This is a genomic window from Vibrio sp. Scap24, from assembly GCF_013394185.1.
Lineage (GTDB): Bacteria > Pseudomonadota > Gammaproteobacteria > Enterobacterales > Vibrionaceae > Vibrio > Vibrio pomeroyi.
Map to the genome: position 1 here is coordinate 1,268,347 of NZ_CP041333.1, position 57,671 is coordinate 1,326,017.

Genomic DNA, 57,671 nt, shown 5'->3' on the forward strand with positions numbered 1-57,671 from the left:
GCGATTCGATGGCCAACGCGGTGCCATAACGCTTTCATCACGCTGAATCTCGGTCTCTGTGTTATACAGAGTAACGTTACCCTTATGACTTTCACCACGTAGCTCATAGCTAGCCGTTATTGTGTCACGGTCATAATCGGTAGGAATGAGGATCTCGTTGGACAAGCCTTCATTCGCACCACCCGACATATCTGGACGCGGACTGTAATCACCGCTATCACGGTAGAGATCATAAGAGAGTTCAAAGCGGTGTAAGTCACTCGGCTCAAACCCAATCTTACCGAGAATGTTGTATACATCCCCTTCTGAACCAAAGGTTTCATTTCCATCACCGTCTTTAAAATCATCACGGCTCATGTAGTGGCTGTAGAGCATGGCATCAACGTTATCCGACAATAAGCCATACACAGTTAATGAACCTTGCTGGCTTGCGTTCGTGGCATAGCCACCATAAACACGAGCCCCAAAGCTCTCATCATAACGAAGCAGATCTTTCGCGTCTTTGGTTTCAAACAACACAGAACCACCAAGTCCATTTTGCGTGACCGAGTTGTTACCCACTTGGATATCGGCCGATTTCAAAATGTCTGGGTTAAGAGTAAGGTTACCAATATGGTGGAACATGTTCGCGTGCTGAGAAGCACCATCAAGTCGAATATCTAAGTCAGTTTCACTTAAACCACGGATGGTAATTCGTTGGTTGACCGAGTGCGTTCCCCCAACATCAACACCGGGAATCTCACGCAGTAAGTCCGACATATGGTCAGCCTGCTTGAGTGACATATCATCAGCAATGATCGATTCGGTGTTACTGGATACCTTCGTTCCCCACACCACCACTTCATCAAAGTGCGATGTGCTCTCCTCTGCCATCACTGGGCTGCTAAACGCGCTGGCTATGGCAATACAGAGGGTTGAAAGCTTGATTGTTGAGCTGACTGGGCTTTCCATAATTCAATCCTAGATGTAAATGATAATAATTCGCAAATATGATAGAGTTGTAGTTTATAAATGCACAGATGATTTGCTTATGCGAAAACGCATAGCTGTTATGAGGAAAGGTCAAATGGGTGAAGTAGCGTCAGAGCAAACTAAACTTGCCGAAACGGCTATGACTGGAAGAGTCGAGTTAAACAAGAAAGCTGTGTCAGCGAATAAACCAGTGTTAACGAAAAAAGTCGCTCTAACCAAAAAGCTAGAACAGACTGAAAAGCAGATCATTGTGACACAAGGTCAAACCAAGCAGACTTCGCTTGCTGAGGGAAAGTTCCTTTCTTATCAATACAATGACCAAATTTTTGTGCATGGCGGTCGCTGTATTGAATTGGTCGATAGCAACATCGTCTCAACAGCCCACTCAGCGATCTTGATTACGATTCTTCTCGAAGGGAAACTCACCTTTGGCTACGACGATCTTGAGTTCGATCTCGATGCCAGTAATGGGCCGCAAGGCGTGGTGGTCAACTTAGCTAAACCTGCCAACTTTAGGCGCTCGTTAATTCAAGATAACAAGATGAATAAGATCAACATCTTGGTTAAGCCACAATGGGTAAAACCACGTTTAAGTGACCACTGTTCAAGCAAATCGTTCTTAGATTCACACAAGGCGTTTTACAATGTGCAGTTCAACGCTGACATCATTCAACTCGCCAATACACTCACTGGCCAAGCGACACCGACCAACTTTCAAGACAAGCTTGTCGTAGAGACGCTGACTCAGCAGTTGCTTGCTCGAACCTTGTCTCAGATGCCGATTCAATGCTGCCAAAAGTGCACTTCTGAGGATATTAACGCTAGCCCAACCGGAACGAATCAGAACGTTGATTTTGACCAAAACGATAACCAAGTTTCGGCTGAAAAAGGGTTCGATGCCAAGATTGAAGACATCATCAGCTACATTGAAATAAACCTAGATAAGCCACTCAGCGTTGAAAACATCGCAAGTCGATTCTCAATGAGTATCTCTAACTTACAACGTCGATTTAAGCAGTCTTACAACCTGACGATCAACGGCTACATTCGCCACCGCCGCTTAGATATCGCGCGCCAACACTTAGAGCGAGGCTTAGTATCAATAACCGAAGCAGCCTATGAAGCGGGTTATCAGTACCCTTCTAACTTCACCAATGCATTTAAGAAAGCGTTCGGTGTTCCGCCTCATGCACTTGCGAAACACTCCACATCAAGAGGTAATTAGCTTCTGACTTAGGGATACTGTTAGTTTTTAATAACAGGAACACACTGGGACAACTCGCTCTTCAACCAAGTCACGAATGAACTGCCTGACTCATCTTGATTGCTATCTTGTGTGAGCAATATGTACTGGTGACCAGAAGGTACAAAGCTAAACGGCGCGATCAAGTTACCTCTTTCAATATCATCGGCGATAAGTGGATAAGACCCAAGTGCTATGCCTAACCCGTCGACAGCCGCCTGAAAGCAAAAATAGAAGTGTGCAAATGTTTGGTTTGCAGCAGATTTTGACAGCTCTCCGCTATTACCTGTGTCTTCAGTGATAGCTCCCCAATCACTCCAAGCATTTAGTCGCGTGTTGCTGTGCAGTAATTTCACATCACCTAAGTTGTTTTTTACCTGTTGCCAGTAATCCGGCGAGCACACAGGGCCTACCCACTCTTCGACTAACGGTATCTGTTCGTAACTTTCGGTTAATTTAAAATCATCTCGGCGAATCGCCATATCGAGGCCAGTAGCATCTAAATTCACAGCCCCACCTGCGGTAGACAAGCGAACATCAATGCCCGACTCGGCGTAAAAATCACCTAAACGCGGCATCAACCAACGCATGGTTAATGTTGGCTCACACGACACCTCGAGCGCATGATTGTTAAGTTGGTTGAGCTTTTGAACACCGGTATCCAACGCCTGAAACGCTTGCTCTGTGTAACCTTTGAGTAACTCACCCTCTTTGGTCAAACACACATTACGACCCTGCTTATAAAACAAAGTTTGAGACAGGTGGTTTTCCAGAACCTTGATCTGTTTGCTCACCGCGCCATGGGTAATATTGAGTTTTTCTGCCGCTTCACTGTAACTCGTAGAGTGAGCCGCAACATGGAAAACATGAAATGCTTTAAGGTGCCTCATGTGTGACTTTTTCTCACAATTCAATGGAATTCATTTCGATTATAGGCAGCAATTAAAAACCATACAATGACGGCTCATCAAATAAGAGAGTTGGAGTATTTATGGAGTGGTTAAGCTTAGCGGTGTTAGGACTATTGATTGTTATAAGTCCCGGTGCTGATTTCGTTTTGGTTTTGAAGAACAGTGTTAATCAAGGAAGACAAGCCGGTATTTGGACTGCAATAGGTGTCAGCCTAGCGATTTGTGTTCACATCAGTTATTCGATGCTAGGCATTAGTTACTTAATCTCACAGAATGAGCAGCTTTTCGACATCATTCGATACGCAGGGGCCGCTTACCTTATTTACCTTGGAATAAAAGGCATCCTAAGCGCAGATAGCAAACTCGCACCTATGGAAGAAACCACGCAGAGCATTAGTGTTTGGCGCTACTTGGCACAAGGCTTTTTGTGTAACGTACTCAATCCTAAAACCATGTTGTTCTTCTTGAGTATTTTCAGCCAAGTCATCTCACCTGACGCTGCGAACCACCATGTCGCACTCGGTTACGGGCTTTACATGATTGTTCTTCACGGCTTGTGGTTTGGAATTGTCGCAATACTTTTCACTTCAAAGACATTGCAAAAACACTTGTTGAAAGCCAAGAAAAGGCTCAATCAAGCGTGTGGTGTTGGATTGGTATCTTTTGGTTTAGGGTTAGCATTAAAATAACTCGTTCGGTCACAGTCACTATGGCTGCAATGGAAGCTGCCATAGTGACGTACTTAACTAACCTTCAAAGTCACTCACTTCCCATTTGTTACTCACTTCGTTCGTCAGTAGATTCTGGAAATGCACAGCATCATTCGGTTGCCAAATACCAACGTGTAAAGCAAAGGAACGATCTTCATCTTGAGTCGCGTGAATGAAGTTTGAAGACATCGTTATTGTATTAGCCCTAATGGTATGCTCAGTTTCTAGATCAAGACTAAGAAACGATCTTCCATCGTTAGCAACAAGACCACGACGCATATTGCATCGAAACTGTGTTAATACATAATTTCCCGGTTTAATACCATCAAACAGTGCGTACTTTGTATCTTCATACACAAATACACGTAAGGTTTGTGGTTCAGAACCAACCAATTTACCATCGACTTTTTCTTGTATATCAAACGAGAATGTTACACACGGGTAAGTTGAATCGTGCTTTGATATATCGGTCGCGATAGCTAATGCGCCGTTACCTTGCGGTTCTGACAAGGTGTCCGTAGCCGAAGTAGGAATACTTTTACAACCTGAAAGACTCGTAGCTGCAACTAACGCGACACTCAGAAACTTATTCATATAAAGCCTTTATTCTTATCAATATAATCATTCAGCGACCCTATCATTAAAAAATCAAACCGAAAATGCCAATTAATAAAATATTGATATGTTTAGCATTATTTTATAAGAATACTGACAGTTCTCTTATTTATCTCCCCTCCAAGCAAGCTCTCCCTAATCGCGTTTAACTACCCTGGTTGAAAGAAACCAACTTAGTCAGGTTTCACGATTTTTTCACTAACACCTACTTATTATTTTATGGAGCGTCGTTCTTTATTTTCAACGATGCTTTTTGTTGTCTAAGTCGAGGTAAACGTGCAAAACTTTCGTCAAATCGTTGAGCTTTCAAATGCTGTACACCCAAATACCAAAGGTTTAACCCGAATCAAGAAAAATATGCGCTTTACACTATGGGGCGTTATGAACCCAAAGATCATTCACAAGGTGCGTCAGCTTAAAGAGAAAAACAACCTTTCAAACCTGTTAGAGCAGAATCCCAAGATCTTTGAAAAGCCGCTAAAACCATTTATCTGTGTTGGCATCAAGCCTAAAACACGCGCTTCGTTACTGCATTCTCACTTCGAACTTTTAGAGCGAACATTTGGTGCGAATACAGTGTATTTGCACCTTTCTAACGTAGAACTTCTGACCTTTGCAGACAGGAATGGAGATGAGTTCAGAATTGAGACTTTCTCAGGGGAGTCTCGTGAAGGCTCACTGGGGATCCGACTCGTCGAGGCTAATACCGGGTTCACCATTTACTCGGTCACCTTTAATATCTCTGATAACAATGGGCGTCGAACCATGCACATCGGCTGTCTACAAGGTACAAACAAGCGTATTGCCAACAGCCAAGAGAAGCTCAAAGAACTGACGCGTTCATTGCACGGACTAAGACCAAAGTCACTCATGATTGAACTGGCAATTATGTTTGCTAATTATATGAAAGTTGATGAGATTTTAGCTGTTTCGAATAAAGGTCATATCTACCAAGCGATGCGCTATATCGGTTCTAAACGTGGAGCTATAACATTTGATTACGACACGTTGTGGACTGAAAATGGCGGAGCTTTGGTCGATAAACACTGGTTTTCTTTGCCCACTAAGCCTCTGCGTAAAGATACCGACACACTAAAAAAGACTAAACGCCGCTTGTACACAAAACGCTATGACTGGATCAAGCAAACTGAAGAGCAGATCATTTCACAGTTAAACGAAATCAAATCTACTCCCAAGTTCCATTAATTGTTAAGGGAAACGCCCTACTAGATGATTTCCAGTGGCTTTACCATTTCACTATCAGGGAAGATGGTGTCGAGCTGCTTTTGTTCTATCGACAGATGCTGGTTCAACACGCCCTTAATTACTCCTCGCATGTCGGTGGTTGGTTTGAGATCTCGCCCTTGATACAGATTCTCTTGGCTTAACCCCGGCCAGTTTGCGATAACTCTACCTCCAGATGCGCCTGAACTCGATGTGTTTGAAGCCTTGCTAGCCATCGCGCCACCAGCGATAAGCATGACGTTACCAGTGCCGTGATCGGTGCCTTTTGTACCGTTCTCCTTAGCTGTTCGACCAAACTCGCTAGCGGCGATGATCACCGTGTTATTCCAGCGTGCCCCTAACGATGCCTTAAGCGCTGCTAATCCTGCATCCAAGGTTTTAAGTTGGTTACTCAACCTACCATTAACGCTGCCTTGATTTGCGTGGGTATCCCAACCACCTAATTCTAATGCAGCGATATTTGGCCCTTTATCAGCAGATAAGATGTCGCCCGTTTTACTCATCAATGACTTAAATTGTTTGCCAACGCCTTGGTCACCCACCAGCTCATCGATTTTCATGACGCTTTCAAAATTGGATGACAGCATTTGGTCACTTTGGAAGAGTTCTTCAAGTAGCTCGGTTTGTTTGTCACGTGTTTTTAAGCGGTTTGGATACCAACTTGCCACGGTAGACTTACCCTGCATGATGAGCGGCAGGCCTGAATCAATCGCGATTCCATCGTATTGTTCTGAGCTCAGCGCGAGCAAACGGTTAAGCCACCCCTCCTTGTTGTAAGGATCAGAAGTACCATTCTCTAATATCTTCTGACCATCAAAATGGGAGCGCTCACGATAAGGTGTTGAGCACGCATGTACAAAACTAAGCTCTTTACTTTCATACCATTGATGACAGTTTTTAAGCGAAGGGTGTAACCCAAAAAAGCTATCTAGTCTTAGTAGCTGGCTCTGCTTTAATCCGATACTTGGCCTCAAACTCAAATAATCTGGGTCGGCGTATGGCACCACAACGTTTAACCCATCCATAGCGCCACGCAGTGAGATCCAAATAAAAATATTGTCTGAGCGTGTTTTGGCAAAACTTGGAAATGGCAACATCGCACTCATACCAACTGCAGCAGCCATTCCCATAAACTGGCGACGATTGATACTTTGCAAACCGTTTGTCTTTTTCATACCCACTCCTAACGATATTGAAACTGTGGGCTTAACCACAACAGGGAAAGTTGCATTGCAGCGCTGTCGGCTTTGCTCAATACAATTTGAGTATGCTCATCAATCGCATCGCCATATAAAGCTGCGATCACGTCATCCACTATCGCCTTTGGTTTTGTACCCGAGGCCTTAGCCGACTTTATCGCGATTGAGGCTAGCCTATTAGCGACTTGCATACGTTGAGTTAATGCCGAAGGGCTGTTGTAGTCTCTGTCTTGATCCGACCATCCTGCAGGTGAACCCGGTTTAAAAGGTGGTTGGCCGAGTGTGTTGAGAGTATTCAGCGCTTGCTTATCGTTAAGAGGAATGTCAGCACTGCGAAGTACTGCAAATAGCCACTCTTTCGGCGGTCTGAACCGATTGGGCTTGGGTTCGTTTGCCTCTTTGCTTCCCAGTAACAAGCGGTAAACAGGCAGTAAATCACCATTACCTTTTAGATATATCGCGACCATTTGTTCTGAGAGGTCTTTAGGAGTGTCACCAATAAAGTGCTGGCATAGCTTATCAACCAAATGTTTCGCTGTGTCTTGGTGGGTAGCTAGAGTTTGTAAACACGACTCCCCTTGCGAGATGCCTGATTGGGAGTAGGATTTTCCAAGTAAGGTAATGCTGCCGGGCTCATGGAGATTATTAGCAAATCGAAAACCAGCATTTGGAGATTGGAATTTAATACCCCACCCCGAAATCGCCTTCGCCAATGCAATCACATCTTGTTGAGTATAGGAGCCATCAACACCAAGAGTATGAAGCTCTAGAATTTCACGAGCGAGGTTTTCATTGAGCCCCTTATCACGGCGCTTACCAACTTTGGAATTGGGCCCAATCGAGAGTTGATTATCAAGATACAAAAGCATGGCTGGATGCTTTGAAGATGCCATCAGCATATCGCTGAAATTACCCTTCCAATGTTGGCGAATCACATCGTTTTCTATGCTGGCGGCCAAGGGCATCAATTTTCGATTATCGACTGAGATGGCGAAGTGGTTACTCCAAAACTGAATAATGCGTTCTTGGAAACCATAAGGTGTTTCAACGCTTTGCAGATGGCGTGCTTGAGCTTGTTGTCGGTAGTGAGTACGAAGAAAAGACTGTGCCTCTTTCTTCATTGCTTGCATCTTTTGCTCATCACCCTTGGCTTTCTTTCGCTGTTCACGATTCTCGCCGACGGTTATCAGGATAGATTCGGTTGTGGGTAAAGCTTGAATGGAGTGATGAATAAATGGCTTTTTATCCAACTGTTCTAAAGGCGAATAATAGGCTGTTTGACCTAATCTAGGCCCAAAACCAAACCTTTGCTCACCCACGATTTTTGAAGTCGGGTAATAATTCATTGCACGCTCCCTTACGCTCGATCTGTTCTAAGTGTAATCGCTTAGTCATGAAGCATAGGGAGCTTTACAAGGTTTTACGTTAGATGGGTGTCAGGTGCCTATCAAGTTACAGACACGGTGTGGTCATTTTGAATGAATGTCTATTTACGCCACATATATACAAACTGGTCGTTTTGCGAGGTGATTTTAAAACCAAACCTTAAATACAGCTCTCCAACGCGATTACCTTGCAGATAACATAACTCAACGGGCTTATTGAGCTTGTTTGCGTGAGCTAAGTAATCGGTGAGGATTTGGCTACCAATACCCTTGCCATGATATTCAGGCAGCAAGAAGAATCGGCAAAAGTAGAAGTGGTCACCTTTATCTTGCAGCAACACACTGCCAATCGCTTTGCCCTGATACTCAATGATTTCAGGCCTTTCCTCTGCCCACTCTTCGGCGTGTATATCTCGTTGAACTTGCTCATCCCAGCCAAAAACAGCTTTGATTGGCTCAAATTCAGCCGCCTTTTTTAGCTCGAACAGAAATTCATAATCTGATGACTGAGCAGGTCTTGTCGAATACTTCAAAATATCTCCAACAATAATCGATGAACTATAACCAAAGAAACCACCATCAATGGTGGTATCATCCATTAAACAATCGTTTACAGAAAGCAAGCGCACCTAGATAAGTGCCATGCTTTAGTGTTCATTTTGGGCCTAGTTGATAACGCAAAACTTCGTGTTTATCTGGCGCTGAGTAAAAGGTATTTAAGAACTGGCCACCACACTTCTCAATCACTTTTTGCGAAGCAATATTGCCGTACTCACAGGTAATAATAGCGCTTTCTATAAGTACATGACGTTGAACCCAAGACAACATATGACTTGCGATACCCCTCCCTCTCGCTTGTGGCAAAGTCTCATAGCCGATGTGCCCGATAACGTCATGAATGTATTCACTGGTACCGTGACGAACTCTGATCACACCAAGAATCTGCTCAGACTCAATACAAAAGTAAGTAGAAGCTGGCGTCCACCCTTCAGGCAAACACTCACCTTTTGAATAAGCTATTCGCCTTTCTAAGTAAGTATCACTGCCATCGGTAATACCGGTATAGATTTCCAGTCCATCATCGATACAAGCGTTTACATAGTGGAGGAACGCATTCGAGTGCGCCATGTCGGCTTTGACTATATCCATATAACTTCTATTCCTACCTAATGCTCGTCTGACTATTCACTAAGCCCGACGCTAGGCTAAATGCATGGTGTACTCTTGGTGTCCTGTGTGCTCATCGGCTTGTTCACTGACGATGGTAAAGCCTTGAGAAAGGTAGAACTCAATGGTTGCTTGATTCTCTTTGTACACATTCAAAGACAAGTTCGGGCATTCAAGCTTGGCATGTTGCATGAGCTGTTTCCCAATGCCACTCCCTTGATACTCAGGGCAGACAAAGAGCGCGGCCAATACCCCTTCATAAAGCGAGTAAAACCCACGAACTTCCTCATCAGCTTGAAACACATAGGTTTGTGATGCAGGAAGGTAGATATCGCGCATATTGCCCACTTGTGACTCCCAAAATTCAGGCGCTATGAAGTTGTGCGCCTTAATGGAAGCCGTGAGCCAAATATTAAGGACCGTTTCGGTGTCGGCTACGCTGTATTCTCTGATCATCTTGATTCTCTAACGTTTGAGTTTGACTCTGTTTGTTAGTCAGTATGCTCAATAACGGCCCAAAAGCATTGAACATTTACGACAATCATCCGAAAAAATGGTTACTGCTTTTTCACGTATTTTGCAGTCACCAACATTTCACCGCCGCCATCAAGCTTGCAATCTAGCTGATGATCTTTGCCTTCGTTGATGCGTCGAATCACTGCTTTGGTGCCGATTTTCAGCACGCTAGAGCTGCCCTTCACTTTTAAATCTTTAATGAAGGTGACTTTATCACCGGTATCTAACACTGCACCGTTAACGTCCTTTACACGCGCAGCTTCTCTTTCTAAACGCTCTTCTTCTGGGTTCCATTCATAGGCACACTCAGGGCAGATTAGGTTGTTTTGGTCTGGGTAGACATATTCAGATTGGCATTGCGGACAAGGAGGTAAAGACATACGTTAATACTTCATTTAAATAAAATTTGCGTCCATTTTAATGACTCTTGCTAGGCTTAGCGAGTACAAATCTACCAGATTGTCTGAAGATAAACTTAAAGTAGGAAAAGAGCGGCTCTAAAACGAACAAACACAGCCGCTAAGCTGTGTTTGTTGAAGAAACGAAGTTACCTGAGCGGCCGCTGTAATCGAATCAGATTAACGCTCTACTTTTGGTGAGTAGATCGAATACGCGGTGATTTGCCCTGCCACAATCGCGGAGAACATAAACAGCGCCGATAAACCGATACTCGGGATCGGCAAGATAGATTGTTCAAACACCGATTGACTTGCACTCACTAGAACGCGGCTACCCGGAACCAAGATGATGATGCCTTGCACAATGTAAATTGACCCCGTGAGCTCCATCTTTTTAGCAATCCAAGTGCCGTACAAAGTGATAAGAACGGTGGTTACCCAAGTACCCACAACCCAACCACTATCAAAACCCAGGTAGAACGGCCCCCACATACCCAGAACCGCTACAGGCAAACCCAGTAAGATGTCTTTGGGGCGCGCATTGAACATCACACCGATAGACACTGAGATCAGCACCAAGCCGGATATGTGCATCCACACTGGCACCGCATTGGTATAGTCGATGGAGACCGCTTGCCCCCAAATCGCTTCACCAATATTGAGACCCATGATAATCCCAACAAACAACTTGATCAGCGTTAAGGCACTCTGCCCTAGCAAACTGGTACCCGAGACGAGATCGTTAAACGCCAAACATTCTAATGCGTTGGCTATGGATAATCCGGGGACAAACAAGACGATTGACGCAATACACAACGCCCACACGGGAATCGGTAACCCTGTGCTTGCCAAAAACGCTACAAAGATACCCGTCAATAATGCTGAGATAAATTCAACCGCAATTGCGCGACGTGAATGGAGGACTTGCTGACATACCCAAACCATCAAACCCAATAACGCAGAAAAGCCAACCGCTTCCAAAGTACTGCCGACTAACATCAAATACGCAGGTGGAATACCCATATTAGCTAGTGCCGTAACAAACTTTGAGTAACCGACAGGCTCTGGCACTGGCTCACTGCTCGGTTGGTTAATACGAATGATGGTATTTGCCAATAAACTCAGGTTAATTGAAGCAGGCTTTAAACGCTTAAGAATAACGGCGTTGTTATCGTCTGGAAATTGATAATTAATCGCGGTTGGTGTTGCTTGGATCATCACATCCACACCATGCTTTTTTGCATAGAACTGTGTGTATTTTTCAAGCTTATAGGGAGCACAACCGCTGCGGTGAAGAGTGTCACCAATTTCAACAATTTTGTTAATTCTGAACTGAGAAGGCATGGGTATTTTAGGCGAGACAAAATGTGCGGCAAATGTACCAAACGATAGACGGAATGACGAGACTTTTGCGTGAATTATCAACTAAATTCGTTACTTTTTTCTGCGGACGCACAGAGGGATGTATTGCTCTACTCATTTGGGATTAGTTTAATGAATAATACGAATCGTTCGTAAGTTAAATCTATGCATCCACATTGTTATAAAAGCACTTATAAATTCAGCTCAAATTTCGATTGTGTTAACACGTTCAGTCTTAGATTCCTCCTGTGTTGGTGAAGAAATAACATCCGATATCAGTTTATAAATTCATCCCTATACCTTGCCCCTAAACTTTCAATTAAGTGCCCGTTTGAATCTTGAGCTTAACGAGAGTTTAGTCACATTTTATTCACTCTCTAAACGCCAGACATGATTGAAAAACTAGCGGAGTGGTGGTTATGCGAGCACTTAGAATAAAAATGAAAGAAAAAGGTTTCGTTTTCAGTTAGATGTGGCATTATCAAACTCGTTAAGACGATGTGCGTGCATCGTATAATGGCTATTACCTCAGCCTTCCAAGCTGATGATGCGGGTTCGATTCCCGCTGCACGCTCCAGTCTTCTTGATGCCTCAGTCTTACTCTTAAGACAGTGTGCGTGCATCGTATAATGGCTATTACCTCAGCCTTCCAAGCTGATGATGCGGGTTCGATTCCCGCTGCACGCTCCAATCCTATTTAAGCTTTATTCAGCCTAAACTCTCCCAAAGACCAAACGTTTCAACATAAATTTTATTGTTGCTAGATAAACCCGTTAACTCCCTCTATTGCTTCATATTTTAATAGCTAATGCCGCTGTTCTACTTTTAGTCGTTTTCGAAATTGTTCCAATTTAATAATCTTGGTCAATATCCGAAAAAATGGTTGTGTTAATGTGCGCCAATTAGAAACAACCAAAAAATAATAAAAATGTTTAAAAGCAATGAGTTAACAATCAACATCGAAGCAATCAATGTCGCACTGTCAAAAGTCGAAAATGCGAACAAAATTCAGCTTAATACGTTGAAGGGTTATGTGAGCAACGAACCAGAGCAAGCCGTTCTTGCATTTCGCTCTTTAAGTGAAGTGGAATCGATCGACGACAAGCTTAAGAAGATCATGTCAGAGCTACCGCACCTAAGTGGTGAAGCTCAGCACCTACTGGAAACATCGATCCTATTACAGTAGTGGCCAAGAAAGATAAGTCTCAACTACGCGATGAGCTAAGACTTATCTTTAAGCTTTCTTGTACTTGTCTAGCAGCTACTTCTAGCTCTATTAGATAATGCCTACAGCGTTATCGACTTAGCCATGCCCGCTTCTGTGTGCCCTGGGATATTGCACGCGAACTCTACGTGATTGTCACCGTGAAAATGCCAAAGCATCTGCTTCGCTTTACCCGGCTTCACTGTCACTGTACTTCCAGAATCATGGTGGTGGCTGCCCATCTTCTTCATCATCTCGCGATGCTCTAATTGTTCTGCGGCAGAACCAATTGAGAATTCGTGGTCAATCTTACCGGTGTTCATCACCACAAACTGAACTACATCATTGGGCTCAATATCGACCTTGTTTTTAAAGGTGATTTTCATGTCATCACTCAATAAAACATGAACCACTTTATCGGGTTTCGCGCCTGTTGCTGGCATACCCACTTCAGACATGCCTTCCATATCCATCATTCCATCCATGTTCATCATCATTGAATGGTCCATCTTTCCATCCTTCATCATGCTGTGATCCATCTTTGAATGATCCATCTCTCCGCTCTTCATCATCGAGTGGTCCATACCTGAGTGGTCCATATTTGAATGGTCACCAGCTGAATGATTCATAGCAGCAAAAGCCGTTGCAGTAGTCAGTGTTAGGGCGATAGCAATCAGTGTCTTTTTCATAGTCGTTCCTTAGATAAATTCAGATTTTAATGTTCATGTGTTAAGCCCTTACCTACTCCTATCTCGCAAGTAAGGGCTTTATAATCAGTACGTTATTTACTTGTCTCGTTTTGGCTCTGAGTAATCTCACGCTGCTTCCAGAGTTTAAAGATCGCAGGTAGCACCAATAACGTGAGCAGTAACGCTGATGCCATTCCGCCAATCATTGGCGCAGCGATTCGTTGCATGACTTCTGAACCTGTGCCTTCGCCATACATGATTGGGATTAGGCCAATGATCACGGTAAGAACCGTCATCATGACTGGGCGCACACGAAGCCCTGCCCCTTCACGAATGGCATCTGTGAGATCAGCTTGTTGAAGTGTTTGTTGGTTCTGCTCAGCATCGAGCTTTTTGTAGTGCCATGCTTGGTTGAGGTACACCAACATGATCACACCTATCTCGACCGCAACGCCAGCTAGCGCGATGAAGCCAACACCAACCGCAATAGAGAAGTTGTAATTGAGGTAATGCATCAACCACAAACCACCAACCATGGCTAACGGCAATGTCAGCATGATCATCATCACTTCACCGACACGGCGGAAGCTCAGATACAACAGCAACATGATGATGGCGATGGTGATAGGCACAACCACACTTAGTCGATCTTTGGCGCGCTCCATATATTCGTATTGACCCGACCATGCGAGCGAGTAACCCGCAGGCAAGACGATTTGCTCAGCAACCACTTGCTGCGCTTCTGCCACGTAAGAACCAAGGTCACGACCATCAATATCCACGAACACCCAACCGTTAGGACGCGCATCCTCTGTTTTGATCATCGGTGGGCCGTCTTCATATCGGATATCCGCGACATCAGACAAAGCTATACGAGCACCGTTTGGCGTAACGAGTGGTAAGTTCTGCAACTTCACCACAGAATCTCGATAATCTTGTGGGTATCGAACGTTGATTGGATAGCGCTCCAGCCCTTCAACGGTTTCACCGACATTCATTCCGCCAACGGCCGTAGAGATCACCTGCTGCACCTCTTTGATGCTTAATCCGTAACGAGCAGCAGAACGGCGCTTAATGTCTATCGTCACATAACGACCACCAGCCACACGTTCGGCATACACAGAAGCCGTGCCGCTGACACCGTTCAAGATAGGCTCAAGCTGAGAACCAATACCCTCGATAACACTCAGATCTGGCCCTGCTATCTTGATTCCGATTGGCGTTTTAATACCGGTCGCTAGCATGTCGATACGAGTCTTGATTGGCATAACCCATGCGTTTGTCAGACCCGGGAACTGAATCAGATCATCGAACTCTTTACGCAGCGACTCAGTAGTGACAACGTCACGCCATTCATCTCGCGGTTTAAGCTGAATAACCGTTTCAATCATGGTGAGTGGTGCAGGATCGGTCGCCGTTTCCGCACGCCCAATCTTGCCCCATGTGGTTTCAACTTCTGGGATGGTTTTGATTAACTTGTTGGTTTGCTGCAGCAGCTCACGCGCTTTACCTATCGAGATCCCCGGATAAGTAGTCGGCATGTACATCAAGTCACCTTCATCCAGAGGAGGAATGAACTCACTACCAAGCTTGCTGGTTGGGTAATACGCAGACGCCATCAAACCCAATGCAATCGCAATCATCACTTTCGGATACTTGAGACTTAGATTAAGCAATGGCTTATACATAGCCACTAAGCTGCGGTTCACTGGATTCTTATGTTCAGGTAACACGTTGCCACGAATGAAGTAACCCATTAGCACTGGCACAAGCGTGATAGCCAAGCCTGCAGCCGCCGCCATTGCATACGTTTTGGTAAACGCGAGTGGCGAGAACATCTTGCCCTCTTGGCCTTCTAATGCGAATACCGGAACAAAGCTTAAGGTAATAATGATCAGCGAGAAGAACAGCGGTGCACCCACCTCTTCTGCCGCTTTGCCTATTACTTGCCAACGGTTTTTATCGGTCAGAGGCGTTCGCTCAATATGTTTGTGAACGTTCTCTATCATTACGATCGCACCATCGACCATGGCACCAATCGCAATCGCGATACCGCCGAGAGACATGATATTGGCGTTAATGCCCTGCCAATGCATCACAATAAACGCACCTAAAATACCAACAGGCAAACTCAGTGCGATAACCAGTGATGAACGAATATGGAAGAGGAACAGCGCACACACAATCGCAACCACGAAGAACTCTTCTGCCAACTTCTTCCATAGGTTTTCTACCGCAGAATCAATCAAGGTTGAACGGTCATAAGTCGCGACAATTTCGACACCATCTGGTAATCCCGCTTGCAGCTCTGCGAGTTTACTCTTAACAGAATCAATCACTTCACTGGCATTCTCACCAAAGCGCATCACGATAACGCCACCAACGGCTTCGCCTTCACCATTCAGCTCAGAGATACCACGACGCATCTGCGGGCCAAGGTTAATATCAGCAATATCACCCAACAACAGCGGTGTGCCTTTGTCGGTTACTTTTAGTGGCAGTGATTGAATGTCTTCAATGCTTGTCAGGTAACCCGTAGTGCGAACCATGTGCTCCGCTTCAGCAATCTCAACCACTGACGCACCGGTTTCTTGGTTGCCATCTTGGATCGCCTTATTGACTTGCTGAAGCGTTAAGTCATAAGCACGTAATTTGGCAGGGTCTATCTGTACTTGATACTGCTTCACCATGCCGCCTACCGTTGCGACTTCAGACACGCCCTCAACGGTTTGCAGTTCATATTTCAAGAACCAATCTTGCAGGCTACGAAGATCCGCTAAGTCGTGCTGACCGGTTTTATCTTGCAGTACATAGCTGTAAACCCAACCCACACCGGTTGCATCTGGTCCTAATGTTGGCTTAGCGCTTGATGGCAAGTTTGGCGCTACTTGGCTCAGGTATTCCAACACGCGAGAGCGCGCCCAATACATATCAGTATCGTCATTGAAGATGATATAAACGTAGGAATCGCCAAAGAACGAGTAACCACGAACTGTTTCAGCGCCGGGTACGGCTAACATCGCAGTGGTGAGCGGATAGGTCACCTGATCTTCGACTACTTGCGGCGCTTGACCCGGATAGCTGGTTTTGATGATCACCTGTACATCAGAAAGATCTGGAATAGCATCGACGGGCGTATTTTTTACGCTGTATAACCCACCAAACACGATGGCGACGGTCGCGACCAGAACCAAAAATCGGTTACTGATGGACCAACGAATAATTGCATTGATCATAATGTGCCCTCACCTGTGCTATTCGTCGGTTCGAGAGACTTGAGCACATAATCCGAACCTTGCTTCGCCACTAGAAACCGAATGGTTTTACCCTCAGAAAACTCAGATAAATCAAGGTCGTCACTGGCTTGGAAGTTCATTTCACCCGCTTTCCAATCCCACTCGGGTACTGGCTTGTGGTTTACTGTGATCATTCCGAAATCAGGCATTAGCATGGTGATGTCACCCTTCACCCACACTTCACCCGCCATTTGATGTTCGCTGACCTTGTAATCAACAACTTCATACTGGCCTGACTCCGTTTTCATCATTTCAAAATCAACGACTTGCCCGCGCTTAAGCTGGCTAATGTCCAAACCTTCAACGAAGGTGAAGTTCATCACCATGCCCGGCCAATCCCATTCAGGGACAGATTGGTGATTGATGGTTGCCATACGACTGCCTTGCATTACATCTGCAATTTCACCTTTTGCCCAAGCTGTTTCTGCTTGCTCCTCCACACCATTGATTCGGGACAAGTCCGCTGATTGACTAGATTCCGAGTCGAGCATGAAGTGCGCTGAAGTGACGATCTGTTCGCCTTGTGTAAGCCCTTGGAACACCTCGATCTTGTCGCCCGCTTCACGACCGACTTCAATGCGTGCTGAACGGTATTTACCTTCACCTTCAGACAACACAACACGAGTCATGCCCCCAGAATGAATAACCGATGATCGAGGAATGGTAAGAACTTGATCATCACTTATTGGTTTCAGTGCGATATTGGCGAACATGTTCGGTTTAAGCTCGCCATTAGGGTTAGAGAACTTCAAACGAACGCGTAAGGTTCGAGTTTTAGGGTCAAGAATCGGGTACACGTAATCCACATTGCCCTGCCATTCTTTACCCGGAATCGCATCAAGTGTCATCTCTGCATTACTACCAGACGAGATCCAGTGTGCTTGGCGCTCAAACACTTCTGCATCAACCCAAACTTCGTCTAATGGCCCTGCACTGATTACGGCTTGAGCTGGTGAAAGATAACCACCTTCACGAATGTTAAGGCTTGCGATAACGCCATCTGCAGGCGCTTTGATTTCAATGGTTTGTGAAGCTTTGCCCTGTCGAGTAATCGATCGAATCTGCGCTTTATCGACGCCCAGAGTCACCAAGCGTTCAGTCGATCCTTTTATCAATCCTTTGCGACCCGTTTTATAAGCACTCAGCAGCTCTTCTTGTGCTTTAACAAGCTCTGGAGAATAAAGCGTGAAAAGCACATCGCCTTTATTCACTTTCTCGCCAACCGCATTGATATACAGCTTCTCCACCCAGCCCGCAGCGCGGACGTTGGTTTGCCACAATGTACTCTCGTCGAAAGCCACGTAACCGACGGTTTCAATGCGTGGCGACAAAGCTTCCAACCCTACCTTTGCTGTTTTAACACCGAGGTTGTTCTCTACTGATGGGTCAATAAATACAGTGCCAGCTTTGCCTGAACCGCCAGTTAAGTCATCGGCATAAACCGGGACCAAATCCATACCCATAGGCGATTTACCCGGCTTGTCACGCTGATAATTTGGGTCCATTGGTGCAACCCAATAAAGTGGATCATCACTTGAACTGGCTGCTGTACTTGTCTCGCTAGAAGCAGCCATAGCCGACATATCGTGAGCTGAATTAAAGAGAAAGTGATTGGCACCAAAACCTAATGCGCCACCGACCAATAAAGCGATTGTTGCTACTTTTACTGATTTCATTGTCTGTTCCTTATTGATGGTTTGTCGCGGTAAGTTGTGGTCGTTCAACTTGATAATCAAATCCACTCACGAGTGACGCGAGCTTGCTGTTCACGATATTGAGATCGGTAATCAAACGCTGTTGTTCTAGCTTTAGAGCAAGCTCGTCTGCCGTTGCAGAGATAACATCGTTAAATTGTGCAGTGTTGTTTTGATAACCTCTTTCAACTGCACTGATCCGTGCCGTCGTCTGAGGTAATAAGGAATTTTGATAACGTTCTAAACGTTGGGTCAGGTTCGCCCTATCTACCAATAACGCATTCACTTGCGCGTTCATTTGGGAAAATAAAGTGTCTTTTTGGGATTTAGCCGCGCCAACTTGGTACTGAGCCGCAGACAAGTTCTTATCTTGTCGGTTGCCCGTAAACAGAGGGATGTCGACCGTTAGATAAGCACTCACAAGATCAGAAGCAGGTTCGCCCGCCATGTTGTTCGCTTGTCGATGGGCATACATCACTTCCACACCAAACTGCGGCGTATAAGCTTGCTCAGCCAGTTCTACTTGAGTTTGATTCGATGAAATAGTCGCGTCCGTTATCTTAACGAGCGGATGCTCCATCAACAGTTGATAGTGCTTGGTTGCATCGTTGTTGGTCGCTAACCTACTTTCTAATAACGACCAATCAATTTGGTTAGTCGCATGAAGCCTCACCTGAGGATCAAGAGTCTGTGAATCAAGAGCCTGAGAGCCAATAGCTTGAGTCTCTAGCCAGTCTGATCCTAACCACTCAGACAGTTGAGATATGAGACGACGTTGAACTTGTTGGTTGGATTGCAGTTTTTCATCAAGCTTGCTGACTTGAAGCTGAGCATTGAGTAGATCTTGCGCTTCGCTTTTACCTATCGAGTAATTAGTTTGTACATAGTTCTCTAGTTCAACCAAAAGGCGTCGGTTTTCACGCATCACACCTTCAGCGACTTGTTGATAGCCCAGTTCAAGCCATAACTGCGTCATGCTATTGGCAACGGTAAGCTCACGAGCATCAACTTGAAGCGCTAACCCGTCCGCTTGCTGCCCCGCCTTTTTCTGCTGAAGATCGAGCGTATCGCCACGCTCGAATTGTTGCATTAGACCGACCGAAATATTGGTCATCGGGTCTTCGTCAAACTGAAAACTATCAACTGGCAGGCCGCCAAATCCGACTTTTAATTTCGGGTCCATCAGGGTAGCGCTCGCAATACCGGTTTCACGCATCGCTTGAGACTGAGCAAAGTACTGTTTGCGATTGCTGTCTTGGTTCAATGCTATCTCAATCAATGTATTGAGTTGCTGTGTTGAGCTCTGTTGCTCCGCTAGTGTTGAAGCAGGAGCCGCAGCCAAAGCACTGGCTGAAATAAAAGCAGTACTCGAAACAAAGGCAGTAGCGACCACAGCACTCGCGTTTATTCCGAACACGGAGGTTGTTGGTTTTATATTCACAATGAATGTCCATATCTAGCGTTAAATAACGCATATAAAAGATTGGCGTATCAGACTTATAACTCTGATATCGCTATGTTTTTAGATATAGATTTATGCGGTGGGTGGGCGTAACAAAGATTGAGCGCGTGCGACTTTCTGCCCAATAATGACAGATAGAAAACGAGCTAGTGAAGAGACAAAGGGATTGGCGGCTTGAACAGCCTGAATTGGATAAGAAGTTGCAGAACACACTGAGGCACAACAATCTGCACTCGAACAATGGTTATCCATCATGTGGCCGCCGTCTTCGCTCATTGAAGACATATCGCATTGAGCCATCATATCATGAGCACCCATATTTGAGTGTTCAGTGTGTGCATCTTGACTCATCACATGGCATCCCGCCATTGAATCATTAACCGACGTATCGCTGTGGTAACAAGCCGATTTGCTCGAACTCATTTCCATCATCATTACTTCAGCCATCATGGCTGATGAGCTTGAGGCATAGCTAGACATCAACATCGCGATGATGCTGAAAACAGTAATCCAAGTTGTTCGGAGTGTGTTTGTCATAGCTAACCTTTAAATTTATAGAGTCACTATAAAGGTTCCCCTTAGGGTAAGGTCAACGATGAAGGACAAATATTTGATGAAATTGGCAGTGATTGCTGCCAAAACAAACAAAAGGGTCACTCCACAACTAATAGAGTGACCCTTTTATTGGGTACGATTAAGTATTCAACGACTTATGAGTATCATACTCAGTCATCGCATTCTTAAGTGCTGTTAAATCCGAACCACACAAGTGCTGCCGCAACGCTTCAAACTTCTCTTCTGGCCAGTCGTATATCTTCATTGAAATTAGATCTTCGATAACAGCCTTATCAAAGCGTTGTTTAACGACTTTCGCAGGCGAGCCCGCCACAATACTGTAGGGTTCGACGTCTTTAGTTACCACGCTGTTTGCGGCAACAACCGCTCCTTCTCCTATGGTTACACCCGGCATAATCATGGATCGCATGCCTAGCCAAGCGCCATCTTTGATATGAGTGTCACCTTTGCCAATGTAGGCTTCTTCGATCACATCCATAAATGGATACAAAGAGAACCAATCAACGCGGTGGGTGTGGTTGCCGCCCATTAAAATCACCACCTCGGCACCTATGCAGACATAATCACCGATATACAGTTCGTCGATTTCCCAACGTGGCTCCCACTGACGACTGACTTCGTCCCCATGCAGATAACGGACGACTGAGCGCTCAAACCCGTTATCCCAGCAGTCGCTGTAATAACTGTGTTGACCCTTGATATGAATATTGGGATTAGTGACAACTTCATGTAGCAATTCGAATTTAGACCAATGCTTACTTTGCATTTCTACCTCTGATTAACTTATTCGTTTTAATATCAAAAAATCGACAATGTTGATCTAAGGTGCACAAACGAGTTCCCCATAAACATAGAAGCTAAGTGGGGTGAATAGTCAGTATCACGCTTAAATCATAGCAATGTCGCTAAAGCGAAAAAGGCGTCAGTGGATTCGAGGTTGCTTTAAGAGAGGAAGTAATTTCACATGGTGCTCAGTATAGTAACGATAACTCGGTTGGAAGATTTACAGGTGAATTGTATCTGTTTACTCGCACTAATTTGACAGAGATATGTGATTAATAAGGTTTCAAATATCGGTTCATGGATGTCTATAAAAGACATGAGCCTGCAATATTACACAGGCTCAGGCTTGGATCTAGGTACAGAGACTACATGCGCGCCAGCTGTACTTTTCTGTCTTTGTTTACCACACAGAAGTTACCGCGCTTAGTACGACACTTAGAACATCTCTCACACTCTACTGGGCTTCGGTCACCCTCTTTCCAACGCTTCACTAGATGCGGTTCAGAAAGTAGTGGACGTGAAAGCGCGAAGTACTCAATGCCCGTGTTATTTGCGATAGCTTCGATAGCATCAAAATCGGTTAAGCCGCCTACCGTGATAACTGGAATATTAACGTCTTGGCTGATCGCATGGCCATACTCATGGAAGTAGCCTTCAGCTTGGATGGTAAAACCATCGTGAGACTCGCCAATCATGGTGTCAGCTTTACCGTGAATGTTGCCAGAAACGACAATACCATCAACACCCACTTCTTCAAGCTTTTTACAAACCAAACGTGTTTCATCGAAGGTTACACCGCCCTCGAAAAACTCAGAAGCGGTCAGCTTAACCAAGATAGGGAAATCCTCACCCACCAGCTTGCGTGTTGCCGTGTAGATCTCAAGCAAGAATCTCATGCGATTTTCTAAGCTACCGCCGTATTCATCTTCACGCTGGTTGTAGTAAGGGCTTAAGAACTGATTGATCAAGTATGTGTGTGCTGCATGAATCTCAACACCATCAAAACCCGACTGTTGTGCTCTCAGTGACGCTTTAGCAAACGCATCGACAATGTAATCAATTTCCTCTTTGGTCATCGCTTTACCCAGTGTTTGAGTCCCTTTTTCAGGAACCTCACTCGGTGCAAAGATCACTCGCTCGCCAAGGTCATACGTGGTTTTGGTACCGCCATAAGCTAATTGCATCACGATTTTAGAGTCGTTGTCATGAACCAGTTGAGTTAGCTTTTTGTATTCATCGATAAACGAGTCGTTATACATACCCATCATGCCAGCATTTGGTTTTTCTTCTTCAACGATGTTCGCGTAACCCGTCACGATCAAGCCAACCTCACCTTGAGCCAACTCTTCATAGATAGCGTAAAGTTTATCTGTCATATGGCCATCTTCGGTCGCCATATTTTCCCACGTTGCACTTCTCATAAAGCGGTTTTTAAGTGTCATGGTGCCAATGCGGGTTTCTGCAAACAAAATACTCAAATCTATTCCTCTCTCAATCGTGTTACGCAAGTGCCCATCTAACGGGGCTGATTGACGCGGATACTACAGAGAATATGACAGGCAAAACTTAATCTAGATTAAGAGAGCGGCACTCTCACATAAGAAACAAGCACATTTGCTTGGAATAGAAGGACGTTGAGGACAGAAAACAAAAAGCCGTTCAGTCAGGCTAAACGGCTTTAGAAGTTTAATGACAAGGTAGATATACCTCTGACTAACGCTTTAAAAGAGTTAGCCGTATTTAACCGTAGGGTCGATACATTGGTACACTTGGCCGATACTCGCTTCGTTCGCCAATAAGGTTTCGATGAGGCGTGCTACTTCTTGTCGGTAAATCACACCATGCACTTCCACTTGTTGAGAAAGCTCACCATTACCAGTCACCTCGCCATCGAGTAAGCCACCAGGGCGAAGAATAGTGTAATCAAGCGAGCTCGACATTAACCAAGCTTCCGCCAATGATTTTTCACGAACTGCAGCACCGAACCCTTTTCTAGAGCGCTCTGATAGGTACTGCCATGAATCACCACAACCCAAAGACGTCACCAGCACGAAGCGTTTGATTTCATTCAATTCCAGAGCATCAATCACATGTCGGTGGCCAATATAATCAACCGGAACATCCGCTCTAAAACTGCCCATGCTTGAGACCACCAATGCCGATTTTGGTAACTCAGCAACCGTCTTTTCCACTAGTTGCTTGTCGGTCGCATCACAGCTCAATGAAGTTACGCCAAGAATTGCCAAGCGCGGGTTCTTCTCCGGGTTTCTAGCAATCGCGATCACTTCAAAACCTTGTTGATGAAAGTGCTCGACCATTGCTGCACCCAAACCGCTACCCGCTCCCCATACAACGACTGTACTCATAAATACCTCAAAAAAATCATGTTGTTCCTAATACTAACGACACAATCTAATCGGTTCTTTCGCCCAGATCAATAAATGCGAATAAGTCTCAATATTAAAACATCATCCATAAACCAACTAATGTTTAGCGAGATTCAGTGAAAGCCTTAGCAGATAATAGGGATATATCGACATAGGAATGATGCAGCAGAAACACAAAAAGCGCTGGATGTAAGTCTGCCTAAACAGGCAACCTATACTCAGCTTTTTATTTATGGTGAGGTGGGTTGAAACTTAGTTGAACTCGTAGGTATAAGACGCGCCGACACTGTTATTCTCGCCGAAGTCATCCTCGGCAAAAATAGTGAAGAAATTGAACGACTGAGCATCACTCAATTTGTAGCTCGCGCCGACGCCTGTCCAATAGCCTGAATAATCATCAGAGCCCATTGAACCGCCACCAAAGCCCATGATTGACCACTCATCGGTTATCGTTTTTAGACCAAACGCACCAATGTAACCGCCATGCGTTGAGCTTGGCATCAACACATAATCAGAACCCACATTCTGATCATCAAACACCGCCACTTCACCATCGTTATAGCTGTACCCAGCCATCGGGAAGATTTGCCATCCGAACGGCTCAATATCAAAATAACTCAACGGAACAAATGTTCCGATACTGTAGTTATTCTTATAAGCATCGTTGTCGTATTCAGAGCGACTAAAGTTGAAGTTGACGATACCCAAAGGCAATAGCCATGATCCCCCCACTCGCCACTCTTCACCATCAGCATTGACACGAGCGTTGATCATTCGTGCTTCATCAAGCCCAATAGAGCCCGAAAACTTAAGCTCTTCGTTATAAGCAACGCCCGCTTTGGTTACGATCTTAGTCGGATCATCTGGGTGCTTTTCGTCAGCCAAAGCACCCGTTGAACCTAGGATTACCGAAGTAACAATTAATAGATTACGTAATGTCATTAGAAGGTTGCGCTAACACCAATAAAGTGGATACGACCGTCGAACGAGCCGTTCAGCAAATTAACCTGCGAATCTGCCAAGTTTCGATTCATATCAACAGACCCTAAATCCGCGTATTCATAGAAAACGTCAATTAAGATGTCATCCCAGTAGGTAGATGCACCTACAGAGTAGCGGTATTGCTCGCCTACTGGAAGGTCAACCCATTGCATTGACGGATCGTCTTGTGGAGAAGTTTCGTAAGAGAAGCCTGCCTTTAAACGCCAGTCAGAGTTCAATTGGTAGTCTGCACCTATCGCGAACTTCCACACATCGTCCCAATCACGTTTAATTGGGATCCCGTCTCTATCTGTCACTCCAAAATCTAATACTGTCTCATCCCATTCGCTCCAGCGGTGGAATTGAATGCTAGCCAAGAGATCAAGTTGAGAGTTCAATGCATAACTTGCGCTTAAATCAACGATCTCAGGCAGTGCGAGATCTGTCGACAGTGAGTTAACACCCCCCAAGCCCTTAACGTCGTTATTAAACTCGTGCTCCAATTTAGAACGATAACTCGCACCCAACTTGAGTTTGTCTGTCGGAGTGTACATAACACCAAGGTTATAGCCATAAGCCCAATCAGTGTCTTGTTTTGCTGTAAATCCAGATGTTGTCTGTTGGAAAGCACCCCAGCTAAATTGAACACCTGCACCGACAGACCATTGATCGTTCAATTTGTAGCTCAGTGATGGGTTCACTTGCATTGCGGTTAGGGTGATATCCTCTAGAAGCGGAGCTCCCGCCCACTCACTACCATAATCAAGGCTAGAACCACCTACTGCACCGAGCGCGATACCAAGGTGTAATTTGTCAGTCACTTGGTGAGCGTGAAAGGCACCGAATGACGGCATTACAGAATGAGCTTTACCATCTTGCTTATCACCGTTGTCTTGATATTTCATCTCAAGATCGAACGCCATGGTATTGATGGTGGTTTTGCTTTCGCCCATGTGAGACATGGTGGCAGGGTTCGTCCACATCGCAGCAGCAGATCGGGTGTAAACACCATCACCTGCGCCAGTAGTACCAGCGTTGGCAACAACAGCCTCTTGTAAAAACAGACCACTTGCGAAAGCGTTCAAACTTGTAAAAATTGCGGTGGCAGCTAGAGAGTAGTTAAAAGTTTTGTTCATCAGAGTGCTCATTCAGCCTTAGACATTAAATTGCGCTAAGGTTACCGCAAAGCCCGATAAACAAAGGGAATATCGATTATTCCTGTACAAACACTATTTAAACTTCCTAGCCACATAAGCTCGTGGTTTGTCACTGTGGATTTCACGCTGAGCGGCAATCGATCGGTTCTTACCTAAGGCCACTTTAATCTGATACCAAGTCTCATAAAACAAGGCGATACCGGGGCTAGACCACCAAGTTTTGTTATAGAGTTTCTTATTGGCAGCGACCACGTCTGGCGATCGATTCGCACACTCCAGTGCCAAGGCATAAGCTTCAGTGTACGGATCTTCGGCTATTTTTGTGACAAGCCCATATTCCTTTGCGGTTTCACTGTCGATCACTTTGGCGGTCATCGCCATTTCTAGGGTGTGATCTTTTCGCATCAACTCTCGAAAGGCAATCGCGCCGCCCATGTCAGGGATCAGCCCCCACTTGGCTTCTAGGATAGAGAAATTGGCGTCTGGACTGGCGATTCTAAAGTCACCACCACTGACCAGTTGCAGACCACCTCCCCAGCAACGCCCGTGAATCGCAAAAATCACGGGGCATGGAATATCTCGCCAGCCTAAAGAAAAGCGTTGGGCAGCGTTTGGTAATGTCGGTAGCCATTTGAACAACAGCTTCATCGCACCAGATTTACTGGTCAGCAAAGACTTCACATCAAGCCCTGAACAAAAGTCTGTCCCACTGCCTTTTACGATCACCGCACGAATCTCAGTGTTGTTTTTCAACTGACTGACCATGTTGTTCACCCCTTGAAACATCGCCATATCAATGGCATTCAATTTGTCAGGACGATTCAGTACAACTGTCGCGATCTGGTTTTCATCAATAGAGCATGTAAGGCGTTCAAGTTCAGGCATTTGGCTATCCAATTAAGTGGTCAGACCTTTAGCGTAGCCATCTTAATCACATATGCAAAATTAACGCTTTAGAAGCGAGATCTGTGTTGGCTAACACTTTGTCTAGGAAACACAGAGCCCAATAAAAAAGCAGTGATGGATGATTCCAATCACTGCCTTTCATGCTTGTTTCGATGAGCAAAGAACTTAGCGCTTAACTTGCTAACAGTTAACTCACGCTCTTCGAGATTTCAGTAACAAGAAGATGAAGTAACTACCACCAATAATTGAAACTAGTGTGCCTGCTGCAAGCTGCGCTGGGAACACCACCACTTGCCCTAGCCAGTCGGCGAATAACATCAGTGCTGCACCAATCAAAAACGATAAGGTGATCTGTTCTCGAACCAAGCGAGCACCAACCATAGCGGCGATATGTGGAGCCAGTAGACCAACAAAGGCGACCGGCCCCATGGTGGTTGTGACCATCGAACATAACACCGCGACAATGCACAACAGAGCCACATAAGCGATGGTGATGTTCAACCCTCTTGCACTTGCGAACTGACGGCCTGTCGCAATTAATGTCACCCAGCGACTCAGCAATAAAGCTACCCCAATACAAACCGTGATCACGATAGCCATGATCGTTGCTGCATCAGGTTCAACACGATAGGTAGAGCCTGCCAACCAAGCTAATAAGGTGTATTTCCCCTCACCAACTCGTGTTAAGGAAAATTGTACTAAAGCCTCTAACACCGCGGTCAGCGAGATACCGGTCAGAATTAAGATAGACGGAGCAAACTGATGCTTCTTGCCAAGGAACAGCAACAAACAGAGTGCAATAGCACTACCCAAAAACGCAACCCAAGGGCTTAGCGAGTGAATCGAGTATCCCATAAACAGGCTACTGAAAATCAACGCTAGCACCGCACCCGCCGATACGCCAAGAATGTCTGGGCTCGCAAGTGGGTTATAAACAAGCCTTTGTAAAATCACACCTGCCACTGCCAAACCGCCACCAGCAAATATTGCGGTTAACATTCTAGGCCAGCGAATAGACCACTCAAATGCGTCTGGGATAATGAAGTACCCCATATCTGAAGAAGGTTGTGACAATGTGCTTAACGCCAGTAAACCGAAGATCATCGCGCCCAACAAGAAATAAGCCAAAGGTGAAATAGACTTTGGCCCTTTAGGCATCGAGAAGAAGAGCTGATCTTGGGCTGACATCTGCTTGCGAGCAATAATGATCAAAGCTGGAGCGCCAATCACCGCGGTTGCCGTTCCTGTTGGAATCATATCCAAAGACCATTGCGCCAAGAAAATCGCCAAACTGTCGGTCACACAAAGCAACAGTGCACCTAACACGCAGCTTGCGATGAGTTCAGATTTCGCCTTTAAAAAGCCCAAATGTCTCGCGATGTTTGGCGCAATCAAACCAATAAAGCTGATCACACCCACCGAGGTAATCGACACGGAAACCAGCCAAACGCCAATCGCCATGAGTACAAAGAAAGTCGTACCGATGTTGAGACCACGCGCAGCAGCCCCTTCAGTGCCAATCGAAAGCAGAGTTAAAACCCTTGGAGCCAACAGGAAAATAGCAAAGATTGGCAGTAACTTAGGCATCAACCAAAGTACTTGTTCCCAACCATTCTGCCCAAGATCGCCAGCCCCCCAAACAAACAAGTTTTGCGCATATTGGTCATTAAGCAAAATAATCGCAGTTGCGAATGCGCCTAACAGTAAGTTAACCGCCATGCCCGCCAACACAATTGGCAAGCCACTCATGTTTTTGATGCCAACAATGGAGACAATCAGCCCCATTGCAAGTAACGCCCCGATTAGCGCGAACCAAACCGAATATTGAGCCACCAACATCGGTGCGACCACATTCAGAATGACCAGACCAAGCCACGCCCCTGATGATGTACCGAGTGTAAGCGGAGACATCATGCGGTTTTGCGTTAACTGTTGGAACAAACTACCGATAGTGCCGAGTGTTCCACCAACCAGAATAGCCATCACTAAACGAGGTAAGTTGACATAGATTAATGCCATCAACTCGAATGAATCATCGACCATTTTATTGAATGTAACGATGTCACTGATCTGTGAGACTTGTTGGAACAACTCACCGATAGGGCCAAATTCAGACTGGCCTAACCATAAATGAATAAGGGCGGCGATAAATAATACCGCCCCCATCATCAAACCACTGGATTTCATTACTGCTCCGCTAGCGTCAACAACGATTGCGCCATCGCTTCTGCGTTATACAAAATCGACATAGCACCGCCATAGCTCCAACTTGCTGCTACAGGGCTAAATTGACTATTACGAACGAAAGGCATGCTCTTCCAAACCGGAGAACGATCTAACTTGTCTTGATATGGGAAAGGTTCAAAGTAAAGCGCAATGCCACCCTTGACTTTCTTAAGCTCGGTCATACGCTTTTGACTGATGCCCCACTGACTCGCAGGAAGATCCATCGCATTTTCAAAGCCCAGTTGTTCAAGCGCATATTGTGGAATCGAGTTATCACCGTATATGTAAACCGAAGTCGTGCTCGCAAAACGGAAAGACGTGACTTTTGGCTTGTCGCCCGGATACGCTTTATCTAGTTCAGCTTTTAAAACGTCAAGGCGCTCATCCATCGCAGCCAGTTTCTTGTTCGCTTGCTCTTCTTTACCAAGCAATTGGCCTATCTTCTTGAAGTTATCGATAGCCGCCGCCGCATTACTGTGCTGTTCACTATACGTTTGGTAGTAAAGTACTGGCGCGATTTCTGACAGTCGCTCCTGAAGATCTTTCTGAGGTGAAGCGATAAGAATCACATCTGGGTTTAGCTTCTTGAGTGCAGAAAAGTTAGGCTCAGTTCGAGTACCAATATCCACCACGCCTTCTGGAATAGCAGGTTGGACAACCCAATCGCTATACCCAGCAATATCTGGCACAGCAACTGGCGTAACACCAAGTTCGATCACTTGTTCAGCAATGTCCCAGTTAAGCGCAGCCACTCTAACGGGTTGAGCTTCAAGGGTTTTGACCCCTTCACTGTCTTCGACTTGGAAATCCGCCATCGCATTAAACGATAAAGCACTCGCTAAAATAGATAGAGCGAGTTTGGTATTCAAATTTTTTACTTTAGAAAAATGAGAAGCCATTGGTTTTAAGCTCATATATTTGCCTACTTAATCTAAATTCGATATTTCTACAAACGACAAAAGCAGCCCGGAAAAGGCTGCTTTAAAATTGGGAACGCTAACTTAGTTAGAATTCATAGTTTACGTTGAATTCAACGGTTTGTTCTTGTCCGTACCAGCAGTAGCTCTCATTCCAGCACGTGTAATATTCTTCGTTGAAAATGTTATTCGCAACGAGATTAGCTGTCGCATTCTTTAAAGAACTGTTCATTTGACCTAAATCGTAACCAAGCGATAGATCAACTAAGGTGTATGAAGGAACAGTGCCTTTGTTTTTGTCTGATGCATCGTTGAGTACGGTTTCACCCACATAACGTACGCCGCCACCAACTCTAAGACCATTCATAACACCGTCACGTACAAAATAGTTAGCCCAAACATTTGCAGTATGATCTGGTACGAAAACAGGTGTTTGCCCAATGTTCGAAGCATCTTTATCTTCGGTAATTTCCATGTCGGTATACGTATAGTTAGCCAACAGGTCAAGGTTATCAGTTACTTGTGCACGACCTTCTAGCTCAACACCTTGCGAGCGGATCTCACCAACGGCTGTCCATGGTGAAGCTCCATCAGGGCGAACACCTACATTTTTCTTATTAACTTGGAAGAGAGCCAACGACCCTGATACCATATTTTCGTATGAGTCATACTTAAGGCCAAACTCTACTTGCTCACCAGTTTCAGGATCTAGGTTATTACCACTAGCATCTAGTTTTACATTAGGTTCGAAGCTAGTTGCAAAATTAGCAAATGGAGATAAACCACTATCAAATTTGTACAAAGCACCTAAACGGTATGAGAAGTTAGTATCGTCGGTTTCAGCTTTGCTTGGAGTGCCACCACCCACAGATACTTTGGTTGTGGTTTCAACTTTGTCAAAACGACCACCAGCAATGAATACCCAATTATCAATTAACATTTGGTCTTGAAAGTAAAGACCAAGCTGACTCATTTCAATGTCGTCATTCTGATAATACACTTTAGTGAAATCGTTCGGATTCAACTTATCGTTATTTGGATTATAAAGGTTGATCCCATCAACACCTGCGAAAGCGTCGTAAGCTACATCACCTTCAATGTTTCTGTAATCTAAACCAAAGAGTAAATAATGGTCCAATGAGCCAGTGGACACTAAGCCCGACAGTTGGTTATCAACACTTATACCCTTAGAGCTTTCATCAGTGCTATATGCTGTGCGATCCAACTCTCCCGTTGTCGCATCAAAATTGCCACTGGCAGTACTTTCTTGATAAAAATCAGCCTGCATATAGCGGAAGTTTTGTAAGAAAGCCCAGTTAGAGTTGAAATCATGATTAAATTTGTAACCAGTAATCAAGAAATCTCTTTCGATGGTGTTATAGTTAACGTCACCAGCAAATGTCGATGGTGAGATTTTACCTGATTCAATTGCAGCTAACGGTAGAGTCACGTTCTGACCGAGTGCAGGATCATTCTGATAATAAAGGTTAAAGTTAATAAAGGTTTTATCAGACACATACCAATCGATTGAAGGTGCAATCACATATCTCTCTTCTTCAACACCGTCCACTTGCGTATCTTTTTTACGACCAAGAGCAACTAAACGGTAAGCCACGTTGTCACTTAGTGCGCCTGTTGTATCAATTGATGCTTCAACAAGGTTATCTAACCCCGTAGCTAAACCGACTTTCGTAGATTCTTCAAACTTAGGAGCTTTGGCGATGATATTAACCATACCTCCTGGTGGCATACTTCCGTAAAGAACAGACGTTGGGCCTTTGAATATTTCTAAACGCTCCATCGCTATTGGGTCAATTTGAGGTTTTACATTCCAACCAGGAAGAGTCGGTAACATCATTCCGTCGTAGTAATTATTAGAAGAATCAAAACCACGAATTTTCACCCAATCAGTCAGGACTACTGCACCACCTTTGTTCTCAGTTGAAACACCAGGAGCGTATCGAAGAGCTTGCATAACAGACTTAACACCACGCTGTTCCATCTCTTCACTTTCGATAACGTTAAGAGTCTGCGGTGTCTCCTCAGGAGCTAAAACAGTTTTCGTTGCGGTATTACGATAGGCTTTACCCATAATCGTAACAGTTTCTACATTCGAATCTGCTGCTGTAGCAGTCTCTTCCGCCAAGGCTTGCGCTGAAAATGCAGTGAGCAACGCTACTGCAAGTGATGAATACTTAAAACGAGTGTGAGTGGTCATGATTCCCTCGGTACCAATGCTTAATATAAATAATAATAAATCTCATTTGCATTGTATGTATCTATGAATGGGATAATTAACAATTTGGTGCAAACTCACAAAGAACTTGGCCTATTTTCAATGGAATTAGGTCAATTGCTGATTAAAAGCACAATTGACCCTATTTTAGATGAGGTTTAACGAAAGGGTGAAACGAAGGTATGGCTAAGATTTAGTAATAGGAACCCAGTATTCCATGACAGCATCTGTGGCACGTGCTTGATAGGCTAATGGGTATACTTCAAGCTCATAACCATCAACACCTCGATAACCAGAACTCGGCAGCCAGTTAAGTACAAACCAGCTCAGAGTGTGTCTAAGGTTCTCAATCGGACCACAGTGTTTAACCACGGCATAGGTTTGCTTTGGAATGGTTAATACGTCTAACTTATCAGAGATAATGCTCGGCAATTGAGGAATTGAAATCTCATCATTCAGTTCTACTCCGGCCCAATAATGAATATTGGTACCATCAAAGCAAGATTGGGTAAGGTCAATAACACCAATAAACTGAAGTGCGTTATCGTCTGGCAGTGTCACTTCGCCTTCCAAGCGCGACCACAATTGAGGGACTTTCTCTGCAAAGTCTTGTGTCAGTGAAAACAAGCCGCTTATTTCTGAGGTAATACCTTTAACAAGGAATGACTCTCTTTCATCAATACGGACTTCGACAAAACTGAGTGGACCATTATCAGCAGCGCTTACCGTCTCAGATACTTGTATCGGTTTTCTAAGCCCCGCTCTTTTGCCCGCTTTTCTATACTGACTAGGGCTGGAACCAAACATCTGCTTAAAAGAGCGACTAAAACTAATTTCTGAATTGAATCCGAGTTCAAGCGCGATATCAATCACTCGCTCTTTGCTGTCCAACAGTTCTTCAGCCGCTTGGCTTAGCTTTAACTCTCTCACGTAGTTTGCCACGGTCAGTCCCGTTTCAGCTTGAAATACTCTTTGCAGTTGCCAGCGAGACCAACAGCTCTGTTTGGCAATATCTTCTAGCGATAGTGTCGAGCTAAGGTTCGCATGGATATAAGCCAATACGCGGCTAATACGGTCAAATGCAGGTGTGTTCATAGTCAAGCTTTCAAACTCTCGGTAGTGGCGACAACAGATTAGATTCAGAAATACTTTTTATCATTTAAAACGACTTTTATCACTTAAAAATGACTAAGGCATGCTCAATTTATAGATATCTTATATAACGAGTTCTCCGTGGGTATGCTCCATTTTGTATGGTTATCCTCGATAAGGTCCGCTATGATAACGAAACTGATTCTCATTTAATGGTTTAAGATGCTTTCCCAGCTGCACAACATCATCACTCGTCGGAGAGCCCCTTCTCTACACCAAAAAATCTTCGCTTACTCTAAACAAGTCACGCCTTATTTAAGCGGCAGTTATGGTTCTCTGAGCAGCAGAAGCATCGCAATGACGAATGATAAGAGCCATATCGAGATCAAACGTGTTTACGATGGCTTAGCGGAAAATCACACAGAAGCAGGTAAAGCTTATTGGTTAACCCGAACCTGGGATCTAGTCTGCTGGCAACCTATCTATGTGACCTTCGTTTCTATCTACGGCCTTCACTCGCTGCCTGATATCAAGAATATCGGTCAGTTTAGATACAAAGAGTTCGTCACAGGATATCGCTTCTTTAATGGTGATCATCAACACGGCTCACCTGAGGAATTGATACCTAAAGCGGGCGAAGCCATACTTGCACTTACTGAGTTTTATCGCAGTCAAATAAGTGAATGGACACGCATCCGCCCTGGTTTTACTAACCATTTATTGGCGGATCTACTGTTAGGCAGCCTGATCAAATTACAGCAGCATGAGCCGAGCCTAACCAACGACTACATCACTGCACAAGCTAAGCTTTGGTTAGAAGCATGCCAATTACCTGAAAGTCACTTAGACAGTCTCAAGGTCGATGCCGATTCTGGGATGCTTAAACTGATTAGAGTAAGCTGCTGCCTAGTCTACAAATGCGACTCCAGGAAGTATTGTGACGATTGCCCTAGGCACCCAGACAATAAAAAAACTGCGTAATATCACCCTCTATTTTTAGAGACCAGTAAAGCGGCTTTTAGAAACCAATAAAGCGGCTTTTATTGAGCAGCTTTATTGGTCAAAAAACAGGACTGACATGTTTCAGCTTTCAAACATCAAAATCGTTCGTGATGAGCGAACCATTCTCTCAATTGATGAGCTTTCTATTCCGACCAATGAGCTTACCGTGGTTTTGGGTCACAATGGCTCTGGTAAATCGACATTGGTTAACTTGCTTTCAGGGCAGATGTCGCCAGACTACGGCACAGTTGAATTAGACAATGCGTCTCTTTCTTCATTAAAAAGCAAAGACTTAGCCAAGAAGATTGCGTATTTGCCACAAAAACTTCCTGCTTCTGCAGGCTTAACGGTGGAAGAACTGGTTCGCTTAGGGCGTTTTCCTTGGCGAGGCGCGTTAGGTCGTTGGAACTCAGAAGACAAATCCATCATCCAACAAGCGATGGAGAGAACGGGCGTTGCTGAGTTTGCACAGGCGTTGGCGGACGATTTATCCGGCGGTGAACGCCAGCGTGCGTGGGTATCGATGTTGCTTGCACAACAGTCTCCGGTATTGATCCTCGATGAGCCAACATCAGCACTGGATGTTCATCACCAATTCCAACTGATGGGTTTACTGTCTGAACTGAACAAAAAAGAAGACGTTGGCGTTATCGTAATTCTGCACGACTTGAACCTTGCACTCCGCTACGCGACACACATCGTTGCTCTAAAGAAAGGTCGAATAGCATTTGAAGGCAGCGCCGATAAGTTACTCGATGAACAGGCACTGTCTGCACTGTATGAGTCCCCTATCCGACTGATCGACCATCCGGTTCCAGCCAAAACAGCGGCAAGCGAGAAAGTCGCAGTAGTCTGCGAATAGCTTATATTTTGGCAACTTAAAACCAAAACGCTGAACATTAAAAAGGCCATTGAAATTCATCACTTCAATGGCCTTTCCTGTTTAAATTCGCTAACTAATTTTAACTCACTAGCTAAGCTGAGAATCTCTAGCTTCTTGGCTACTAAAGCCTCGCAGAATATTAAACAGCGTAATCACAGTGAATAACGCAATGACCATTGATAAATGCCACGCCTCTCCTAGTCCAAGCTTAACCAAACCCATACTGACAATCGAAGACACGACCATTTGACCACCGCCCGACATCGCTGCTGCCGCACCTGCGTTCTTTTTGTAAGGCAGCATCACCAAAGCCTGAGCACAAGGTAGCGCAATACCATTACCGAGTATCATTAAAAACTGACCAATCATTAGATACAAAGGTTCAAGTGGACAGAAGAAAAGCCACAACGCAGCAGAGATGTGTAACACAGGCGTGCACAACAGTGTTTTCTTATTGCCTAATATTGGACGAATACGGTTACACAAGCTTGTCCCACCAAGCATGCCCAACGCAGGAATCACCGCCCACATTGCGTATTCATCGGACGTCATGCCGATTTGGTTCTGCATGATAAATGGCATCACCGACACAGTGGTGATCATCAAACTAAAATTAAGCCAGCCAATGCTCGCAAAGCTCATAAAGTAGCGAGAAGTGAGCAGTTCTTTATATTGCAATGCCATTTTCTTCGGTGAAGGAATCGAAGAGAACTGAGTAACGGTTTCTTTGAATTTGAACGCCAAGACCACCCAAGCCAATGAGACATATCCAAGTAGCGAGATGAATACCATACTCCAGCCAAAGTGGAAGTTGATAAACCCACCGATAACAGGCGCAATCAGAGGAGTAATAGACGCTACCATGGCGATATAGGACATCGCTAATGGTAAGTCAGACCCGCTGAATCTATCTCGTGTGGACGCGCGAGCAAGCACGGCACAACAGCCTGTTCCTAAACCTTGCAGGAATCGACCCAACACCATGCTGGTAAACGAATGACTGAAGAAGATGATCATCAACAGACCAAGCATGGCGAGTAACAAGCCACTCAACAGAACCTTTTTACGTCCTAAAGCGTCTGAGATTGGGCCATAGATAAACTGTGAAGGTCCGAAGCCAAGCAAATACACACTCACCAGAAGTTGAGCTTGTTCTAGCGAGACATCAAAGTCTTTGGCGATCCAAGGTAATGAAGGAAACACCAAACCCATACTGAGTTGGCCAATACTGATGACCAAACACGCCAGTAAAATCGACTTAAAATCGAATCGACGACTCATGATGCAGAACGCGCGGTTAAAAAGAGACTTGGGTCATCAACCTGACAACATGAAGGTGCGTAAAGTAGTGAGCATGTTGCAGGTGTGGTATTCATGGTGCTCCGAAAGGAATCAAATAGAGTTTGGCAGGGTAAACATACGTGAGCTTGTATAATCATACAATACTGACTGAACTAAATATGTGAATAGTGACTTTTCACATTCCTTAACTTTCCGCCTGTCGTTCAAACACGCTAGACTAACACTAGTTCTTAATAATGAAGGGACTTCAATGAACACTCATCACCGCATTCTCTCCTCTGCACTTGCAATCATCGCATCAGGCGTCATCACTTCAACCCCAGCGTTTGCATGGCAAGCTGAGAAGATCACAGACGGTCTCGTAATCCCATGGGGCCTAGCTTATGTCGATGACGGCTCTATGCTTCTCACAGAAAAAGCAGGCGTCATTAAACACATTGATCTGAAGTCGGGAGAGCAAAATACACTGTTCAGGCTGCCTAATGTATGGGCGAAAGGCCAAGGTGGTTTGTTGGATATCACGCTATCCCCTTTTGAAGAAGACAAGTTCTATGTTACCTACAGTAAAGACGTCGATGGCGAAGGCGTAACCACACTCGCTACTGCTACATACAAAGATGATGAAGTGTCCAATTGGCAAGATGTGTTTGTTTCTAAGTCAAGAACTGACACAGGCCGTCACTTTGGTAGTCGCATTACCTTTGACGATAGTCACCTGTACTTTTCCATTGGCGACCGTGGTGACCGAGACAATGGTCAAAATACCTTAACCCATGCGGGTTCGATATTGCGGCTAAATGCTGACGGGAGCATACCAAGCGACAACCCTTTCACAGATAACGACAAGGTTCTCGACGAGATTTGGAGTTTCGGTCACCGCAACCCACAAGGGCTTTTCTATGATTTTCCAAGTCAAAAGCTTTGGTCTATTGAACACGGTCCGCGTGGCGGTGATGAAATTAACCTAATAAAAGCGGGAGCCAACTACGGGTGGCCAGTGACATCACACGGTAAAGAGTATTGGGGTCCTATCAGCGTTGGTGATTCGGAAACCAAAGAAGGCATTGAAGCACCTAAAAAGGTATACATTCCCTCAATCGCACCGGGAAGTTTGATCGTCTACCAAGGCGAAAAGTACCCAGAACTACAGGGGAAACTGTTGGCAGGGGCACTCAAACTTACCCACATCAATATCGTCACAGTCAACGAGCAAGGTGAGGCAATAAAAGAAGAGCGTATTCTAGAAGACTTAGGGGAAAGGATAAGAGACATCGAAACCTCACCAAGCGGCGACATCTATTTTAGTACTGACAACGGCAACCTTTATCGCCTGAAAAAATAGCCTAGCTCTCTTTAGAATAGAGACACAATACTGACAACGAAATTTATAAATAAAAGCCGTTAAAACTGGGCTCAAAGTCCAATTAACGGCTCACTTACTGCAAAATAAAATGTGCCAAAACAGTGCAACGACTCTAATTTTGTCATCAAACATACCTATGTTTTTCACAAAAACGACAAGAAATCACCATACAACTGTAACTCCATGATATTTAAGGAATGCAAAGTTTGACTACCCCCAAGTTTCTGCAACCTTTCCCTATGTATTCGATTGACTATCCCCTGATTTGATTTAGACTCGTTTCCGGCTAGAAAGAAAGTTCTTTGTATATAAACATTTCGTTGGATTACTAGTAACCCCGTTGTGTTGTACGCAATAGCAATAAACTTTTCCGCGCTATCAGTGCCACAATTGGCTCAAAATAAAAATTTAATTTTAGGATATCATCATGTCTAACACAGTTACTGGTACAGTAAAGTGGTTCAACGAAACTAAAGGCTTCGGCTTCATTCAACAAGAAAACGGCCCAGACGTATTCGCACACTTCTCTGCTATCACAGGCGACGGTTTCAAAACTCTTGCTGAAGGCCAAAAAGTTGAGTTCGTAGTATCTCAAGGTCAAAAAGGCCCACAAGCTGACAGCATCAAAGTACTTTAATTTAGTATTTTATAGCTTTCTAAAAATAGCCAGCCTCTGCTGGCTATTTTTTTACCCGCTATTCAGAGATTTAAGGTAATATTCCCCTTCACTATTTCTACCTAAGACACGTCCTCAATGGCTCTTAAACCGACAATCTACAAGTTTCGTATCTCTTTAACCGATATGAATCGCGACTATTACGACTCTTTTAATCTAACGGTTGCACAACATCCGTCTGAAACAGAACAGCGAATGATGGCTCGTATCATGGCTTTTTGTATCAATGCGTCTCCTGAACTTGAGTTCACTAAAGGGTTGTCTAGCATTGAAGAACCAGATTTATGGCAGAAGTCTTTAGATGACCAGATCCTAGAATGGGTTGATGTGGGCGAACCGGATCCAGAACGTGTTAAGAAAGCGACTCGTCTATCTAAATCTGTGCGCGTATTTAGCTTCAACACTAAATCAAACGTTTGGTGGGAGCAGAACAAAGGCAAATTCGGTTATCTAAAAGCTCAAATCGTTCGTCTAGACAACGAAGGTATCGAGCAATTAGCCGCAATGACACAACGCACAATGGATCTTTTAGTGATGCTGACGGGCAACTCAGCGTTCGTAAATAGCGACACACAATCAGCTGAAGTAACGTGGGAAGAGCTACAGAGTAATGACTGAGCTACCAAATAACAGTCAGCAGAAACTTGAAGCAAACCAGCGAGCTAAAACTAAACTCTACGTTTGTTTGAAAGAGTCTGGTTTAGACTCAGTAACTGCGATTGCGACAGGTTGTGAGAAAGAGCTAGCGTCTTTTATCGACGAAAACCATGCCCTGTTTAAACACGCTTGTGAGAATAAGCCTGATAACTCAGCACGTCAGACACTGCTTGGCCTGTTGACCAAAGAACATATTGACGCAAGCTATCGCTTTGAGAGCAATAAAGATGCTAGTGAAGCGATGCAAAGTGTCTTCGATAATACGGTAGGCAGTAAGCACGGCGACAAGTTTCAAAACTCGAACTCTCAGCAGTTAAAGTTAGTAACGCATTTATGGTTGTTCATTCAAGGTCGACTTGGAATGGATTACAGCCTAGCCAATGATCACGCTGCAGCAACCGCCAAACTACTGTCTCGCTTATCAAGAAGCACAGGTGATGAAATCCGTGTTGAGTTCATGGCGAGTTTTTATGATGGCTTGAATATCTATCAAGCAGAGAATAAGCCGTCCGGCTTCATTCATAGCTTAAAGCGTTTGTTTAACCTTTCTTAAGCATTACACCAGCTGCTGTATCTAAATTTGCGCTTTATAGGTTCTGTAGAGCGCATCTATTTCCAACAACCGTTTTCACTATCAATTCAGAGCACAAGAGCAGATTCCCTATTACGCTCGTTCCTCACTTTAGGGAATGACGGAGGTGTGTGCTCAAAATTTATTGAGTGCGTTTCACCTAAACAAATACACAGATAAGCCTGTGTTCACCAGTATTCTTAAGATGCTCCAGGGTAAGCTCGCCCAAATTCTCCGTCACCCTCAAAATACTCTTGAGTCAAATCCCCCAATATTCTCCGTCATCCCCGAGAGGGAGGAACGACTGAGTCGGGGATCTCATACGAAGTTAGGCAACCATAGATACAAAAATCATATTCCCTATTACGCTCATACCTCACTTTAGGGAATGGCAGGGTTATGTGTGCAAAGCTTATTGAGTGCGTTTCACGCAGACACTTTCACCACTGTTCTCAAGACGCACCTGAATAAACTCGTCGAAATTCTCCGTCACTCTCAACATACACTTGAGTCAAATCCCTTAATATTCCCCGTCATCCCCGAGAGGGAGGAACGACTGAGTCGGGGATCTCATAGAAAGTCAGAAAACCGCGCAGACAAACAGATTCCCTACTCGCTCATTCTTCACTCTAGCGAATTACGACATTCGCAGTTATTGAAGTTAACTTTATTACAGGCACAAAAATGTATGGTCCGCCCCGTTATTGCAACTACAATTAAGTAATAACGGAGTTGGTTTGCGCTAATGTATTCGGAGTCCTTGTTGGGAGCACTAGCTTCCCAGCTCCACGATGATATCCGCGCCAGATTATCCTTAAAAAGCCCAAAGCATTGATTGCTATTTTTTGTGTCAGGTTCTTAATCTGGCCGATTGACCGTTTTTGTCATCACGTTCATTGACGTTGCAAACTTGGTTATAGCTAAACAGCCTTAAAAGCTTGGCGGTGGTATAACACCGCCCAAGCTATCCTCACTAGCTTGTTGGCTAATGCGACTACCACTACATTAAATGGTTTGGTGGCTCGTAGATTCACAAGCCACTCTCCAAACACTTTCCCTGTCGTCTCTAGTCTAGAGAGTACAGCCCTTGCCCCATGGACAAACAGAGTTCTGAGGTGTTTATTCCCTCGTTTACTCATACCAAGTAGCTTGGTCTTTCCTCCCGTTGAGAATTGCCTTGGCACAAGCCCCAACCAAGCCGCCATCTCACGGCCATTGGTAAAGTTACTCGGAGAGCTTACATCGGCAATACACAATGTGGAGGTAAGATCACCAATTCCAGGGATAGTTTTTAATAATTGAGCACTTTCGTTGTTATTAACAATAGTTTGAAGCTTGTTATCTTGAGTTTTGATTTGTTCATTAAGGTACTTGTAATGCTCGTGGATAGATATCAATTCACATAGCAAGCTTTTTGGTAATGAGACGGTTTGTTCTGCTAACCATTGAAACAAAGACTTCATCTTTGCATGCCCTTTGGGAAAGCTAAGGCCGAACTCAAGTAAGATCGCTCCGATCCGCGACATAGTGGCAGTTCTCTCCTTGATATAACTATCTCTGACTCGATGAATCGCTGCGATGACTTGAGCCTCTTCACTTTTTACAGCTACAAACCTCATGGTCGGTCGACCCGCAGCCTCTGCGATCGCTGAAGCATCGATGAAATCGTTTTTATTGCCTTTGACATAAGGCTTAACATACTGAGGGGGAATAAGTCGGGGTTGATGCCCAAACTCACTACATTTTCGAGCAAGCCAATGAGCACCGCCACAGGCTTCGAAAGCAATAGTTGTTGGTTCTATTTTACTAAGAAAGATTAAGAGTTGGTTACGATTAAATTTACGACGAAGCACCTCCACACCACAACGGTTATGTGCGATAGCATGGAAGCAATGTTTACCTAGGTCGATACCTAAAATATGAATAGAAGACATATGGTTCACCTCATTCTGAGAGCCTACTCTAAGCTTAAGGGCTTGAGAGTGAGGCGGACCATATAATTAAGCCCCGCGAGTGCGAGGCTTAGAATCTTGGTTGCCGATTTACTGAGGCTAAATCGTACTTATCACATTACTTACGATTAACGCAGGCCGTGTAAAAACTCGTGACGCGTTGCTGGGTTAGATTTGAAAATACCGCCCAATGCCGTGGTTGTTGTTTCGCTGGTTGCATCCATTACACCGCGCGATTTCACACAGTAGTGAACCGCATCCATAGTTACTGCAACATCTTCAGTTTCAAGCAAGGTTTGCAAAGCGACAAGGATCTGCTGAGTCATACGCTCTTGAACTTGTGGACGCTGTGCAAAGAAGCGCACGATACGGTTGATCTTAGACAGACCAATGATCTTGCCACGAGGGATATAAGCGACCGCTGTTTTGCCATCGATGGTCACTAAGTGATGCTCACAAGTACTGGTCACGGTAATGTCTTTCACACGTACCATTTCGCGAACGCCCATCTTGTTTTCAATTACGGTAATTTTAGGGAAATTAGCGTAATCCAAACCAGAGAAAATCTCATCCACGTACATTTTCGCAATGCGGTGTGGTGTTTCTTCCAGACTATCGTCCGTAAGATCAAGTTCGAGTAGAGTGAGAATCTCGCGCATATGGTGTTCGATTCGTTCCTTTTTCTCTTCTCGGCTCACCTGGTTTGGACTCATTGGTGTCTCTAAACCACGGCTTGCTAGCGCATCTTTAACCAACTTCGCTGATTCGCTAAGACCTGACATTGAACTTCCTCTTTTATTACCCCTTCTGGATGGCAAACAAGGATACTCGGAATTTTGAATAAATACACCCATATTTTAAGGGAGGTCATTATTTACGGGGCTTAAACTGTGCTAGAGTGGCTAGAATTTCGTTGGCGAATCAGGTGTTCTGATCACTTTTCAACCACCATTGCCAACCACAAAATCAAAACAATAACGATCAAAGGATTTCAATTATGGGCTGTTGCGACGCTCCGGGCTTAATGCCAATTGAAGAAGCACTAGATAAGCTACTGTCACCAATCAAACCAATCCAAACTACCCTGACTCTGCCATTGGCGGAGGCATTGGGCTACGTTCTTGCTGAAGACATACTCTCCCCTATTTTTGTACCTCCTTTTGATAACTCAGCAATGGACGGTTACGCACTGCGTTTAGCGGACCTAGAGAACGGTAAAGTACTGCCATTGGCGGGCAAGTCTTTTGCGGGTCAGCCATTTGAAGGCGAATGGCCAAGCAATACCTGTATTCGCATTATGACTGGCGCTAAAATCCCAGAAGGTTGTGATGCCGTCATCATGCAAGAAAACACTCGCGAAACCGATGCGGGCATTGATATTCAGCAAGATGACATCAAACTGAACAACAACATTCGCCCTACGGGTGACGACATCAAACAAGGTGACATAGTTCTTAGCCGCGGTGAACGTTTAACACCTCGCGATATTCCAATGATCGCTTCACTCGGTGTGAGCCACGTGACTGTTGCGCACAAACCTAAAGTCGCTTTCTTCTCTACTGGCGATGAGCTAAAGCCGCTAGGTCAGCCACTTGAAGATGGTCAAATCTACGATAGCAACCGCTACGGTATCAAACCACTAATTGAAGCGTTTGGTTGTGAAGCGATTGACCTAGGCATTATTCCTGATTGCCCTGCAACGCTTAAAGAGACCTTTGTAAAAGCGCAAGAATTAGCAGACGTTGTCGTGACTTCTGGCGGCGTAAGTGTAGGCGAAGCTGATTACACCAAAGACATTCTTGAAGAACTTGGCGAAATCGGCTTTTGGAAACTAGCAATCAAACCGGGTAAGCCATTCGCTTTTGGTGAATTAGACAACGCTTGGTTCTGTGGCCTTCCGGGCAACCCAGTTTCTGCAATGATGACTATGTACGTGTTGGTTCAACCTATGCTGGCTAAACTTGCAGGTCATACTGCGTGGACAGCGCCAGAATCTATTCCAGCAACGACTAAGTCTGCCTTCAAGAAAGGCCCAGGCCGTACTGATTACCAACGTGGCATCTACTCGATTGAAAACGGTCAGTTTGTGGTTGAAACAACAGGTAACCAAAGTTCAGGCGCTTTCCGCTCAATGAGCCTAGCAAACTGCTTTGTGGTATTAGAACGCGAACGTGGTCGAGTGGAAGTCGGCGAAACAGTTCAAATTCAACTGTTTAACTCTACGCTTTACTAACGAGGCTTGCTGATGGAAATACTGTCTGATGCAGAGATGCTTCGCTATAACCGCCAAATTATCCTTAAGCAGTTTGATTTTGAAGGCCAAGAAGCGCTGAAACAAAGCTCAATTTTGGTACTAGGCGCTGGTGGCTTAGGCTGCGCTTCTGCCCAATATCTTGCGACAGCAGGCATTGGTAAGCTAACGCTAATCGATGATGATGTTGTTGAGCTTTCAAACTTACAGCGCCAAGTCCTTCACACCAATGCTGACATTGGTAAGAAAAAGGTCGTTTCAGCCGCAGAATCACTGCAGGTATTAAACCCTCACCTTAAAGTTGAAACTGTCGACCACAGACTTGATGACGAGGCACTAGCGAAGCTCATTGAAGCGCATTCGTTAGTACTTGATGCCAGCGACAATGTAGAAACACGCAATCAACTTAACCGTTTATGCTACGCATCTAAAACGCCATTGGTTTCTGGTGCTGCGATTCGCATGGAAGGTCAGATTAGCGTATTCACCTATCAAGATGAGAACGCACCTTGCTACCAGTGTTTGAGCGCTCTATTCGGCAATGCAGCGCTAAGCTGTGTCGAAGCAGGTGTGATGGCGCCTGTTGTCGGCATGGTGGGCGCAGCTCAAGCTTTGGAAGCGATCAAAGTTATCGCTAAGTTTGGACAACCAAAACAAGGCAAACTTTTAATTCTCGATGCCATGTCACACAGCTGGCGTGAGATGAATTTGATGAAGATGCCTAACTGTTCGGTGTGCGGATAGACTAAACCATATACCGTCTTACCGAGAACCCAAGCCTTGACGATAAGTCAGGGCTTTTTTATGTCTGAAGTTTAGCTTCTACTCAAGGTTATCAAATTGAAATAGTTATTAAGAGATTAGTTTCATTTGAATTCTCATTTTGAGAAAACAACAAAAACTTGAATTATCAAAAATAAAAAGCATTAAAATCAATAACTTAAAAATGGCACATTACTTGATTAAGTATCTAGACCTTCCATCACAAGGATGTAGATATGAGAATTACAACGTTAAGTTTGCTATTAAGTGCGCCACTGGTCGCCAACGCAGCGCCATTCGATACTTGCCCTAGTAAGGCATACCTTTTTCAATCCACTCCAGTTCAAGTCTGGGGAGTTAACCTCGTTACTGGTTCAACTACCCTACTAGAAGACGATACGGGGATGAACGCTAACATCAACGGTGTTGGTTTTGACTTCGAAGACAGATACATCTACGGGTATGACACCACCAACAAACGCCTAGTACGTCTTGGTCAAGACTTCCAAGCAGAAGTCATCAATACCAGCGGATTACCAACAGACCATACCTTCTATGTAGGCGATGTCTACGACCATGTTTACTACCTGTACCGCACCGGTAAAGGGCTGTTCACAGTTGATCTATCCCCTCTCGATTCAGATCCTAATGCAACCGTTACGGTAAACAAAATCGCAGGCAGCCCAGCAACTGTAAGATTGACTGATTTCGCCTTCCACCCAAGTGATGGCTCTTTATATGGTATCGATAATAACTCTGGTGGCTTGTACAGCTTTAATCCTACAACGGGTGCAGAAACCTACATAGGTGATACTGGAGAAACTGGTACGTTCGGTGCAGGTTATTTTGATGTAAACGGCTACTACTACGTATCTCGAAATCAAGACGGTAAGATCTACCGTATCAACCTATCTCCAGATAATGCGGCCAATATCGCTGCTGGGATTGTTCCAGCCGTTGAATTTGTATCAAACGGCCCAGCTTCCAACCAAAATGATGGTGCTCGTTGTGCCAATGCCCCTGTTGTTGATGAAGACTCCAACATCGACTTCGGTGACGCACCAGACAGCTACCTTACTCTATTAGCAAGTAATGGTCCTCGACATGAACTTGATGGCATCACTTGGTTAGGTACAGACGCACCAGATGCTGACCTTGATGGCTACGTAACACCGCAATCTGATGAAAATGTTGGCATTGATGATGAGTGGGCAAACGGTGGTATCGGTTTTGTTACCGCACTTGAAGCCGGACTCGATTCAAAAGTTGTTATTGAAGCTTCAACGACTGGTTACCTTTCAGCTTGGATTGATTGGAACCAAGATGGCAGCTTCGATGGCGCTAATGAGCAAGTATTTACCGACTACCAACTGGATGCGGGTGAGAATGACCTGTTCCTTAATGTTGATATCAACGCATTAACGGGGACAACTTGGGCTCGTTTCAGATTCAGTCAACAAACCAACCTGAGCTACTTTGGTGGTTCAACATCTGGTGAGGTGGTTGATATTCAAGTCGATGTTCTTAATGACGGGGCCACAGCCCGTTACTTCCCAAGCGCTTCGGGCTACGCAACCTTGGCGTATGAAGACAACTGGCCATATAAAGCCGACTACGACATGAATGATGCCGTGATTATGTATCGAATCACAGAAATCCTAAAAGACGGAAAAGTAGTGAAATCAACTATCGACGGTCGCCTAGCTGCTGTTGGTGCAACCTATAGAAATGGTTTCGCGGTTCGCTTACCAAACCTTGCTCCAAGCTCGGTAGACAGCGGTAATTCTTACATGAAACACAATGGAGTCTTTACTGACTTAGACATGGAGGACGGACGTAGTGAGGCGATATTTATTGCCGCCGAAGATTTAACGTCTAAAACAGAGACATCGTGTACCTTCTACCGAACCAGTAACTCATGTAAAGACGACGAACAGTTTTCTTTCCAAATAGGAATCAGCTTATCAGGCGATGGTATCAGTACTGATACATGGACAGATATGCCTTACGACCCGTTTATCTTTGCAACACCTGGCTACTATCACGGTGAAAATCTACCTCTGCACCCAGGACGCAGTTGGGAAGTTCACCTACCAGACCAAGCACCAACGGAAGCCTTTGATACAGACAACCTCTTTGAAGCTGGATTAGGTGTCGATGACAGTAACCCATCAACAGGTAAATATTTCAAAACGGCAGAAAACCATCCTTGGGCACTGATCATCACGTCAACCGATGAGTGGCAATGGCCTCAAGAGTATGTGGATATTGTTACCGCTTATCCAGAGTTCAAACAATACGCAGAGTCCGGTGGTGACACGAATCAAACGTGGCATGAATCACCTGCAGACAACCAATGCTACGTGCCATAAGGAGAAACGCTATGACTATTCAAAATAAACAATATCGAAAAGCTCATTGCGTTGATTCAAGTCGCAATCTATCGGAGGAAAATCGTATGTCTGCACAAAGCACTTGGAATATGAAGAAATCGCTGGCTGTTATTTTAGCTGTCACTCCACTGGTATTAGTTGGTTGTGGGGGCGGCGGTGGGGGCGGCAGTGCATCTACGCCATCACCAGCAACACCGTCGACTCCCGCTGCACCTTCAACACCAGTGACGGCAACGCCTTCTCCAGTAACAAGTGCGGCAGCAACACCAACCTATACAATGAGTGATGTGGTTGTGCCCGATGGCTTTGATTACAGCTCAATAGAGCAATTTGATCTCGACATCGACATCAGTAGCATTTCTACCGCTCGCTCATTTGTCACCGTTTATAGCCGTTTTAGCACGCGAGATGACTCTACCTTGAAACCGGACTACTCAAGTAAAGTGATTGCAGGCTCGTTAGACAATGGTGTATTTGCCTCTAACTTTACTGCGCCTGTGAACCACGACTCTCTCTTGGTCGAAATTTGGTTTTACGATGGGCAACCACCATTACAACAAGTGGTTTCGAGCACTGATTCTCAAATCGTTTGGTAAGAGACCTTAGTTAAGAGTTTTTCATAACTCATTACTGATAACTTTAAAGTGAGCTGAAATGCTCACTTTTTGTTTGGGTTCGAATCTAGAGTGAGTTCATTGTTTCTGATTGACTTGATTCACTTTAACGCCAATCTCACTTATATTTTCAACATAACCTTCAAAGACTTACTCTCATGAAACAGTTAAAAATGGGTCTATTTATCTTAATGTGTGGTGTGGGCGTATTAGTTGCTCTTGCCTATTTTCCTATGACCTCTGAGACAGGACAACGCATTCAAGCCAAGGTAATTTCGAATACTCTCACTCAATCACTAGATGGGCACCGACGCTACCTCACCGTTCAGACAGAAGATAATCAAGTATTTCGCGTTTCCATTGCACCCACCACAGACTGCCCTATTGATTCTGTGGTCGCGCTTGATACATTAAACAATCAAATAACCGGACAAAGCAGTTATCAGTTCATCCACTGTAGAACTGCGCCTTAGTCGTCGATATAACAACAGTGATAACTACAACAAGAATGGATATAAGAAAAATGAATCAGCCACTCATTTCACCGGAACAGCTTCAACAACGTTTGCTAGAAGAAAACAACATTGTAATCCTAGACGCCAGTATCGAATTTCAGATCCCAAGTGAGTCGGAAAAGATCAAGGGACAAATGATTCCTGGTGCTCTTCGTTTTGATTACGACAAAGACTTTTGCAACAAGCACACCTTACTTCCTCACATGTTTCCTTCCGAAAAACACTTCAACACTCGTGCTCGCGAAATTGGTATCAATCAAGACAGTACGGTTGTGGTTTACGATAACTCTGGAACCTTTGCTTCACCTCGTGCGTGGTGGATGTTTATGGCGATGGGGCACAAAAACGTTTACATCTTAGATGGTGGTCTACCTGCGTGGATCGAAGCTGGTTACGCCACAGACACTTCGTACAGAACTCAGGTAACACCGGGTAACTTCGAAGGTCATATTCAAGACAACTACTTTGTAAATGCTCAGCAAATCCAAAGTTATTCCGATGATAAGAGTGCAAACATTCTAGATGCACGTTCGCAAGCTCGTTTCGATTCACAAGTACCAGAGCCACGTGAAGGCTTGCGCAGTGGCCATATTCCAAATTCTATTTGTTTACCATTCGTACAAGTATTGAATACAGGCAAATTGAAATCCCAAGAAGAGCTCTCCGACATCTTTTCAACGTTAGCTTTAAACCCCTCTCAACCTATGTTCTTTAGTTGTGGTTCCGGTGTGACGGCCTGTATCATTCTATTGGCCGCTAAGCTGGCGGGATATTCGGGCGAAATGGGCGTTTACGACGGCTCATGGACTGAATGGGGTGCTAACGAACAATTACCTATCGCTGTGACCAAACAGTAATTCAACTTCGCTTACTGCTACTGTTAGAATATACTGCGCATGCATAAAGGGCTTACTGTTAGTGATGACTTAACGTCTCATTGAGTAAGCTCTTTGCTTTGCGGTAACGCTATATTCGTTTGACACCAAAACTCGATTAGCACTGTTCTTTAATTAATCTGTATAAATTTGCTAAGCATAAATCGTGAGCAATCATGCACTAATCGTTATTGCTCGTGTGAATGTTAATATTTCACTCAAGAATCTTCGTTCGTAGTCGTTACACTATTTAATGATTAGCCATTATCGATGTGTCTTACAAACTTAATACATCATATTGGCGCCCAATAGTTTGTCTCATGCACTCTGTTCCAAGTCGTAACCAAAAAAGGCATTCCATGGCTCTATTTAAGAAAAATATCTGGTCGCTGTACGCTCTAGTCGTACTGCTCACCTTGATACTTTTCACTGTGCTAGGTGTAACAAAATGGCAAGCAAATAGAGAAGACTTCATAGAGCAGCAGCATATTCAAGTCGAGCTGTTTTCTAGCTCGGTCAGTTCATTACTCACAAGCCAAGAGGCACTCTTAGAAGTGGTTGGACACCAATTGGCCCAACAGTCTGACTTCACTCGTACTGCCTCGATTCAAATTCGACCAATATTGGACAAGTTGCTTGATACTCACCCTGCGATTGCGGCATTTGGATTACTCAACCCTCAAGGGGACTACCTCGCGATCAGCTCCAACCTGCAATTGTCGAATCAACACAATCTACTTAACCACCCATACACCAGAGATTCATTTATAGAGGCTATGTCTAGCGAAAAGATGGTGTTAGGGCGTACCTATTTCCAAGAATCATTGAACAGTTTGGTGATTCCGCTAAGAAAATCGATCTCCATCGATGGCAAAAATGTCGATGCGGTGATGACTGCAGGCCTGCGCTTAGACAGCACAATAGTATTCGAAAACAATGCACACGCTGGTAGCTACAACACCCTAACCTTACTAAGACCCGACAACTACCGACAGTTTTATTCGAGCGATATTGAATCGCTCGAAGCGTATCTTGAGCCAGTTGATAATGATGTAGTAACACGCATCATTCATCATTTTGCACAACAAGTGAACGTCAGTCTCGAAGAGGCGAAAACAGGAAATAACACCTACTCTTTCAGCGTCGATGACGACATGTACCACTCATTGGTCAGCGCTAAATACATTCCAGATTACAAACTCTGGGTCGTTGGACGCACAGATCTTACTCACGTTGATAGTATCTTCATCCAAGAGTTCGGCATTCTTTTCGGCGCCTTTATTTTCCTTCAATTTGGTTTCTACATTTTAGTTAAGTCGATTGCCAAGAACGAGCAAAGAACGCGAAGCCAGCTGATCTACCAAGCAAATCACGATCCATTAACGTCTCTGCCAAACCGCTTATACATGCGTCGAAATATTGATAAATGGATTATAGATGAGTCTGAGCAATTCTCGCTGCTGTTTATCGATATCGATAACTTTAAGTGTGTTAATGATACTCACGGGCACGACTTCGGTGACAAGGTACTCAAACAGATTGCGTTACGTTTGATGCGATTCCGTTCTCGACTCAGCTTGTTGGTGCGTGAATCGAGCGACGAGTTTCTATTCTTAACGCCGTTAACGAACGAATCTGAGATTAAACGACTCGCCGAACGAATTATTGAGGTGCTTTCTCAACCTTATGAAGTTGAACACTCTCAGTTCTTACTCGGCTGCAGTATCGGTATTGCCCGCTTCCCTGAACACGGAAAAGACTTGGATAGCTTGCTCCGTTCTGCCGATATTTCGATGTATAAAGCGAAGCAGCAGCAAAACTCGTACAGCATTTTCACCACGGCGATGCAAGACGCTCACCTCTACAAAATGAGAGTAGAACAGAGGCTACGTATCGCTATTGAGAAGCAAACGCTGTTCATGGCTTTTCAACCTTTGGTACGTACCGATAAGAGAACTCATGGTGTCGAAGCACTGGTACGCTGGATTGATGACGAACTGGGTTTTGTCCCGCCCGATGTGTTTATTCCTGTCGCAGAAAGCACAGGCTTAATGCAAAAGCTAGGTACGTTTATTATTGAGTCGAGCATTATGCAGATCGCTCATTTGCATCGAACGACAGAACAGAAGATCGGGCTGTCGATCAACATATCGGTTCGTCAGTTTTCACATAAGTCGTTCTCTGACCACTTATTCGCTACGCTTGAAAAGTATCAGTTCTCTCCAAGCTGTTTAACGCTAGAGATTACCGAAAGCTTGTTCATTGAAGATGTGGCTATAGTAAAACCACTGTTTGAAGCGCTCAAAGAAAACGGTATCAAGATCTCTCTGGATGACTTCGGTACTGGCTATTCATCGTTGAGCATGTTGAAAGCACTCCCTATCGACGAACTTAAGATTGATAAGAGTTTCATTGAGAACATAGCTATAGACCAGCAGTCACTCACTATGGTGCAAAACATTATCGCAATCGGTAAAAACTTCGGCATGGTGGTATTAGCAGAAGGCGTAGAATCAAATGAGCATTTCTCGATTCTAAAGGCTTGTGGATGTGATTTGATGCAAGGCTATTACTTCTCTCGCCCTATCCCTTACGATGAACTGTGTGAGTATCTAGCACCAACTCAGGTTGAGACAATAGAACTACCAAAACCAACGGCATAACTGTCAGTTGATCTCACCAAGCTCGCGAATAACGCGATAAATCAAAAAAGGGAGCCTAAACAGGCTCCCTTTCGTTAATCAACAACACTTGTACCTTAACGATTTTCGTCTAACTCAGCGTGCTTCATCTGCTCGTCCAAGTTAAGTACCGTCAAAGCATTGCTTACGCTGGTTGCGATAACGTCTACCACGCCGGTTCTTAATGCACCTAACAAAGCTAGTGGTTTACTGTTTTCGGCGGCGATAGCGATCACTTCTGCTATTGGTCGAAATTCTTCTAAACCTAAGCCGATTACTCGGTCACTCATTACTGTGTTTGCTGCTTTGCCGTGTACATCAAAAAAGTCGTAACCCGCAAAGTCACCGACCACACCTTGTAATAAGCGAGATTGAACAACCTCGCCTGCAGTAAACCAACCTAGGTCGACCATGTAGCTGTTTTCACTCATGTCACCAATACCGACCAAAGCAACGTCAGCCTTTCGCGCCAAGTCGAGTGTTTGCTTAACGGTGCTGTTTTCCATGAATGCCGTTTTTTGTGCTTTGTTTTCTGCATAAGCGGGCGCATACAAGGTCTCAGACGAGCCACCGTACTTTTTGGCTAGCTGTCTACATATATGGTCGGCATTAAACATACCGCCTCTTGGGTGAATACCACCGATACCGCACACGAACTTACAGTCACGAGGAGTAATTACGCCAGTATGATGAGCAACAGACGATACGTTTCGCCCTTGGCCTACTGTTACTACCATGCCGTTTTTCAAGGTACTGGTTAAATAGTTAGACACTAGGCCTGCAACTTGCAGTCGCTGCTTCTCTTCGTTTGGTTGGTCTAGTGCCACAAGTGCACGTTTCACGCCAAAGCGTTCAATCAAGCGTTGTTCTATCTTGGCACTGAATACGGGGTGGTATTTCACGGTGATCTCAACAATACCCTCATCTCGGGCTTGCTTGAGCATTCGACCAACCTTTGCACGAGAGATAGAGTACTTTTTGGAGATCTCTTCTTGTGTCGCGCCATCCTGATAATAAGCAACAGCCACTTCAGTGAGGAGATCAGTGTTTTCTTCGGAAACATCTTGGATATTCTTACTCATATACCACGCAACCTATATTTAACAATTATTTTACCTGCTTTGAGAACAAATGTTCGATGCATCAGCAAGTGATACACAAGTTTACACCGTGAACATATGTAACAACAAGGAACATTTGTTCACGGTGATAGCCTTGGTTTTATTGTTGATTAATTCACCTCACTCTGCTCGTTAAACGTTTGCTTGCATACCCCATGATTACTAGAGCGAAATATATTTGACTGAAGTCACCATACAGGACTATTTACCGTTGACTTTGGTGCTAGATCGGATAAATATGGCTACATCATTTACTCATCGAGCGATCAAATGTTCTGTGCAAATGTTCGTTCGGAGAAAAATTTAAATTAATGTAAGTTTGGCTCACTGGTACAACCATTGAGAACTTCATTAGTTAGCTTGCAAATGCCCACACCTCTCCCATTAACGAGGTGTTATGCGATACATAGGATGATCAAAATGAGCAATAAATTAGAGCAACTTCGTAAACTAACAACTGTTGTAGCTGACACTGGCGATATCGAAGCTATCAGCAAGTACACTCCTGAAGATGCAACAACTAACCCATCTCTAATTCTTAAAGCTGCTCAAATTGCTGAGTACGCACCTCTAATCGATGCTTCTATCGAATACGCTAAAGCGCAAAGCGATGATAAAGCACAGCAAGTTCAAGACACTTGCGACATGCTTAACGTGAACATCGGTAAAGAAATCCTGAAAGTTGTACCTGGCCGTATCTCTACTGAAGTAGATGCTCGTCTTTCTTACGACATGGAAGGCAGCGTTGCTAAAGCTCGTCAACTTATCAAAATGTATAACGACGCTGGCATCACTAACGACCGCATCCTTATCAAACTGGCTTCTACTTGGGAAGGCATCCGTGCTGCTGAAATCCTAGAGAAAGAAGGCATCAACTGTAACCTAACGCTTCTATTCTCTTTTGCTCAAGCTCGTGCTTGTGCTGAAGCTGGCGTATTCCTAATCTCTCCTTTCGTAGGTCGCATCATGGACTGGTACAAAGCGAAAGAAGGTCGTGATTTTGAAGCTTCAGAAGATCCAGGCGTAATCTCTGTTTCTGATATCTACAACTACTACAAAGACCACGGTTACAAGACTGTTGTTATGGGCGCAAGCTTCCGTAACATCGGCGAGATCCTTGAACTTGCTGGTTGTGACCGTCTAACTATCGCACCTCAACTTCTAGCAGACCTAGAAGCAGCAGAAGGCGAAGTAGTAGAGAAGCTAATCGACTCTAACGGTACTAAAGAGCGTCCAGCGGCGATGACTCACGCTGAGTTCCTCTGGGATCACAACCAAGACGCAATGGCTGTAGAGAAGCTAGCTGAAGGCATCCGCAACTTCGCAGTTGACCAAGGCAAACTAGAAGACATGATCGCAGCTAAGCTGTAATCAATCTCACCAATTTCAAATAGGGGAACGTTCAGTTCCCCTACTTTTATCAATTTGTTTATCTTAATTTTTATTCGGAAGTTTCTATGAACCGCAAACATCTAGCTAACGCTATTCGTGCTCTAAGCATGGACGGCGTACAACAAGCAAACTCTGGTCACCCAGGCGCTCCTATGGGTATGGCTGACATCGCTGAAGTTCTTTGGCGCTCTCACCTAAACCACAACCCATCTAACCCTGAGTGGGCTGACCGCGACCGTTTCGTACTTTCAAACGGCCACGGCTCTATGCTTATTTACTCTCTGCTTCACCTAGCAGGTTACGAGCTTTCAATTGAAGATCTTAAGAACTTCCGCCAACTTCACTCTAAGACTCCAGGTCACCCAGAATACGGTTACGCTCCTGGTATCGAGACAACGACTGGTCCTCTAGGTCAAGGCATCACTAACGCTGTTGGTATGGCAATGGCTGAGAAAGCGCTTGCGGCACAATTCAACAAAGAAGGCCACTACATCGTAGACCACTACACTTATGCATTCATGGGTGATGGCTGTCTGATGGAAGGTATCTCTCACGAAGCATGTTCTCTAGCAGGTACGCTAGGTCTTGGTAAGCTGGTTGCTTTCTGGGATGACAACGGCATCTCTATCGATGGTGAAGTTGAAGGTTGGTTCTCTGACGATACGCCTAAGCGTTTTGAAGCATACGGCTGGCACGTAATCCCAGCAGTAGATGGTCACGATGCTGACGCTATTAATGCCGCTATCGAAGCAGCTAAAGCAGATCCTCGCCCTACTCTAATCTGTACTAAAACAGTTATCGGCTTTGGCTCTCCAAACAAATCAGGTACGCACGACTGTCACGGTGCACCACTAGGCGCTGAAGAAATTGCAGCAACACGTAAAGAATTAGGTTGGGAGCACGGTCCTTTTGAAATTCCGTCGGAAGTTTACTCAGAGTGGGATGCGAAAGAAGCAGGCGCAGCTAAGGAAGCAGCGTGGAACGAGAAACTTGCAGCTTATGAAGCAGCATACCCTGAGCTGGCAGCTGAATTCAAACGCCGCGTAAACGGTGACCTACCTGCTGAGTGGGAAGAGAAAGCAAACCAAATCATTGCTGATCTTCAAGCTAACCCAGCAAACATCGCTTCACGTAAAGCATCTCAAAACGCACTAGAAGCGTTCGGTGCTATGCTACCAGAATTCATGGGCGGCTCTGCTGACCTTGCGCCTTCTAACCTAACCATGTGGTCGGGTTCTAAGTCTCTTGAAGCAACTGACTTCTCTGGTAACTACATCCACTACGGTGTACGTGAATTCGGTATGACGGCTATCATGAACGGTATCGCTCTGCACGGTGGTTTCGTACCATACGGCGCAACGTTCCTAATGTTCATGGAATACGCGCGTAACGCAATGCGTATGGCTGCTCTGATGAAAGTTCAGAACATCCAAGTTTACACGCACGATTCTATCGGCCTAGGCGAAGATGGTCCTACTCACCAACCGGTTGAGCAGATCGCTTCTCTACGTCTGACTCCAAACATGAGCACATGGCGTCCATGTGACCAAGTTGAATCTGCAGTGGCTTGGAAACTGGCAATCGAGCGTAAAGATGGCCCTACATCGCTAATCTTCTCTCGTCAAAACCTTGCACAACAAGATCGTAACGCTGCACAAGTAGCTAACATCGCTAAGGGTGGTTACATCCTGAAAGATTGTGAAGGCAAGCCAGAGCTTATCCTTATCGCAACAGGTTCTGAAGTTGAGCTAGCGGTTAACGCTGCTGCTGAACTAACAGCTGAAGGCAAGAAAGTACGCGTAGTATCTATGCCTGCAACTGACGCGTTCGACAAGCAAGATGCTGAATACCGTGAGTCTGTACTTCCATCTGACGTTACAGCGCGTATCGCAGTAGAAGCTGGTATCGCTGACTTCTGGTACAAGTACGTTGGTTTCGGTGGCAAGATCATCGGTATGACAACGTTCGGCGAATCTGCACCAGCAGGCGAGCTATTCAAGATGTTCGGTTTCACTACTGAAAACGTAGTAAACACAGCAAAAGAGCTTCTAGCTTAATCTTGATTCAATTGTCTCGCCCTAAAATGGCTTGATGCATAACGAAAGCCCCGCATGAAAATGCGGGGCTTTTTGTATCTGTTGTCAATTAGAGATTAAAGACTAGAAGCTAAACCGCGCGCCGACTCGAACCGTGTTTTGCTTTAGGTTTTTGCTATAGGTGTAGTCATAACCTGCATCAACGGCGAGCCACGAGATAATCTTAACCGAACTCAAAACTCCCAAACTATTTAAACCATGTTCAAAGGTATCTGTATAACTGTAAAACGGTTGCAGCGACCAACGTTCGTTAATCGAAACTACAGCGCCCGCTTCACCGATAAACCCTTCATCGTAGTTTTTGTTGGTTTCCCTGTTACATGGGTCAAGAATGCTGTCATTTCGGCACGAAGAACGTCTCTTAGGTTTCACCCAGTTAACGCCTCCAGATGCGTACAGTTCAACCTGCTGAGTGACCGAATGATACCAACCCAATTGAATAGACAGATCGGACAGCGTCGTTGAAGATCGGGTCGTCTTTGAAGAGTCGAAGCCAACAAACAGAGAATCCGTTACAGCATAATTGCCGCCGAAATAGCCGCCGTAAAGCTGCTTACTGCCTGAGTTGTTGTAAGAGCCTTCAAAGTAATCTTGAAAGCCATCATCACTGACTCGTGTGTTCTGATATCCCGTATAAAGATAGTGGGAACCCTTTGAAGCTAAGCTTGGGAAACTCATAAGACTGAAACAAAAAACGGTAAAAATAAGGGAGCGCATCTCAGTAACTCAAAATTTGATAGGAATAGTAGAAGTGTAACTCAACCGCAATTGAACGGCGTTTTATTTATGTTTCAAAGATTTTCAAAACGAAACGTTGAGCTACAAAAAGCCCAGCTAATTTCGCAAGGCTTTCTCTTATTTCTCATTCAAACTAACTCTGACAGTTATTTTTCTTCAAAACGTTTAGCTAGTTGATAGAACTCGTTCACTTGCTCTTTCAGCTCTGTTGAATGGTCTTTAACAGAATGCGTCGCAACCAGGTTTTGCTCAGCCGTTGAAGCGATAGACTGCATATGAAGGTTTACATCACTCGATAGCTGACGCTGTTTATGCGCAGAGCTTTCTACCGACTGCATCAACTCGTTCATCGATTGCATCAGGTTCTCAACTTCCGATAAACGTTCTGAGCTTACCTTTGCTACATCGCCACACGCGTCTGTCTGTTCTCTGTTAGCCAGAATATCTTTTTGCCAGCCTTCAATCGTTGCAAGCATAGTATCAATGCTCTCTTTGATC

The 57,671-nt window shown here is 44.7% G+C and carries 50 protein-coding genes and 2 tRNA genes (2 of these 52 only partly in view); 21 read left to right on the top strand and 31 right to left on the bottom strand.

Annotated elements, in window-relative coordinates; translation table 11 throughout:
* Positions 1 to 951: the beginning of a TonB-dependent siderophore receptor gene (locus tag FLM53_RS21100; protein ID WP_176679542.1), read on the bottom strand. The gene continues 1,056 nt to the left of window position 1, outside the view; 951 of the gene's 2,007 nt are visible here — the first part of the coding sequence; the start codon lies at positions 949 to 951; its stop codon lies beyond the left edge, outside the window.
* Between the two features lie 19 nt (positions 952 to 970).
* Here FLM53_RS21100 and FLM53_RS21105 point away from each other — a divergent pair, with 19 nt between their 5' ends.
* Complete coding sequence (locus FLM53_RS21105) at positions 971 to 2,197, top strand: AraC family transcriptional regulator (protein ID WP_176679541.1); 1,227 nt, start codon at positions 971 to 973, stop codon at positions 2,195 to 2,197.
* A gap of 20 nt (positions 2,198 to 2,217) precedes the next feature.
* On the opposite strand, the gene FLM53_RS21110 is transcribed toward FLM53_RS21105, so the two are convergent.
* Entirely contained in the window at positions 2,218 to 3,105 is an 888-nt protein-coding gene (locus FLM53_RS21110; protein ID WP_176679540.1) for a LysR family transcriptional regulator, read from the bottom strand.
* Positions 3,106 to 3,206: 101 nt separating this feature from the next.
* Here FLM53_RS21110 and FLM53_RS21115 point away from each other — a divergent pair, with 101 nt between their 5' ends.
* Positions 3,207 to 3,815 (top strand): LysE family translocator, encoded by a 609-nt coding sequence (locus FLM53_RS21115; RefSeq protein ID WP_176679539.1) that lies wholly within the window; start codon positions 3,207 to 3,209, stop codon positions 3,813 to 3,815.
* A 57-nt stretch (positions 3,816 to 3,872) separates the two neighbouring features.
* Here FLM53_RS21115 and FLM53_RS21120 read toward each other — a convergent pair whose 3' ends face one another.
* Complete coding sequence (locus tag FLM53_RS21120; protein WP_176679538.1) at positions 3,873 to 4,430, bottom strand: hypothetical protein; 558 nt, start codon at positions 4,428 to 4,430, stop codon at positions 3,873 to 3,875.
* Positions 4,431 to 4,727: 297 nt separating this feature from the next.
* Between FLM53_RS21120 and FLM53_RS21125 the strand changes: the two genes are divergently transcribed.
* Positions 4,728 to 5,657, top strand: coding sequence for a DUF535 family protein (locus FLM53_RS21125; protein ID WP_176679537.1), 930 nt, complete (start codon positions 4,728 to 4,730; stop codon positions 5,655 to 5,657).
* Positions 5,658 to 5,677: 20 nt separating this feature from the next.
* Here FLM53_RS21125 and FLM53_RS21130 read toward each other — a convergent pair whose 3' ends face one another.
* The 7 genes from FLM53_RS21130 to FLM53_RS21160 form a co-directional block, all read right to left on the bottom strand.
* Positions 5,678 to 6,871 (bottom strand): DUF1501 domain-containing protein, encoded by a 1,194-nt coding sequence (locus FLM53_RS21130; protein WP_176679536.1) that lies wholly within the window; start codon positions 6,869 to 6,871, stop codon positions 5,678 to 5,680.
* 8 nt (positions 6,872 to 6,879) lie between these two features.
* On the bottom strand, positions 6,880 to 8,241 hold the full coding sequence (locus tag FLM53_RS21135) for a DUF1800 family protein (RefSeq protein WP_176679535.1): 1,362 nt from the start codon (positions 8,239 to 8,241) through the stop codon (positions 6,880 to 6,882).
* A gap of 140 nt (positions 8,242 to 8,381) precedes the next feature.
* Positions 8,382 to 8,813, bottom strand: a complete 432-nt coding sequence (locus FLM53_RS21140; RefSeq protein WP_176680067.1) for a GNAT family N-acetyltransferase — start codon at positions 8,811 to 8,813, stop codon at positions 8,382 to 8,384.
* Positions 8,814 to 8,934: 121 nt separating this feature from the next.
* On the bottom strand, positions 8,935 to 9,429 hold the full coding sequence (locus tag FLM53_RS21145; RefSeq protein ID WP_176679534.1) for a GNAT family N-acetyltransferase: 495 nt from the start codon (positions 9,427 to 9,429) through the stop codon (positions 8,935 to 8,937).
* A 51-nt stretch (positions 9,430 to 9,480) separates the two neighbouring features.
* Positions 9,481 to 9,903, bottom strand: a complete 423-nt coding sequence (locus FLM53_RS21150) for an N-acetyltransferase (RefSeq protein ID WP_176679533.1) — start codon at positions 9,901 to 9,903, stop codon at positions 9,481 to 9,483.
* Positions 9,904 to 10,004: 101 nt separating this feature from the next.
* Entirely contained in the window at positions 10,005 to 10,343 is a 339-nt protein-coding gene (locus FLM53_RS21155; protein WP_132745611.1) for a zinc ribbon domain-containing protein YjdM, read from the bottom strand.
* Between the two features lie 198 nt (positions 10,344 to 10,541).
* Positions 10,542 to 11,705, bottom strand: a complete 1,164-nt coding sequence (locus FLM53_RS21160; protein ID WP_076654024.1) for a threonine/serine exporter family protein — start codon at positions 11,703 to 11,705, stop codon at positions 10,542 to 10,544.
* A 520-nt stretch (positions 11,706 to 12,225) separates the two neighbouring features.
* On the opposite strand from FLM53_RS21160, the gene FLM53_RS21165 reads away from it, so the two are divergent.
* The 3 genes from FLM53_RS21165 (at position 12,226) to FLM53_RS21175 (ending at position 12,909) form a co-directional block, all read left to right on the top strand.
* Positions 12,226 to 12,300: transfer RNA gene (locus FLM53_RS21165), tRNA-Gly, on the top strand.
* A 38-nt stretch (positions 12,301 to 12,338) separates the two neighbouring features.
* Positions 12,339 to 12,413: transfer RNA gene (locus FLM53_RS21170), tRNA-Gly, on the top strand.
* A 238-nt stretch (positions 12,414 to 12,651) separates the two neighbouring features.
* Entirely contained in the window at positions 12,652 to 12,909 is a 258-nt protein-coding gene (locus FLM53_RS21175; protein ID WP_176679532.1) for a hypothetical protein, read from the top strand.
* A gap of 101 nt (positions 12,910 to 13,010) precedes the next feature.
* Here the strand turns inward: FLM53_RS21175 and FLM53_RS21180 are convergent, their stop codons facing one another.
* The 15 genes from FLM53_RS21180 to FLM53_RS21250 all read right to left on the bottom strand — a co-directional run bounded on the left by FLM53_RS21180 (position 13,011) and on the right by FLM53_RS21250 (position 33,332).
* A complete protein-coding gene (locus FLM53_RS21180) occupies positions 13,011 to 13,616 on the bottom strand; it encodes a cupredoxin family protein (RefSeq protein WP_176679531.1) in 606 nt (201 codons plus the stop codon).
* 92 nt (positions 13,617 to 13,708) lie between these two features.
* Positions 13,709 to 16,852: an efflux RND transporter permease subunit gene (locus tag FLM53_RS21185; RefSeq protein WP_176679530.1), complete on the bottom strand. Its 3,144-nt coding sequence runs from the start codon at positions 16,850 to 16,852 to the stop codon at positions 13,709 to 13,711.
* A complete protein-coding gene (locus FLM53_RS21190; RefSeq protein WP_176679529.1) occupies positions 16,849 to 18,588 on the bottom strand; it encodes an efflux RND transporter periplasmic adaptor subunit in 1,740 nt (579 codons plus the stop codon). Before FLM53_RS21190 ends, FLM53_RS21185 begins: the two co-directional genes overlap by 4 nt.
* Positions 18,589 to 18,598: 10 nt before the next feature.
* Positions 18,599 to 19,963, bottom strand: coding sequence for a TolC family protein (locus FLM53_RS21195; protein WP_370779742.1), 1,365 nt, complete (start codon positions 19,961 to 19,963; stop codon positions 18,599 to 18,601).
* Positions 19,964 to 20,140: 177 nt separating this feature from the next.
* Positions 20,141 to 20,605, bottom strand: a complete 465-nt coding sequence (locus FLM53_RS21200; RefSeq protein ID WP_176679528.1) for a hypothetical protein — start codon at positions 20,603 to 20,605, stop codon at positions 20,141 to 20,143.
* 157 nt (positions 20,606 to 20,762) lie between these two features.
* Positions 20,763 to 21,410 (bottom strand): CatB-related O-acetyltransferase, encoded by a 648-nt coding sequence (locus tag FLM53_RS21205; RefSeq protein ID WP_176679527.1) that lies wholly within the window; start codon positions 21,408 to 21,410, stop codon positions 20,763 to 20,765.
* A gap of 382 nt (positions 21,411 to 21,792) precedes the next feature.
* Complete coding sequence (locus FLM53_RS21210) at positions 21,793 to 22,905, bottom strand: NADH:flavin oxidoreductase (RefSeq protein ID WP_176679526.1); 1,113 nt, start codon at positions 22,903 to 22,905, stop codon at positions 21,793 to 21,795.
* A 252-nt stretch (positions 22,906 to 23,157) separates the two neighbouring features.
* Entirely contained in the window at positions 23,158 to 23,793 is a 636-nt protein-coding gene (locus FLM53_RS21215) for an SDR family NAD(P)-dependent oxidoreductase (RefSeq protein ID WP_176679525.1), read from the bottom strand.
* A 273-nt stretch (positions 23,794 to 24,066) separates the two neighbouring features.
* On the bottom strand, positions 24,067 to 24,756 hold the full coding sequence (locus FLM53_RS21220; RefSeq protein WP_176679524.1) for a hypothetical protein: 690 nt from the start codon (positions 24,754 to 24,756) through the stop codon (positions 24,067 to 24,069).
* Positions 24,756 to 25,931: an OmpP1/FadL family transporter gene (locus tag FLM53_RS21225; protein WP_176679523.1), complete on the bottom strand. Its 1,176-nt coding sequence runs from the start codon at positions 25,929 to 25,931 to the stop codon at positions 24,756 to 24,758. The genes FLM53_RS21220 and FLM53_RS21225 overlap by 1 nt, the downstream gene beginning before the upstream one ends.
* A 93-nt stretch (positions 25,932 to 26,024) precedes the next feature.
* On the bottom strand, positions 26,025 to 26,837 hold the full coding sequence (locus tag FLM53_RS21230; RefSeq protein WP_176679522.1) for a crotonase/enoyl-CoA hydratase family protein: 813 nt from the start codon (positions 26,835 to 26,837) through the stop codon (positions 26,025 to 26,027).
* A 213-nt stretch (positions 26,838 to 27,050) separates the two neighbouring features.
* Positions 27,051 to 29,045 (bottom strand): Fe(3+)-hydroxamate ABC transporter permease FhuB, encoded by a 1,995-nt coding sequence (fhuB, locus tag FLM53_RS21235; protein WP_176679521.1) that lies wholly within the window; start codon positions 29,043 to 29,045, stop codon positions 27,051 to 27,053.
* A complete protein-coding gene (locus FLM53_RS21240) occupies positions 29,045 to 29,998 on the bottom strand; it encodes an iron-siderophore ABC transporter substrate-binding protein (protein WP_176679520.1) in 954 nt (317 codons plus the stop codon). Before FLM53_RS21240 ends, fhuB begins: the two co-directional genes overlap by 1 nt.
* A 91-nt stretch (positions 29,999 to 30,089) precedes the next feature.
* The gene (locus FLM53_RS21245; protein WP_176679519.1) at positions 30,090 to 32,219 is read right to left on the bottom strand and encodes a TonB-dependent siderophore receptor; all 2,130 of its coding nucleotides are present in this window, start codon (positions 32,217 to 32,219) and stop codon (positions 30,090 to 30,092) included.
* A 204-nt stretch (positions 32,220 to 32,423) separates the two neighbouring features.
* Positions 32,424 to 33,332, bottom strand: coding sequence for an AraC family transcriptional regulator (locus FLM53_RS21250; protein WP_017631137.1), 909 nt, complete (start codon positions 33,330 to 33,332; stop codon positions 32,424 to 32,426).
* A 219-nt stretch (positions 33,333 to 33,551) separates the two neighbouring features.
* Here FLM53_RS21250 and FLM53_RS21255 point away from each other — a divergent pair, with 219 nt between their 5' ends.
* On the top strand, positions 33,552 to 34,310 hold the full coding sequence (locus FLM53_RS21255; RefSeq protein ID WP_176679518.1) for a siderophore ferric iron reductase: 759 nt from the start codon (positions 33,552 to 33,554) through the stop codon (positions 34,308 to 34,310).
* A 97-nt stretch (positions 34,311 to 34,407) separates the two neighbouring features.
* Positions 34,408 to 35,193, top strand: a complete 786-nt coding sequence (locus tag FLM53_RS21260; RefSeq protein ID WP_176679517.1) for an ABC transporter ATP-binding protein — start codon at positions 34,408 to 34,410, stop codon at positions 35,191 to 35,193.
* A 108-nt stretch (positions 35,194 to 35,301) separates the two neighbouring features.
* Here FLM53_RS21260 and FLM53_RS21265 read toward each other — a convergent pair whose 3' ends face one another.
* Positions 35,302 to 36,495 (bottom strand): multidrug effflux MFS transporter, encoded by a 1,194-nt coding sequence (locus FLM53_RS21265; RefSeq protein ID WP_176679516.1) that lies wholly within the window; start codon positions 36,493 to 36,495, stop codon positions 35,302 to 35,304.
* 271 nt (positions 36,496 to 36,766) lie between these two features.
* On the opposite strand from FLM53_RS21265, the gene FLM53_RS21270 reads away from it, so the two are divergent.
* The 4 genes from FLM53_RS21270 to FLM53_RS21285 all read left to right on the top strand — a co-directional run bounded on the left by FLM53_RS21270 (position 36,767) and on the right by FLM53_RS21285 (position 39,765).
* Entirely contained in the window at positions 36,767 to 37,858 is a 1,092-nt protein-coding gene (locus FLM53_RS21270; RefSeq protein WP_176679515.1) for a PQQ-dependent sugar dehydrogenase, read from the top strand.
* Positions 37,859 to 38,306: 448 nt separating this feature from the next.
* A complete protein-coding gene (locus tag FLM53_RS21275; protein ID WP_010430417.1) occupies positions 38,307 to 38,516 on the top strand; it encodes a cold-shock protein in 210 nt (69 codons plus the stop codon).
* A 117-nt stretch (positions 38,517 to 38,633) separates the two neighbouring features.
* Positions 38,634 to 39,173 (top strand): YaeQ family protein, encoded by a 540-nt coding sequence (locus FLM53_RS21280; RefSeq protein WP_176679514.1) that lies wholly within the window; start codon positions 38,634 to 38,636, stop codon positions 39,171 to 39,173.
* Positions 39,166 to 39,765 (top strand): hypothetical protein, encoded by a 600-nt coding sequence (locus FLM53_RS21285; protein WP_176679513.1) that lies wholly within the window; start codon positions 39,166 to 39,168, stop codon positions 39,763 to 39,765. Before FLM53_RS21280 ends, FLM53_RS21285 begins: the two co-directional genes overlap by 8 nt.
* A gap of 938 nt (positions 39,766 to 40,703) precedes the next feature.
* Here the strand turns inward: FLM53_RS21285 and FLM53_RS21290 are convergent.
* Positions 40,704 to 41,717 carry an IS110 family transposase gene (locus tag FLM53_RS21290; protein WP_176679512.1) on the bottom strand — a complete coding sequence of 338 codons (1,014 nt, stop codon included), beginning with the start codon at positions 41,715 to 41,717 and terminating at the stop codon, positions 40,704 to 40,706.
* Between the two features lie 146 nt (positions 41,718 to 41,863).
* The gene (folE, locus tag FLM53_RS21295; protein ID WP_004737232.1) at positions 41,864 to 42,517 is read right to left on the bottom strand and encodes a GTP cyclohydrolase I FolE; all 654 of its coding nucleotides are present in this window, start codon (positions 42,515 to 42,517) and stop codon (positions 41,864 to 41,866) included.
* 215 nt (positions 42,518 to 42,732) lie between these two features.
* Here folE and moeA point away from each other — a divergent pair, with 215 nt between their 5' ends.
* The 7 genes from moeA (at position 42,733) to FLM53_RS21330 (ending at position 51,808) form a co-directional block, all read left to right on the top strand.
* Positions 42,733 to 43,968, top strand: coding sequence for a molybdopterin molybdotransferase MoeA (moeA, locus tag FLM53_RS21300; protein WP_176679511.1), 1,236 nt, complete (start codon positions 42,733 to 42,735; stop codon positions 43,966 to 43,968).
* Positions 43,969 to 43,980: 12 nt separating this feature from the next.
* Complete coding sequence (gene moeB / locus FLM53_RS21305; RefSeq protein ID WP_176679510.1) at positions 43,981 to 44,730, top strand: molybdopterin-synthase adenylyltransferase MoeB; 750 nt, start codon at positions 43,981 to 43,983, stop codon at positions 44,728 to 44,730.
* A gap of 254 nt (positions 44,731 to 44,984) precedes the next feature.
* Entirely contained in the window at positions 44,985 to 47,120 is a 2,136-nt protein-coding gene (locus tag FLM53_RS21310; protein ID WP_176679509.1) for an LruC domain-containing protein, read from the top strand.
* 11 nt (positions 47,121 to 47,131) lie between these two features.
* On the top strand, positions 47,132 to 47,737 hold the full coding sequence (locus tag FLM53_RS21315) for a hypothetical protein (protein WP_176679508.1): 606 nt from the start codon (positions 47,132 to 47,134) through the stop codon (positions 47,735 to 47,737).
* A gap of 176 nt (positions 47,738 to 47,913) precedes the next feature.
* Positions 47,914 to 48,228, top strand: a complete 315-nt coding sequence (locus FLM53_RS21320; RefSeq protein WP_176679507.1) for a hypothetical protein — start codon at positions 47,914 to 47,916, stop codon at positions 48,226 to 48,228.
* Between the two features lie 50 nt (positions 48,229 to 48,278).
* Positions 48,279 to 49,127 carry a sulfurtransferase gene (locus FLM53_RS21325; protein ID WP_176679506.1) on the top strand — a complete coding sequence of 283 codons (849 nt, stop codon included), beginning with the start codon at positions 48,279 to 48,281 and terminating at the stop codon, positions 49,125 to 49,127.
* 377 nt (positions 49,128 to 49,504) lie between these two features.
* A complete protein-coding gene (locus tag FLM53_RS21330) occupies positions 49,505 to 51,808 on the top strand; it encodes an EAL domain-containing protein (protein WP_176679505.1) in 2,304 nt (767 codons plus the stop codon).
* Between the two features lie 95 nt (positions 51,809 to 51,903).
* Here the strand turns inward: FLM53_RS21330 and FLM53_RS21335 are convergent, their stop codons facing one another.
* Positions 51,904 to 52,908, bottom strand: coding sequence for a sugar-binding transcriptional regulator (locus FLM53_RS21335; RefSeq protein ID WP_132969104.1), 1,005 nt, complete (start codon positions 52,906 to 52,908; stop codon positions 51,904 to 51,906).
* Between the two features lie 459 nt (positions 52,909 to 53,367).
* On the opposite strand from FLM53_RS21335, the gene tal reads away from it, so the two are divergent.
* Complete coding sequence (gene tal, locus FLM53_RS21340) at positions 53,368 to 54,318, top strand: transaldolase (protein WP_046209277.1); 951 nt, start codon at positions 53,368 to 53,370, stop codon at positions 54,316 to 54,318.
* 86 nt (positions 54,319 to 54,404) lie between these two features.
* On the top strand, positions 54,405 to 56,396 hold the full coding sequence (gene tkt / locus FLM53_RS21345; RefSeq protein WP_176679504.1) for a transketolase: 1,992 nt from the start codon (positions 54,405 to 54,407) through the stop codon (positions 56,394 to 56,396).
* A 102-nt stretch (positions 56,397 to 56,498) separates the two neighbouring features.
* On the opposite strand, the gene FLM53_RS21350 is transcribed toward tkt, so the two are convergent.
* Positions 56,499 to 57,113, bottom strand: coding sequence for a hypothetical protein (locus tag FLM53_RS21350; protein WP_256099319.1), 615 nt, complete (start codon positions 57,111 to 57,113; stop codon positions 56,499 to 56,501).
* A 206-nt stretch (positions 57,114 to 57,319) separates the two neighbouring features.
* Positions 57,320 to 57,671 carry the 3' portion of a PAS domain-containing methyl-accepting chemotaxis protein gene (locus tag FLM53_RS21355; protein ID WP_176679502.1) on the bottom strand. The gene runs 1,211 nt beyond the window's last position, so only the last 352 of its 1,563 coding nucleotides appear in the window; its start codon lies beyond the right edge, outside the window — the gene reads right to left on this strand; its stop codon occupies positions 57,320 to 57,322.

Excerpts from the sequence above, each read along its gene's own strand:
- FLM53_RS21105 (WP_176679541.1), top strand. The coding sequence starts at position 971 with ATGATAATAATTCGCAAATATGATAGAGTTGTAGTTTATAAATGCACA.
- FLM53_RS21110 (WP_176679540.1), bottom strand. The coding sequence starts at position 3,105 with ATGAGGCACCTTAAAGCATTTCATGTTTTCCATGTTGCGGCTCACTCT.
- FLM53_RS21115 (WP_176679539.1), top strand. The coding sequence starts at position 3,207 with ATGGAGTGGTTAAGCTTAGCGGTGTTAGGACTATTGATTGTTATAAGT.
- FLM53_RS21120 (WP_176679538.1), bottom strand. The coding sequence starts at position 4,430 with ATGAATAAGTTTCTGAGTGTCGCGTTAGTTGCAGCTACGAGTCTTTCA.
- FLM53_RS21130 (WP_176679536.1), bottom strand. The coding sequence starts at position 6,871 with ATGAAAAAGACAAACGGTTTGCAAAGTATCAATCGTCGCCAGTTTATG.
- FLM53_RS21135 (WP_176679535.1), bottom strand. The coding sequence starts at position 8,241 with ATGAATTATTACCCGACTTCAAAAATCGTGGGTGAGCAAAGGTTTGGT.
- FLM53_RS21145 (WP_176679534.1), bottom strand. The coding sequence starts at position 9,429 with ATGGATATAGTCAAAGCCGACATGGCGCACTCGAATGCGTTCCTCCAC.
- FLM53_RS21150 (WP_176679533.1), bottom strand. The coding sequence starts at position 9,903 with ATGATCAGAGAATACAGCGTAGCCGACACCGAAACGGTCCTTAATATT.
- FLM53_RS21155 (WP_132745611.1), bottom strand. The coding sequence starts at position 10,343 with ATGTCTTTACCTCCTTGTCCGCAATGCCAATCTGAATATGTCTACCCA.
- FLM53_RS21160 (WP_076654024.1), bottom strand. The coding sequence starts at position 11,705 with ATGCCTTCTCAGTTCAGAATTAACAAAATTGTTGAAATTGGTGACACT.
- FLM53_RS21175 (WP_176679532.1), top strand. The coding sequence starts at position 12,652 with ATGTTTAAAAGCAATGAGTTAACAATCAACATCGAAGCAATCAATGTC.
- FLM53_RS21180 (WP_176679531.1), bottom strand. The coding sequence starts at position 13,616 with ATGAAAAAGACACTGATTGCTATCGCCCTAACACTGACTACTGCAACG.
- FLM53_RS21185 (WP_176679530.1), bottom strand. The coding sequence starts at position 16,852 with ATGATCAATGCAATTATTCGTTGGTCCATCAGTAACCGATTTTTGGTT.
- FLM53_RS21190 (WP_176679529.1), bottom strand. The coding sequence starts at position 18,588 with ATGAAATCAGTAAAAGTAGCAACAATCGCTTTATTGGTCGGTGGCGCA.
- FLM53_RS21200 (WP_176679528.1), bottom strand. The coding sequence starts at position 20,605 with ATGACAAACACACTCCGAACAACTTGGATTACTGTTTTCAGCATCATC.
- FLM53_RS21205 (WP_176679527.1), bottom strand. The coding sequence starts at position 21,410 with ATGCAAAGTAAGCATTGGTCTAAATTCGAATTGCTACATGAAGTTGTC.
- FLM53_RS21215 (WP_176679525.1), bottom strand. The coding sequence starts at position 23,793 with ATGAGTACAGTCGTTGTATGGGGAGCGGGTAGCGGTTTGGGTGCAGCA.
- FLM53_RS21220 (WP_176679524.1), bottom strand. The coding sequence starts at position 24,756 with ATGACATTACGTAATCTATTAATTGTTACTTCGGTAATCCTAGGTTCA.
- FLM53_RS21225 (WP_176679523.1), bottom strand. The coding sequence starts at position 25,931 with ATGAACAAAACTTTTAACTACTCTCTAGCTGCCACCGCAATTTTTACA.
- FLM53_RS21230 (WP_176679522.1), bottom strand. The coding sequence starts at position 26,837 with ATGCCTGAACTTGAACGCCTTACATGCTCTATTGATGAAAACCAGATC.
- fhuB (WP_176679521.1), bottom strand. The coding sequence starts at position 29,045 with ATGAAATCCAGTGGTTTGATGATGGGGGCGGTATTATTTATCGCCGCC.
- FLM53_RS21240 (WP_176679520.1), bottom strand. The coding sequence starts at position 29,998 with ATGAGCTTAAAACCAATGGCTTCTCATTTTTCTAAAGTAAAAAATTTG.
- FLM53_RS21245 (WP_176679519.1), bottom strand. The coding sequence starts at position 32,219 with ATGACCACTCACACTCGTTTTAAGTATTCATCACTTGCAGTAGCGTTG.
- FLM53_RS21250 (WP_017631137.1), bottom strand. The coding sequence starts at position 33,332 with ATGAACACACCTGCATTTGACCGTATTAGCCGCGTATTGGCTTATATC.
- FLM53_RS21255 (WP_176679518.1), top strand. The coding sequence starts at position 33,552 with ATGCTTTCCCAGCTGCACAACATCATCACTCGTCGGAGAGCCCCTTCT.
- FLM53_RS21260 (WP_176679517.1), top strand. The coding sequence starts at position 34,408 with ATGTTTCAGCTTTCAAACATCAAAATCGTTCGTGATGAGCGAACCATT.
- FLM53_RS21265 (WP_176679516.1), bottom strand. The coding sequence starts at position 36,495 with ATGAGTCGTCGATTCGATTTTAAGTCGATTTTACTGGCGTGTTTGGTC.
- FLM53_RS21270 (WP_176679515.1), top strand. The coding sequence starts at position 36,767 with ATGAACACTCATCACCGCATTCTCTCCTCTGCACTTGCAATCATCGCA.
- FLM53_RS21275 (WP_010430417.1), top strand. The coding sequence starts at position 38,307 with ATGTCTAACACAGTTACTGGTACAGTAAAGTGGTTCAACGAAACTAAA.
- FLM53_RS21280 (WP_176679514.1), top strand. The coding sequence starts at position 38,634 with ATGGCTCTTAAACCGACAATCTACAAGTTTCGTATCTCTTTAACCGAT.
- FLM53_RS21285 (WP_176679513.1), top strand. The coding sequence starts at position 39,166 with ATGACTGAGCTACCAAATAACAGTCAGCAGAAACTTGAAGCAAACCAG.
- FLM53_RS21290 (WP_176679512.1), bottom strand. The coding sequence starts at position 41,717 with ATGTCTTCTATTCATATTTTAGGTATCGACCTAGGTAAACATTGCTTC.
- folE (WP_004737232.1), bottom strand. The coding sequence starts at position 42,517 with ATGTCAGGTCTTAGCGAATCAGCGAAGTTGGTTAAAGATGCGCTAGCA.
- moeA (WP_176679511.1), top strand. The coding sequence starts at position 42,733 with ATGGGCTGTTGCGACGCTCCGGGCTTAATGCCAATTGAAGAAGCACTA.
- moeB (WP_176679510.1), top strand. The coding sequence starts at position 43,981 with ATGGAAATACTGTCTGATGCAGAGATGCTTCGCTATAACCGCCAAATT.
- FLM53_RS21310 (WP_176679509.1), top strand. The coding sequence starts at position 44,985 with ATGAGAATTACAACGTTAAGTTTGCTATTAAGTGCGCCACTGGTCGCC.
- FLM53_RS21315 (WP_176679508.1), top strand. The coding sequence starts at position 47,132 with ATGACTATTCAAAATAAACAATATCGAAAAGCTCATTGCGTTGATTCA.
- FLM53_RS21320 (WP_176679507.1), top strand. The coding sequence starts at position 47,914 with ATGAAACAGTTAAAAATGGGTCTATTTATCTTAATGTGTGGTGTGGGC.
- FLM53_RS21325 (WP_176679506.1), top strand. The coding sequence starts at position 48,279 with ATGAATCAGCCACTCATTTCACCGGAACAGCTTCAACAACGTTTGCTA.
- FLM53_RS21330 (WP_176679505.1), top strand. The coding sequence starts at position 49,505 with ATGGCTCTATTTAAGAAAAATATCTGGTCGCTGTACGCTCTAGTCGTA.
- FLM53_RS21335 (WP_132969104.1), bottom strand. The coding sequence starts at position 52,908 with ATGAGTAAGAATATCCAAGATGTTTCCGAAGAAAACACTGATCTCCTC.
- tal (WP_046209277.1), top strand. The coding sequence starts at position 53,368 with ATGAGCAATAAATTAGAGCAACTTCGTAAACTAACAACTGTTGTAGCT.
- tkt (WP_176679504.1), top strand. The coding sequence starts at position 54,405 with ATGAACCGCAAACATCTAGCTAACGCTATTCGTGCTCTAAGCATGGAC.
- FLM53_RS21350 (WP_256099319.1), bottom strand. The coding sequence starts at position 57,113 with ATGAGTTTCCCAAGCTTAGCTTCAAAGGGTTCCCACTATCTTTATACG.